Source organism: Streptococcus sp. UBA4344 (genome assembly GCF_002393675.1).
Lineage (GTDB): Bacteria > Bacillota > Bacilli > Lactobacillales > Streptococcaceae > Streptococcus > Streptococcus vicugnae.
This window is the reverse complement of record NZ_DGTE01000020.1, coordinates 57,672-115,342: the sequence shown is the minus strand read 5'-3', so window position 1 is coordinate 115,342 and position 57,671 is coordinate 57,672. Positions and strand designations below refer to the sequence as shown.

The window sequence follows — 57,671 nt, the reverse complement described above, 5'->3', positions numbered from 1 at the left end:
TCTGGGGAATTCCAAACCTCTTTGAATCACTAACTGGTAAACAAAGCCCAATCAATGATTTCCTAGCTGCAACAATCGCCCTTTCATTGAATGCTGGTGCTTATATCGCTGAAATCGTTCGTGGTGGTATTGAAGCTGTTCCTAAAGGACAAATGGAAGCTAGCCGAAGCTTGGGCATCTCATACGGTAAGACAATGAAAAAAGTCATCTTACCACAAGCCGTTCGCGTGATGTTGCCAAACTTCATCAACCAATTCGTTATTTCATTGAAAGATACAACTATCGTATCAGCAATTGGTCTTGTTGAACTCTTCCAAACAGGTAAAATCATTATCGCTCGTAACTACCAATCATTCCGTATGTACGCTATCTTAGCAATCATCTACCTTGTAATGATCACCCTTTTGACTCGTTTAGCAAAACGTCTAGAAAAGAGGCTTAAATAATGGCAGAATTAAAAATTGATGTTCAAGATTTGCATAAATCTTATGGAGATAATGAAGTCTTAAAAGGAATCACAACCCAATTCCACGAAGGTGATGTTGTATGTATCATCGGCCCTTCAGGTTCAGGAAAATCAACTTTCCTTCGTACTCTTAACCTTCTTGAAACAATCACAAGTGGTAAAGTTGTTGTTGATGGTTTTGAACTATCTGACCCAAATACTGACGTCGATAAAGTTCGTGAAAATATCGGTATGGTATTTCAACACTTCAATCTTTTCCCACATATGACTGTTCTCGAAAACATCACTTTCGCACCAATCGAACTTGGAAAAGAAAGTAAAGAAGATGCTGAAAAACACGCTATGGAACTTCTTGCAAAAGTTGGTCTTGCTGATAAACGCGATGCCAAACCAGATAGCCTATCTGGTGGTCAAAAACAACGTGTCGCTATCGCACGTAGTTTGGCAATGAATCCTGATATCATGCTCTTTGACGAACCAACTTCTGCACTTGACCCTGAGATGGTTGGTGACGTTCTTGGTGTTATGAAAGACTTGGCAGAGCAAGGCATGACTATGTTAATCGTTACCCACGAAATGGGATTTGCTCGTAAAGTTGCCAACCGTGTTATCTTCACAGACGGCGGACAGTTTATTGAAGATGGTACACCAGAACAAATCTTTGATAACCCACAACACCCGCGTCTAAAAGACTTCTTGAACAAAGTATTGAACGTATAATAAATTAAAAGCTAGTTGTAACAAACTAGCTTTTTTATTGCAGTAAATTTTGGCTATGTATGTCAGAATTTTGACTTTCATTTTTGGATTTGTTAGACTTAAGTTAAGTTGTTTAGACAAACTACAAAAGATACACACTTGCACATTACCTCACTTATATTTAAAGTACTCCTAAGTTTGTCATAAGCGAGATAATATGACCATTCGTAGCAAATCCAAATAACTTTCGTATGTGATATTCAGTAGTTATCTACTGTTTAATATAAGGAGGATTTTTGATATGTCTAAGTATGCAGGTACTCAAACCGAAAAAAACTTACAAGCTGCATTTGCTGGTGAATCTCAAGCTCGCAACAAGTACACTTTCTTTGCTTCAAGAGCTAAAAAAGATGGATTTGAACAAATCGCAGAACTTTTCTTAAAAACCGCCGATAATGAAAAAGAACATGCCAAGATGTGGTGCAAAGAACTTTACGGTATTGGTGACACTTCAGAAAACTTGGAAACTGCTGCTGACGGTGAAAACTACGAATGGACTGATATGTACGTTGAATTTGCCAAAACAGCTGAAAAAGAAGGATTCCCTCAACTTGCTAAGAAATTCCTTATGGTCGCTGAAATCGAAAAACATCACGAAGAACGCTATCGTGCTTTATTAAAAAATATCGAAACTGCTAAAGTTTTTGAAAAGAGTGAAGTTAAGATTTGGGAATGTCGTAACTGCGGTCATATTATTGTTGGAACAAAAGCACCAAAAGTTTGTCCGGTATGTGCTCACGCTCAATCTTATTTCGAAGTTCGTGCTGAAAACTATTAATAAAATCACCTCCCAGCTAATTTTTACTGGGAGGTTTACCATATCCTTTGACAATAACCTTAGTCTTTTGCTAAAATGAAGGCGAATCAAGTAGGAGGATTTTGAACGATGAACAACTAAGAACAAAATGTATTGATATGCCATATCAGGTTTTGTTTTTAGTGCAGTCTTTCATTCTCTTACTTATCCATCATACGTGTTGGGTATTTTTAGCGTTGACCATAATGAGATTCACACTCTACCTGATATGGTAGAGTGTGTTTTTTTGAAAGGAAGTCTCGTATGCTAAACATAAACCAACTATCAATTACTAACCTCAAGGATTCTAAACAAATGATTGCTGATTTAAACCTCATAGTAAACTCAGGTGAAAAATTAGCGATTATCGGCGAAGAAGGAACTGGAAAGTCCACTTTGCTTCAAGCTATTGCCAATTCACAAATGATTGCTAGCTATGCAAATCTTGAAGGGCAAATTCAAAATAATTTTAAAAAAGTGGGTTATCTCCCACAGTCGCTAGCTAAAGAAGAAAGAAGTCAAACTATTTCTGATTTTCTTTACAAAGATATAGATTCTTTTTTCAATTACAATGCATTTTATCAAATGGCTGCGCTCCTGCATCTAGACCTTTCTACACTAGAGAATAATAATCAATCATTAGCTAATTTATCAGGTGGTGAGAGGATAAAACTTCAACTAACTAAATTAACTGGTCAAGAACCCGATTTGTTCTTGCTGGATGAACCATCTAGCGACCTTGATATTGAAGGCCAAAATCTCCTTAAAGATTTTATTCAGAACACTGATAAAACTGTGATTTTTATTTCTCACGATGAAGCGATACTTGAAGACACTGCAACTGCTATTCTACACTTAGAGCTAATCAGAAAACGACAAATACCTCACGCTAGCTATTTTCAAGGAAATTATAATGACTACCTTAAACAGCGGAAAAAAAATTTTATAAAGCAATATAAAGAAGCAAAAAACGCTCAACGTCTGAAGAAAAAACGAGATGAAAAGATTAGGAGATTGCACCAAGCTGCCCAATACAATGTTCGACATACTCATGATAGTACCCTGGGAAGACTAGCTGCTAAAAAGATGAAAAATGTCCTATCACTTGAAAAAAGATATGAAAAAGAAGACAAAAATCTTACAGAATTCCCCGAAAACATGGATAGCATAAAGCTCTTTTTCCACGGTATTTCCCCGATTGACAAGAAAAAACGACTCTTATCATGGCATAATCAAGTGTTGTCGACTGGTCAAACTATTGATTTGGATATTTTAGGACAGGATAAAATTGTTATTACTGGGAAAAATGGCATTGGAAAAACGCGACTTCTCAAGCAAATTTACCGAGAGCTCAGCAGAAATAAACAATTGTCTATCGGCTACATGCCTCAAGATTATGACAATATACTAAAAGGTGACATTTCTGCTGTCTCATTTTTAAGTGAAGTAACAACCGATAAAACGGCTAGAACTATTTTAGCTAGTCTACAATTTACAAAAAATGAAATGGAGCATAGCATTATTGAATTATCTGGCGGGCAAAAAGCCAAGATCTTTTTAGCACGTATGGTTCTTGCTAAAAATCATATTATTATCCTAGATGAAGTAACTCGACATTTTTCGCCTACTAGTCAATCTGTTGTTCGTCAATTATTACGTGATTATCCTGGCTGTATTATTAGCGTTTCTCACGACCAAAATTATATCAATAATGTTGTAAGAACACATTATCAATTAACTAGCGACACTTTACAAAAGCATTAAAAAAGCTCAGCATATGCTGAGCTCAAGCAGGATAGTGCATTAAGACTCATCGGCTTCTGCTTCTCCTGCTTTTTCTTTTGCCAATTTTTCACGTTCTAAGCGAAAACGTCGATTTGGATTAAGTGTATTGAAAAGTTCTTCTAGCTTTTCAGCATTCCAGACATCGGCTGCTGATACAAAATTACCATCTTTATCTCTAAAAGATATCGGTTTTTCTCCCATAAGAACCTCCAGTTAAATATATAAAACTTATTTGTGAATTAAAAACTTTGAATTGTCATTCAAAATACATTCTACAAGTTCTGCAAAGAAGATAATTGCTATCTAGAGCTCATGGCTCTCCGTCAAAATTCCTATTTTTGCTCTGCTTCATTAGAATATAAGTTACTAGCTCCCATATAGAGCTTGCTGCTTTGTCGTTAAACAGCTAAGATACCAACGACAAATAGTAGGTTAATCCACGAATTCAAATTCAAATTTACCGATACGAACGATATCCCCGTCTTTAGCACCGCGTTCACGAAGAGCTTCATCAACTCCCATACCACGCAATTGACGTGCAAATTTCATAACAGATTCATCACGTTCCATATTTGTCATGACAAAGAGTTTTTCAAGCTTTTCACCTGACAATACCCATGCAGCATCATCATCACGTGAAATTTCAAATGGACGTTCATCTGGATCAAATCCATAATAAACCTCTTCATCAATCATATCATCATCGCTGTAAAGCAAGAATTCATCGGTCTTATCAAGCAATTCTGCTGTTGCTTCCATAAGATTTTCCAATCCTTGATGTGCCAAACTTGAAATTGGGAAAATCATTGGCATTTCTTCAAAATCATCATAGTTAGCAGCCAATTTTTCTTTAAAGACTTTCAAGTTTTCTTCTGCCTCTGGCATATCCATCTTATTTGCAACAATGATTTGTGGACGTTCCATCAAACGAAGGTTATAAGTTTCAAGTTCATTATTAATTGAAACGTAATCTTCATATGGATCGCGTCCTTCACTTGCTGACATGTCAATCACGTGAAGAATAACACGTGTACGTTCGATATGACGAAGGAATTGTGTACCAAGACCAACACCTTGTGAAGCACCTTCAATCAACCCTGGAAGATCAGCCATGGCAAAGCTATCGCCAGATTTTGTACGAACCATACCTAGGTTAGGGACGATAGTTGTAAAGTGATAAGCACCAATTTTGGGTTTAGCAGCTGTTACAACACTTAGTAATGTAGATTTACCAACTGATGGGAACCCAACCAAACCAACATCTGCCAAGATTTTCAATTCTAACTGAAGTTCACGTTCTTCACCTGGTTCACCATTTTCTGCAATTTCAGGTGCTGGGTTACGTGGTGTCGCAAAGCGGATATTACCACGTCCACCACGTCCACCGTGAGCTACAACAAACTCTTGACCATTTTCAACAAGGTCAGTGATAACTTTATTTGTCTCAGCATCACGAACAGTTGTTCCTTGAGGGACACGTACAATAAGGTCTTCTGCACCACGTCCATGCATTCCTTTTGTCATCCCTTTTTCACCAGATTTTGCTTTAAAAATACGGTTGTAACGGAAGTCCATCAAAGTACGAAGTCCTTCGTCAACTTTAAAGATGACTGAACCACCTTTACCACCGTCACCTCCCCAAGGTCCGCCATTAGGGACGTATTTTTCACGACGGAAGGCAACCATGCCATCACCACCACGACCAGCTTTAACGCTAATTTTGGCAGTATCTAAAAACATACTCATTATTAATTCCTATTCTTTCATTATAGTAACTTTTACACTAAAAATTGATTTGAAAAAGCATAAAAAAACGCCTCATCAGCGTTCTTTAAATAATTGAACCAATAGCAGTCGCAATAAGACCACCTACAGTTACTAGAACCATTAAGATAACAACTACTAAAGTCAGTTTTTCAAACGCTGTTTTTTTACGTGGTCCGTTTTCACCAAATGCCACCTTAATACACCTCGCTCAATTGATTTTATTACTATTATCTTAACATGATTAGCCTAAATAATCAAATAACTACTGCAAGAAATTTACAGTTCAACGTCAAATACTTCTAGTTTTGCTAGCTCTTCTGCCGTCAATCGACGCCATTGTCCAAGTGTCAACGATTCATCCAACTGCAAAGGCCCCATACTCAAACGTTCTAACTCTGTGACTTCCTTGCCACAAGCTAAAACCATGCGTTTGACTTGGTGGAATTTTCCTTCTTTGATTGTGATTTCGACAAGACTTGTTTCATTTTCCTTATCAACTTCTAAAATCTCTAGCTGCGCTGGTTGGCAAGTAAAATCTTTCAGCTCAATTCCTTTGGCAAAACGCTCAACATCTTCTGCTGTCATAATGCCTGAAACTCTAGCACGATAACGTTTATCAACGTGCTTTTTAGGTGATAGCATGGCATGCGCCAATTTACCATTATTAGTCAACAATAACAGTCCATGAGTGTCTATGTCTAAACGCCCAACAGGAAAGACTTCTTTATCCCAAGCTGTTTTATCCAACAAATCTAAAACCGTTTTGTGGTGATTATCTTCTGTTGCTGAAATTACACCTTTTGGTTTATTTAGCAGGTAATAGACATATTTTTCATAGGAAAGATTTTCTCCCTGACAGACAATTTGATCAGCCTTTTCATCAATTTGAGTCTTTGGAGAGGTTTTAATTTCACCATTAACAGTTACTTGTTTTTTCTTAAGTAATTGTTTGACCTCAGTTCGCGAACCGATTCCGGCTTCTACTAAAAATTTATCTAAACGCATAGTATTCCTTTATCTGAATATGATACACTCATTGTACCATTTTTCAGAGCATAAAAAAACAAGGTCGAGCAAGCTCGAACCTTGTTTAATCATCACTTCAAGATTTATTTTTTGTATGCGTATGTGAAGTCTACAGACAAACCTGTTGAGTTACGGACGAGACCTTTAAGGTCTGGATTTTGAAGTGATTTTGTACTACGGAAGTAGATTGGGTTGTAAAGTGCGTTGTCATAAAGTGCTTTTTCAGCAGCTTTATAATCATCAGCAGCAGCTTTAGGATCTAGAGCATCTGTAGTAATAGCTTTTTGGTAGGCAGCATCGTAATCTGCATTTGAGAATTTACCATAGTTATATGATGAACCAGTAGTGAAGAGTCCGTAGAATGTTGAACCTTCTGGATAGTCACCACCCCAAAGAACAAGGGCAACATCAAAGTTTTGGTTCTTAGTATCTTCAAGACGTTGTTTGAAAGTAACAAATTTTTCTTCAACTTTCAATCCTGGAAGAGCTTCTTCCCAAGTTTGTTTGATATAGTCAACTGATGCTTTAGCAACTGGTGCGTCTGAGTCAGCTGTGATAGTTAATTTAACTGAATCAGTACCAAGTTCTGCAAGACCTTCTTTGAAGAGTTTTGTAGCTTCTTTCTTATTGTAGCTGTAACCTGGTGATACGTATTTAGCTAAGTCAGTTCCATCAGGAAGTTTTTCAAGACCTGTTGGTGCTAGAGCTGTAGCAGCTTTTGAACCAGTATCGATAGCAGCTTTTACAATTCCTTCACGGTCTGTTGCCAAATTAAGGGCTTGACGGATTTTAGTGTTGTTCAAAGCAGTCACTGTACCAGTTTGGTTGTAAACCATGTAAGCTGTCGTTGCTTCTGGAACTGGAACAACATCTTCACGGTTTTTATTAGCTTTAAATGTAGCTTCTGTATTTGAGATGTTTGCTGTATCAAGGTCACCGTCTTTGTACATTTGAACAGCTGTATCAGGTTTCTTGATTGTTTGAACGTTTACTTTCTTAGTTTTAACGTCTTTTGCATCCCAATAGTATTTGTTTTTCACAAGTGTGAAGTTACCATTTGTACCGTTCCATTTTTTAACAGTGTATGGTCCAGAATACAATGCTTTATCTGAAGTTGTACCATATTGGTCGCCTGCTTTTTCAACAAATGCTTTACTTTGAGGCATGAAGTTTGCAAATGATAGAAGGCTCTCAAATTGTGGAGAAGGGTTTGACAAAGTAAAGATAACTTTGTTTCCATCAGCTTTTACACCAAGTTCTTCAACAGATTTTTTACCTGCGATAATATCTTCAGCATTCAAAACATGAGCATCTGATGCAAGGTATGAATATTCTGATGCAGTTTTTGGATCAACAAGTCGTTGCCAAGTATAAACAAAGTCTTCAGCAGTCAATTTGCTTCCGTCTGACCATTTAAGGTTATCACGAAGAGTAGCTGTATAAGTTAAACCATCTTCTGATACTTCAACACTTTTAGCCAAATCTGGTTGCAATTTACCATTTTTATCAACTCGAAGAAGGTTACTTCCTGAGTTACCAATAGCAATTGATGAGTAAGTATCAGTTACTTTTGAAATATCAAGCGTGCTGATTTCAGTTGGTACGAACCAATTGATATCTTTGCTAGCAGATTTTGATGTTGATTTATTTCCACCACATGCTGCTAGTGTAGCAACAGACAACAATGCGACAGCTCCAAGACTGACACGTTTTAAAGTTTTAATCTCCATAATGGATCCTCCTACCATATAACTTTCTTTCGGTATGTTAAGTATTATAACACAATATTTTCTAAAAATACAGAAAATTTGAAAATTAATTAAAATTTCAAAAAGATTGCTTACGCTCATTTTTCACTTATTTTTCAATCATTTCATGATAAAAACAACAAATTATATCGAAAAAACGCATAAAATAAACTAATATAGACATTTTTTTGTATTGAAAGCTTTTCATTTTTATAAAACATTAAAGGTTTCATATTTCCAACTATCCCCCTTTTTCCCAACAATCAATGTCTATAAAAGCTAACATCAAAAATGAATATTTTATCTTTTTTTGTATAAATCATAACTAAAAACAACCTTTTATGTGATATTTAAAAATAATTATACAAAAACAAGGCCAACTAAGATCAACCTTGTTTTGTTTTTTTTAGAGAGGTTATTAATTATTTGTGAGCATAAGTGAAATCGACAGTTAAACCTGTTGAATTTCGAACAAGTCCTTTAATGTCTGGATTTTGAAGCCATTTAGTACTACGGAAGTAGATTGGGTTATAGTGTGCTCCATCATAAAGAGCTTTTTCAGCTGCTTTATAATCTTCAGCAGCCGCATCAGTATCCAAAGCATCAGTTGTTAAAGCTTTGTTATAGGCTGCGTCAAACTCAGGGCTTGACACTTTACCATAGTTGTATGCTGAATTAGATGAGAACAAACCATAGAATGTTGAACCTTCTGGATAGTCACCACCCCATGCTACAAGAGCAACTTCAAAGTTTTGGTTCTTAGTATCTTCAAGACGTTGTTTAAAGGTAACAAATTTTTCTTCAATCTTCAATCCTGGAAGAGCTTCTTCCCAACTTTGTTTGATGTAGTCGACTGCTGCTTTAGTTACAGCATCATCAGAGTCAGCGGTAACAGTCAATTTAACTGAGTTTGTTCCAAGTTCTGACAACCCTTCTTTGAATAATTTAGCTGCTTCTTTTTCATCATACTTGTAACCTGGTTCAACATATTTTGAAAGATCAGTTCCGTCAGTCAATTTTGCAAGACCTGGTGTAACAAGAGCTGTGGCAGGTTTTGAACCTGTATCAATTGCTGCTTCGACAATACCTTTACGGTCTGTAGCTAAGTTAAGAGCTTGACGGATTTTTTCATTGGCAAGAGGAGCTACTGAACCAGTTTCATTGTAAACAATATAAGACATACGAGCTTCTGATACTGCTACTGCATCTTTATTAGCTTTATTCGCTTTGTAGATAGATGAGGTTGCAGAAATATTAGCTGTATCTAGCTCACCATTTTTGTACATTTGAACGGCTGTATCAGCTTTTTTGATAGCTTGAAGGTTAACTTTTTTAGTCTTAACGTGTTTAGCATCCCAATAGTATTTATTTTTAACTAAAGTGAAGCTACCATCGCTACCGTTCCAACCTTTAATTGTATATGGGCCTGAGTATAGTTGATTTTTTGAAGTTGTTGCGTATTTATCGCCTTCTTTTTCAACAAATGCTTTTTTCTGTGGCATGAAGTTAGAAAAAGCAAGGTAATATTTGAATTGAGGACATGGACTTGTCAATGTGAAAGTCACTTTATTACCATCAGCTTTTACACCAAGTTGGTTAAGGTCAGTGATTTCACCAGAATTAATTTTATCCGCATTTTCCAAATGAGATTCAACAGCTAGATAAGAATATTCTGATGCTGTTTCTGGATCAACCATTCGTTGCCAAGTATAAACAAAATCATCTGCAGTCAAAGCACTTCCATCTGACCATTTAAGTCCATCACGCAAAGTTGCTGTGTAAGTCAAACCATCCTCAGACACTTCAACACTTTTAGCCAAGTCTGGTTTTGGATTACCATTTTTATCAACACGCAGAAGGTTACTTGATGAGTTCCCAATAGCTAGTGCTGAATATTGGTCAGTATTTTTTGAAATATCAAGTGACAAGATTTCAGTCGGTGTGTACCAATTGATTTCATCTTTATTAGTAGCTGATTTGCTACCGCCACCACATGCTGCTAGTAGAGCGACAGAAGCCAAACTAACCGCTCCCAGACCAACACGTTTCCAAGTTGATTTGTTTTCCATAAAAAATTCCTCCTACCATAAACTTTCTTTCGGTATGTCTGGTATTATAACACACTATTTTCTAAAAATACAGAAAATTTCAAAATTAATACAATTTTAAAAAAACTGAATTATGATAATAAAGTGTTGTTTATGGCTGAAAAATGGGGAAATTGCTTGAAAATTTGTGACTTTTAGCTACTTTTATGGCAACTATTTATTCTCCTGCCTTGCTTACTTTTTCATTTTTGTGGAAAATTAAAAAATATTGCTACCGCTACTTGTCACTTTTTAGCCAAAAATCAGTTAGGAAAACTAACATAATAACAAAAAATCCCACAGATTTTTCTGCAGGATTTATTTATCTATAACCACTATTATGCAAGACTTGCTGCACGTTTAAGTGAGGCATCAATATTTTCACAAAGATTTTCTTGACCAACTTTTTCGATAAAGCCAGCTTTTTCCATCACACGATATGGTTGTTTATTAACATGAGAAAGAATCAATGTCATACCACGTTTTTGGCAGATTTCAAGTGTTTCTTCAAGTGCTTCAAGTCCTGAAATATCCATTGCAGGAACATTACGCATACGAAGAATCAAGACATTTTTTCCTTCTTCGTGGGTAAAGTTAAGGAAATCATTAGCTGCACCAAAGAATAATGATCCAAAGATTTCGTAAACAACTGTGTTATTTGGAACATGTTTCAAATCAGTATTCTCAGAAAGTTCAGCATCATCAAGACTATCTTTATCAACCCATTGACGAACTGCTGCAACGTCTGACATGCGTTTAAGGAATAAGAAGGCAGCCAAAACCATACCGAATTCAATAGCTACTACAAGGTCAAAGAAGACTGTCAATACAAGTGTAATAACCAAAACAGCAATATCACTCTTAGGTGCTTTTTTAAGCATGTGTACAAATGTACGCCATCCACTCATATTGTATGCAACCATAATCAAGATTGATGCTAAACAGCTCATTGGAATAAGTGAAGCATATGGCATCAAGAACAATAGGATTAAAAGAAGAGTTACTGCGTGTGTCATACCAGCAATCGGTGTACGTCCACCATTTTTAACATTGGCTGCTGTACGAGCAATAGCTCCAGTTGCAGGAATGCCACCAAATAAGGCAGACATCATATTACCAACACCTTGTCCGACCAATTCAGCATTTGAACGATGGTGGCTACCAATCATACCATCAGAAACCACACATGAAAGAAGTGATTCAATCGAGGCAAGGATAGCAATGGTGAAGGCTGGTGAAATCATTTGACGAACTAAAGCAAACGAAAGGCTTGGCATTGTGAATGAAGGTAAACCAGCTTTGATTGTGTACAAGTCACCAATTGTTTTAACAGACATGTGACCAAATCCAACAAGTGCTGTTGTCACAATAATAGCAACGAGAGAACCAGGGATTTTTTGAGAAACACGTGGCCAGAAGATTTGGATTAACAAAGCAATCATACCAATCAATAGTGTTGGCCAGTTAATTGTATTTAAATGTTGAGCATAGGCTACCATTTTTTCAACGAATTCAGCTGGAACGGCACCCATATCAAGTCCTAAGAAATCTTTGATTTGTCCAACAAAGATTCCGACAGCAATACCTAATGTGAACCCAACTGTGATTGTTTTAGGAATGAATTTAATCAAATCTCCAAAGCGAAGAAGTCCCATCACAATCATCATAATACCAGCTAAGAATGTTGCAATGGTAAGACCAGCCATACCATATTGTGCAATAATACCGTAGATGATGACTACGAATGCTGCAGTCGGTCCACCGATTTGAACACGACTACCACCTAAAAATGAAATAAAAAAACCTGCCACAACTGCAGTATAAAGACCTTGTTCTGGATTAACACCTGATGCAATCGCTAAGGCAATTGACAATGGTAGGGCAATGATTGCCACAATAATCCCTGCAACAAGGTCTTTTGCAAACTGCGCACCCGAATAATTTTTAAGAGTACTGAACAGTTTTGGCTTAATATACTTAAAAGCGTCCATCTTTTCCTCCTACTTTTATTTGTTCTCAGACGCTTACGAGAACTCACATTACCATTTTATCACACCAAAAGTGAGAATTCTAGGTATATCAAGGGAAAAACTAGCTTTATTTGCTAGTTTTTAGCTCCGCTAGTTTACAGATTTTGGATTTTGAATCAAAAATCATTCTGATTTAAAATTGTAAGCGCTATACGCTGTTTTAGCCGCGTTTTTTGAAAATCCACAAAAATTCAAAAGTAAATTTTCAGATTATTTTCAACCTTCAGGTGAATGATTGGATTTTTAAAATGTTTTTGATAACATTTCAAGTATTTCTTCCCCATTTTTCTGCATAAAAAATGTGAACCTCCGTCTGAGCGGGAGCAATTTGAGTTGCTAATGGCGTTACAAAATCAGAATAACACTGGCAAAATAATGATTTTTTACTAACCAATCCTGCCATAAAAATACCTCAGTCATTATATCATTTTATTAACAAAAAACTGTAGCATATTTGCTACAGCTAATAATAACTTGAATCCTTCAATCTAATAAAGATCATGATTCATTTTTTGATAATCATCAAATAGCTTTAGACACTCTTCGTGACAAATTTGAGTTAAATAGTTTTTAGGAAGATGTGACAGATTGTTGACAATATCATCCAACTTTTCATTACGAAAACCGATTTTTGAATATCATCATTTGAACAGCCATAATAAATCTTATCAATATTTGCCCAAAGACACGCTGCCAAACTAAGTAAGCTTGGTTCACCTGTTGACACCAAAATACATCCAGATAAGTCAAAGTTATTCAACTTTTGACTAGCTTCACGAATTGCCAACAATTCTCCATGGGCAGTTGGATCATTTTTTCTGATTACCATATTATGACCACTACCAATGATTTCGCCGTCTTTCACAACAACTGAACCAAAAGGACCACCATCTCCCTTATGAATTCCATCATAAGTTTCTTCAATAGCCTTTTGCATATAAATTTCTAATGATTCATTTGACATCAAAATCACTCCTTCCTATTGAAAAATCGGATAAAATTTTAGTCTTTTTACAAAGATAAGAATTTCTGCTATTCGTGAAATATCTTCTTTTCTGGCTTTTCTAATCGCTGCTTTTCCTTCTCATCGATTAATCCTCAAAACTAAGTCCATAGCGATGTAATGAAAAGTGGTGAGCAATTTTCACTTTTAACAAAGCCACAATTCTCATAAAAGTCAATTTCCTTATTATAGCCAATCACAGCAATTCGCATGAAAGACTTGTATTTTTCTTTTACCATCTGAATCAGTTTTCTTCCGATAGTATGCCCTTGATAGTCAGGATCAACGAGCAAATAATGAATATAGGCATTCATGATGCCATCATCCATAACACAAATCATACCTACCAGCTTCTCTCCATCCCAAGCTGAATAGACAGTTTTAAAATTCTGCATGGCAAGGACTAACTTTTCAGGGAAATGACCTGAGGACCATTCTACTGAAAGAAATAAACGCTCTAAGTCGCTACATTTAAAATTTTGAATAGATTTATAATCAATATCTTCCGCCATCTGATAACCTCGTTTCTTCGTACAAGTACGCTTATCTTACTCACGCGCTTTATTTTGAATAATAAATTGCATTTCATCATTCATTTGACAAAAGCCGTAATTTTCATAAAGTTTTCTTCCCATTTGAGTCGCTTCAAGCGTGATGAAGTCAATACCACGTTCTCTTGAATCAGCAATCAACAAATCCAATAAATTGCTCGCAATCCCGCGTCTACGATATTCTGGAGCCACATACATGTTCATAATATAAGCTTTTTTCCCTGACGGATTATGATAGGTTGGCATAACACGATAGTAAGAAATTGCCCCTGTTGCCACCACCTTGTCAGCATCATAAACCAAAAATGCTGTGTGATTGCCATTTGACAAAGCTTCTTGATAATACTCTTTTGAACTTTTAGCCAAATGACTTAAATCTACGGAATGCTCTAATTGATTTGCCGCCCGTAGCACTTCAATTCATGCTGACACCAACATATCTATATCAGAAATACTAGCTTTTTTAAATAACATATCGTTCCCTTACTTCACTTCGCAAGTTAATCTATCGGGTAAATGATGCAAATACATATCAATAGCGTCTGTGCTCTTTTCTAGTACCGTCATCAAGCCTTGATCTGGTTTTGCATGATTATCGTGATAATCTACCTCACCTTCTGCATCTGGATAAAAAGCTAATCGTTCCTCATCTAGCGAAAACTCTGCTTGAACATTCTTTTTATTTCCTCTAGCATCTAAGCGTAGCCATTTTCCTAAAGAATCAAGATAAACAGTATTAAGAGCATGAATACAATAACCTGTGTCAGGTGTAGAACCAAGTATCAATCGTTGATAGGAAAAGCCAGAAGGAATGCCATTTGCTCTAAAAAGTGCGGCCAAAAGATTTGATTTTGCCCAACAAATCCCGACACCTTCTCTAAGACAGTCACTAGCTGAAACTGTTACGCGATGATCTTTCACATCCCAAGAATGTGAAATTTTATCTCGCACAAAATGGAAAGTATTTTTGACCAAATCTATTTCATCTATGCTCTCATTTTTTAATTGGTGAGCACGTTTTTGAATTTCAGGATGAAGATAATCAACATATTCACTGACTTCTAAAAATTCTTGATTCATACACCCCTCCTTTACTTCAAATGTTTTTCAATATAATCAAAAAATGGTTTCTTTTTGACGTCGAAGACGTGGTTTTCACACCATGTGTAGGATTCTTTTAAGCCAATTTCTAGAGGTGTTAGCTCTGGTAATAATTTCTCTTGCCTTTTGACATCTAAAAAGAACTCATAGTCGTAAAAACTAAAGTAATTGCGCTGATCGACCTCATCAAAGACTTCGATGAATTCTGGAATTTTATTACTGCAGGCATAGCAGAGCTTCACCCACTGGCGAGTACTTATAACTTCAGTATTTCCTACGTTATAGAGGTGTTCTGCTGGCCGCTTTTCAATAATAGCTTCCATCATGCGGCACAAATCCTTAATATAAAAGAATTGTAATTTTAATTCACCGTGGCGTGGCAGATAAAATGGCAAATCATCCTTAGCACAATCAAAGACAAAAGCTTCGCGATAAACATTATTCATCGATCCGTAGAGATATGGTGGGCGTAAAATATAAGCTTCTGGAACCAGCTCAAGCAAACGTTTTTCTGCTGCAATCTTATCTAGACCATACTGGCCCCAGAATTTATTTTCACCGACTTGGGAAGTTTCTAAAAATGGTTGAGGTCCATTTTCCGGATAGACAGAACTTGAACTAATCATGATATAGGTGTCAAATGAGTCAAGCGCTTCTACAAGGCAAGTAATATCACTAGCCTTGTAGGCTGTTACATCCAAAACAAGGTCAAAATGCAAACCCTTCAGTCGATTTTCCAAGTTGTGTCGATCAGCTTGAATCAAAGTCACGCCTTCAACTTGCGTCTTGGTATTTCGATTAAGCACATAGACATCATAACCTTGTTTAAGAAAGTAAGCTGCCGCATACTTGCTCACAAAAACTGTTCCACCCGTTACAAGTACTGTTTTCATCCAAAAACCTCCTTTGTAATTATCAGAATATTATAATATCTGAATTCTATCATAAAAAAACTGTCGTTACAACGAACAACAGTTTTTCAGCTAATTCCCTATCAGATTTTAGACTTTTTTGTGCCAGTTTCTGATAAAAATGTCATTTAACAATATTTTTTGACTATCTCTTTTAAACTCATCAAGCAGTCTGATTAGAAAATAAAGTAAATAAAAAACTACCATCACATTAAAACGGTAGTTATCTGTTGACTATTACTCCATTTGATCATTATCACCATCGCCATCTTTTACAAGAAGAAGCCCAATAATAAGACCAATGGAAATACCTAGCGACACCCATAAACCAATACTATGCGTCAAAACGCCGATTCCTGTCCCAAATAATACTCCAAGACTGATTCCCATTGCAATTCCGTTTTCTTTATTCATAATCTTCTCCTCCTGAATAGTGAAACTATAGGCGTTTTTCAAATCGAAACATTTCTGAAGCTTCATCATCATTTGGATCTTTGTGGTGACTGTTAAAGAATTCAACAATCTTAAACCCACAACGATTGACATAAAAATGGATATTACGCTTTTCAAAATACGGTGTCACAGTTTCACAAACTTTCACTTGGGGAAACATTTTTTCAATCTGACACCAAGCGGCGTAGCCGATTCCTTTGCTATGACACTTAGGAGAAATAAAGAGCAAATCTAAGTCTCCCTTATCTCCATCAACACGCACCACAAGGCCACCGACTACCTTTCCATTATCAAAAATCCGGTAGGCTTGTCCGCTATCAATTGACTCTTCAATCGTTTCTCTGGAAATAATTTGTTCCTCTTCTTCAAAATGGTCATCTCTCAAACCAAATTCCTCTAAAGCCCCATAATTAAAAGCTTCTTGATTATCTTTAATAAATTGTTCACGATCACTTGAAACAAGTGGTTTTAACTCAATCATACATACCTCTTCATCGAAAAATTATCCTTCAACCTTCGAGACGAGTTTTAAAAACTTCTTAGCATTCATCTGATCATTTGTCACATAATCTCCGTTATAAAAAAGAGCATAGGTCGTTATTGGGGTTGGCACTGATTGTGCTGTTTTTTTATCCGTAATCTGAATAGCTTCAAAAGGAATCCCTTCTTGCTGAGCTGTTTCTGCAAGGATTGGAACATACTTGGCATTAAAAGGACATTGACTGGTGTAATACAAAATGTAACCTGATTTATCGATATGAGGATGTTTGGCACAAGCTTTGAATTTTGGACATTTGTCATCATCAGAAAATGGCAAATACCAAAGTTGAATACCATTGTCAGCTTCATCAGCCACCTTAAACCCCTTGTAAGTTAAATACTTAGGGTCTGCCAGAAATGGTTTCTTCTTAGCCGCTGCTAGAATGCACAGCCCTTTCTTTCCTTTAGCCTTACTATCAGTAATACAAGCTTCTAATAAATCCGTCGAATACCCATGTCCCTTAAATGCTCCTGATACCCACAAGCAATCAATGTACATATAATCATCTGCTTCAATGGGATTCCAAGCATTTTCAGCAGGAAGATACTCGATAAAACACTTGCCACGTTCAACACTTTTTAGGAAAACTAATCCATCATCAAAGCGCTCCAACAGCCAAGCTTTTTTAGATGATACCTGAACATCTTTGTTGTTAGAGATGGCACAACAAATATGCTCTTTTTCCAAATTTTCCTTTGTCACTTGGATGTATTCCATAACCGATACCTCCTCATCGCCCAAGAAAACGTTATCACTCTTTGCTTTCATTGTAGCAAAATCAAGGTATTCTGACAAAAGAAAAACCAGACAAAAAAGACATTATCTGGTTGGTTTAATTATTCAATATAATAGGATAAGCAAAGCGATAGCTATTATTAATTTCAACAGCAACTGCTGCCTGTTCTGATTTTCCTTCTACAGAGTAAACTTCATCCTACTAACATTACCAAGTTTACAAGGTAAAATAGAATGATATCAGCCACTAAGGCTAGCAAACTTGTCGCTGAATAAGTAAAAATCAGGTTAACAGGAAGTGCAATTGGCATCCAGAGAACGTTAAGAAAAGCTTTATTTGTCGCAAAGATAATAAATAAACATTCTACAAAGGATAGGAGTAAATTCCCCCCTTTTCCTATAAAAAGGCTCAAAAACATGTGAAAATGGTTCAACATTATCAACAATAGCCAAACAACAAGTCCAATGTAAAGAAAATGAGTGAGTTCATTGACCTCAGCTCCTACTCCCAGCCAAAGTATAACTGTAGGAATAAGCAGTATCACATCAGTCGCCAAAAGCTTCATTGACCAAATTCTCAGTTTATGCTTTTCACTTCTGATGTTTTGAAAATGATTAGCATCCATCTCTTGCTCATGTAACAAAATTGATACGATACTCATCACGATACAATAACCTAACATGTATAAGAAAACAATGTTTTGTAAGATAGTCGGATTATTAACAATCAAGACATAAGGCAGAATGGTGACTAATTGCAAGAATGACAAGATTAGAATCAAGTAAAAAGCATAGGAATTTTTCCATTTTACCAACTCACTTTTTAGATAATTCATCATTATTCAGCCTCCATTTCAGTAAAAATACGCACAGCAAGCACATCAAAAGAGATAGTATCAGTGCTGTAATAATCAGTTGAATATCCATTACACCAGCAACGTCTAAATCTCCCGATGGTTTTAACTGCATCATGCCATAAGCAATTTTATAGTGATAAGTATAAGGAAAAATATACCAAAAAGATGTCTGGGCTAAAAATGGCGCTACCAGCAGGCAGACCAAAGCATTTACTGCCAATAAAAGATAGGGACTCAACCATCGTGATAAAAAATATAAGAAAGGTAAATTCCAAATAGAGGCTAACATAATCAAAAGCAAACAAAGGAAATCTCTACTCATATCTACAGACATTACTCCTGAAAACAACAGCGATACAAGATAAAATATCACCGTAAAGATTACTGTTGCTACAAAAATATCTTTCACCTTTAATAGCATCTTAGCTAAATAAATGTTAAAAGTCTCTTTTCCTAGATGAATATTTTGAAAGTGACCTGCTTTTTCTTCAGCTTTATAGTCATAGAGAAATAACAAACCAATTAAAGTGTACAAAAAGATTGATTCCCACCAGTACACTGAAAAACTCTCTAAAAGGCTATAACCTGAAAGCAATACTGAGATAAAAATCGTTAGAAATGGAACAAAGAATAATAATTTCTTATCTGAGCTTGACTTTTGTTTCAACCATTCTGACTTCAATATTTTTTTCATCCTAAGCACCTCCGTGAACGATTTTAAAGAATAATCTTTCTAAATCATCATCATGAGTATTATCTTCATCATAGAAGATTTCACCATTATGTAAAATAACAATATGGTCTGCAACTTTACTAACTTCGTGGAGTTGATGACTTGATAAAAGAATGGTCATACCAGATTTTTTTAAATTCGTTATTAAATCTAACAATTCTTTAATACCATCAGGATCTAAACCATTTGTTGGCTCATCCAAAATCAATAAGTCAGGATTAGTTATCATCGCCATTCCTAAGCCCAAGCGTTGTTTCATCCCTAATGAAAAATGCCCTGCTTTTTTCTTACCTGTATGAGATAATCCAATCAACTTTAGCACTTCATTGATTCTCTCATCTGAAATGTCATATAAGAGTGCGCGTGTTTTTAAATTATCAAAAGCTGACAAATTCATATAAATTGCTGGTGATTCGATAAGAGCACCAATATTAAAATCTGCACTAGATTTTTCACTAATTTGCTCACCATTAAAAACAACAGCACCGCTATCAGCTTCTTCCAAGCCAAAAATAATTTTCATAATGGTTGACTTACCGGCACCATTAACGCCAAGCAAACCACAGACATTACCTTTTTCAATATCAAATGAAACACCTTTTAATATCTCTTTATCTTTAAAAGACTTTTTCAAATTTTTAACCTGCACAACCATAAGTCTTCCTCCTTTTTACCTATTAACTATATCGAAGGAATTTCAGCGTTTGTTCAGAAAAAAAGAAAAATAGCACCTAAAAGATGCTATTTCTTGATAGATAAACTGACAACTGCTCCACCTGTGGGAGGATTTTGTAAAACAAGCTTTCCGTGGTGATTTTTAGCAACTACCTGAGCAAATGATAAACCTATACCATAATGTTTGCTATTTCTTCCTTTATTTTCAGTGTAAAAAAGATTATCTGCGCTTTCCAAAGCTTCTTTTGTAAAAGCAGGTCCATTATTCCATATATGAAAAACTAGAAACTCTTCTTCCTCAATCACTGAAAGTGTTACTTTTTTATGACCAGAACTATATCTCGCAGCATTTGACAAAATGTTAATCAGAGCACGACTTAAATTAAGTTGGTTTCCTTTGAAAAATTCCAAGTTAACGCGCTTAATCACATTAAACTCAACCTCATGTGTATCCATGATTGCCCTTGCTTCTGTATCGAGTTCTTCTAAAAATTCTGGTAAAAAAATCTCTTCCTGATAGTCCTTTTCCTCCACTAGTAAGCGAGAATACTGAATCATATCATTAAAATATTTTTCAAAAGCTTTGATACTGTTATCAGCTGAATTGAGAAAGTCGGATTGTTGATTTGTCAATTCTGTCATGTCAAGCAACTCCAAATTTCCTTTTAAAACTGTCAAAGGTGTTTTGATATCATGAGCTAAGGCTGCCACTTGAAAAGATAAATCTTTTTTTGCTTTTCGCTCTGCCTCCAACAGGGTAACCAGTTCAGCATCTTTTTGATAAAGCATCGATAAAATATCGTTAAACTCTATCATTTCCGTCTGAGAATGTTTGACAGTCATCTCAGGTTTTCCCATGTTCAAAGAAATCTCTTGAATCAATCGAAAATTCTTAGTAAATTCTTTTAAAAGCCTTGAAATTGACCAGATAATCAAAGCGAGCTCTAATATCAAGAAAAAGAGGTATGAAAAACTGTTAAATGAAATCTGTCTTAATCTAGGATTGACAAATTCAGGCAAGGTTGGGCATCTGAGAATGAGCACGTATTTTGAATTACTGAACTCTGCATAACGAATTGTCCCAACTTCTTCAGTCCTTCCATGGTCAAAAGCATCTTTATAATGCTTATAATCCTCACTTTGATACCTACTGGTGCTGATTTTTCCAGAAGATTTTTCAAATACAACATAGTCAAAAGTCGTTTGATTTAACCGCTTTGCAATCATCTTAGCTGAAGCATTATCTTTTATCTTAACCTTAAACTCTGAGCCATAGCTATTCAACTGCCCTGTTATCACTAAAAGATAAGTGAGGAAAAATAACACTAAGACATTAATCACGGTTCCCAGCAATATTTCAGAAATGCTCCGTAACACCCTTCTTTTGATTGAGTAATGTCTAGTCATACCACTTATATCCCATTCCTCTCACAGTCTTAATCGGATTGATGCCATAAGACGAGAATTTCACTCTTATCTGATAGACATACTCTGATACCGAACGAAATAGAGCATCAGCTTCTTCATCATAAATATGGCTGTAAATATCTTCTCGCGTGAAAACTTTATTGCGATTAGCTGACAGTAGTTCTAACAAATCGTATTCTCTACTTGTCAATGGAACAATCTTGCCATTAACACATACCGTTTTTTCTTGTAAATAAAAAGTAATCGGTAGCAATTCTCGGACAACTTTCCCATCTGATTCAGCTTTTCTAAAACGTTCTTCGCGTTTCAAATGCGCAGCAACTTTCGCAACCAACTGTTTAACACTAAATGGTTTTGTAATGTAATCGTCACCACCAAGATTTAATCCAGTAACGATATCATCTTCTTCGTCTTTTGCACTAACAAAAATAATTGGCGCACTCACTTTATCGCGGATTTGTTTACAAACTTGCAAACCATCAATATCAGGCATCATGACATCAAGCAAAATCAAATCATATCCTTGAAAATCCATGTTATTCAGCGGTAAAGTTATTCCTTGATAAGTTGTGACATCATAATTTTTCATCTCCAAAATCGTACGCATTAACTTTAAAATTTCAAAATCATCATCTACAACTAAAATTTTATACATCCTATCTCCTATACATTCACCCAAAATTGACCATCAGTTGCATCTTCGCTATAATCAAGACTTTAAAAGGATAGCAACAACATTTCAGAAAAAGTTCAGAACAAGTTTCCTTCTGAAAACTTGGAATCTTGAAATACAAAAATTTCTCAATTCATATTTTATCAACAATTGCTGTAATAAGTATATCATTCAATTAATAGATATACTAACTCTTAACTTATTTTCAATTTTGAAAAGAAAAACCAACCTTTAAATGGTTAGTTTCATTTTTTCTTAGGGGCAGGTAATTCCTCAGCTATTGCTTGCAATAATTGTGCCAAAAATGCTTTATCATCAAGCTTATCAACCAGAAGCATCTTCTTGGCACCTTCATAAGGTAATGCCATCTTAGCCTCTGGTAGCATAGCTAGCGCTGATTTTGTTGGTTTAACGAGGAAACGATTATCATAAATACCACCAATAACCTTGCCTTGACAATATATAATATACTCGCCCATCATCGCTCGCCAAGAGACCTCTTTTGTCTCAGACAATTGATTTAAAATAACTGTTAAATACTCTTTGCTTGAAGCCATATCATTCACTCCTTGTATGCTTACATTCACTTCTTTGAATTCCCTCCAGAAGTTCTTTGACATATAATTCTGGATAATTAATAGAATATTGACCGTGAGCTAAACCAGATTTGATTTCGAGACGACTATTAGGTAAAAGGTGATTTAGCTGATTGGCTGAGCGGATTACTCTTTTTGGCTCTTTATCTCCAACAATAATTCTCACAGAGGCGGAGCAACTTCTCAAATTATCTTTTACTTGATACAAGCTACTTGCTTTTGTAAAAGCAATCAAATTTTGCTTAGAAAGTTTCACTGTGTTCTCATAATAGTGTTCAAACAAATCATCTCTCATGCCAAGATAGTGAAACTGCATTCTAGCAAACCACTTTTGTTTGATCAAGCCATAAGTGGCTGAAAATAGCGGAGCAACCACACTTGCTGTCAATTTATCTGGAATGATAGCAGCACTCTCAATAATCGCCTGTTTACAAATAGTCGGTTGCTTAGCAAGCATTTCTAAAAGAATCTGACCGCCAAGCGACAGACCAGCAATTAGCAAAATCGAACCGCCATACTCAAGATTGATGAGATCAATCAAGCTAGCAGCATTTTCTTCAATACTTGTAAAATCCCTATCACTTCCAGCATGCCCATCGAGAATCGGCACAACCACATGATAGTTTTTGGTCAGCAAATCCATCTGAGATTGATACTGCCACCAGGACAAACCGCCACCGTGGAGTAACATGATAACGTCTTGATTTTCTTGACCAACTTCAACAAACTTCATCACAATCTCCTCCCCAAAATGCTAACAAAAAAACCAAAAGTCCTAGTAAAATAATAACACAGCACAACTAATCAAGTACCTGTTATCATATTACCATACTTTTGGTTTTATTTGATGGGGGTAATGTTTTTATTAGTAAAGTGAATATGCAAAACTTAAAAAGTTATTTTAAAGACATAAGATAGATTTGACAAGGATTTTGCTCATCCCACAATGTTGGAAATACCTCAAATTCCTTAAAACCAAGTGAAAGATAGAAACGATTTGTGCTATCATAACTATCGTATTTTCCCATTTGAACCGTTTTGACTTGAAGAAAAGTGTAACCTTTTTCGGTAGCAATCTCTTTAGCTTTCAAAACAAGAGTTTTTCCAACACCCTGTCGGTGATATTTTTCCAAAACTCCCATTACAAATAGCTCAACTGTATCTCTTCCAGTTTCTTTCAAATAAACAAAACCAACTGGGTGATTTTTATCATAAGCAGCTATAAATGGGCACTTTGCACTTTCTTTGATGTAGTTCTCACGCGCTTCAGAAATTCCAAACCATTCAGGCAAAGCTTCTAAAATAAAACGTGTTATATCTTGTTTCTCAGTATCATCAATTATTTCTTTGAGTTTCATTGTATTTTTAAAACTTCCTAATCAATTCTGCCACTTTTGGCTAATTTCATAGCGTCCGCAGTTAAAAATGTTCTACGAATCATTGTTTCAATGTAGCGCTCCATAAGTTTTTCATCATCAAGAAACAACGTAAAAAATCTTAATGTCCTTGTTTGATTAAACCAAACGATTTTTATTGGTACTTTTAAGGTTTTACTTTCTCCACCGACTGCCAAACTTGATTGTTCATCTTTCAACTCTTGCATTTTAAAAAAATCATTTTCATTCTGACGAAAACTTTCGATACATTCAATCTCTTTAGAACCAGGTAGTGAACTGTAAGTAATGGTAGAAATATTCATTAAATCAGCCTTGCTCATATAACTAGCCCAATCAACCATGCCTTTCCAACCATAACCACGAGCAGCTAACAAAACGTCATACTGATGCCAAGCTTCTTGACTACAATGACGAATCACTTTAATGTAACTTTCATCATCTAAAACATCACTAGAAGTCAACCTCTTCTTTTTCTTGAAAAAATCAAGTAGTCCCATAAAATCCCCCTTCATAAATCTTAAAAATCTTCATAAACAGCTTACCTTAAAAATCAAATGCAAGCTAAACTCTTATTCTGCGTTTTTAACTAGCAAACTAACACACTCGACGTGGTGCGTATTCGGGAACAAATCCACCGGCTGTACTTTTTGGAGTTTGTAGCCGAGTTCTTGGTAGAGTTTGATGTCACGCGCCATAGTTGCTGGGTTACATGAGATGTAAGTAACTTTTTCTGGCTGCATCGCTACACTTGCTTTGATGAAGTTTTCTGTCAACCCTTTACGAGGTGGGTCAACCAGAATCACACTTGGTTTGATACCATCTTTGCTCCATGTTGCCATAGCATGTTCTGCTGAGTCAGCCACATAGTGTGCATTGGTAATGCCGTTTAGCGCAGCATTTCGTTTAGCATCTTCTACAGCATCTTCAATCACTTCAACACCGTAAACTGCTTTGATATTTTTAGCAAATGAAAGTCCAATTGTTCCAATTCCAGAATAGGCATCAATCACGATGTCATCAGCCGTCAAATCTGAAAAATCAATAGCAGTTTGGTAAAGTTTTTCAGCCATTTCAGTGTTCACTTGGTAGAATGAACGTGCTGAAATTTCATATTGATTGCCAAGCATGCTATCAACGATAGTATCTTTACCATAAAGTGTTCTAAAGTCATTGCCAAAAATCGCATTGGTATTTTTATCGTTGATATTTTGGACGATTGATTTTACGGCTGGAAATTCAGCAACGATTTTTTCGATGATTTGCTCGATACGGAAAATTTTCGGACGTGTTGTGACAAAGACAAGCATCATTTCACCAGAATAGTGTCCACGACGAACGACCAAGTTACGAATCAAACCAGTTTGTTCTTTTTCATCGTATGGTTTAAGGTCAAAACGACGAAGCAAATCACGTGTGAAATTGATTAAACGGTCAATTTCTTTATTTTGAATGTAAAAATCAGAAATTGGCATCAAGTCATGTGAATGTTTGCGGAAAAAACCAGTTTCTAGTTGACCATTTACACGACGAACTGGCACTTGAGCCTTGTTACGATAAGCATATGGATGTTCCATACCTAGAGTTTCAGCTACTTCAACATCTGAAATACCAGCTGTCTTATAAAGGTTATCAGCTACTTGTTTGCGTTTAAATTTTAGCTGCTCAGCATAGGCAAGGTGCCCAAAATCAGCGATTCCTGTACGCAAATAATCCACATTCAAATCTTGATTGCGGTGCTCTGAAATCGTCAAGTATTCCTCAACCTTACCGAATCCGATATTTTTCTTCACTTTCAAGACACGCATCTTGATTTTTTCACCTGGAAGAGCATTTTCAACAAAGAAAACAAAGCCATCAACCTTTGCAACACCAGCTCCTTCATGTGATAAATCTGTGATTTCAACCTCAACAATGCTATTTTTTTCTAACATATTTTCCTTTCAACAAGCCTGTAAATTCAAGCTTCTATTAATCAATTCTCGTTCGGTTACTTTTCTCAAAAAAAGAGAAGCATAACTGCCTCTCTATTATATCATATTATTAACGTAGCCCAAGCTCCTTCAACTCTTCTTGGTATTTATTAAAATCAATTGCGATACCGAGTCCGCCGTACATGTCATAATCATCAGTCCAGTCTCCTTCCGCTGGGACCGTCTTTTGCTCAATACCTTTTTGACCACTGGTAATCACACCCAAACCTTCTTTAAGAAGAAATGGGTAAGACACATTTGTTGAGGTAAGGGCATAGATTTTCCCAATGGCTGCAGATCCTGTAAAGAGTTTTGAAGGATCTTTAATCTGGTTGACGATAGCAGAAATCACTTGTTGTTGACGTTGAGTGCGTCCATAGTCACCGTCATCATCTTTACGGAATCGAGCATAGTTAAGCAAGGTACGTCCATCCATCCTTTGATTGCCAACTTCAATCGTTTGATTTGGCACTGTTCCATCAGCTTGCATGTTCAAATCATCTGGAACTTCAACAGAAGAAACTTCTTGTCCATCAACAGTACCAAATTTGGCATCTATTTCAACACCCTTTGGAAATAGTGTATCGATAGCTTCTGCAAAGGTTTCAAAGTCAACCATGACATAATACTTAATATCAATGTCAAAATTATTTTTCAAGGTTTTACGCATAAGTTCTGCACCTTGACGATCATCTTGTTCACCAATATTGAAAGCAACATTAAGCTTTTGGTCGTTTGCGTAATCATTATAGCTAACACCGTTAATATTAACCAGGGTGTCACGCATAAAGCTAACTAGTTTAACTTTACCTTCTTTGTTACCAATATTCATCACCATGATGGTATCTGTTCTAGCATCAGATGAGCCTTGCGAAATCCGCTTATCACTACCAAGAATCAGAATATTAGTCCCGTCATGACTATCTTGACCGTTAAAAGGTTCTACTACTGCAGCAGAATAATTCGTTTCACCACTTGATACCTCATCGACACCACGATAGAACATATAAACCATACCAGCCATAATCAAAATGACTAATAAGCTACAAAATTGTAGAAAATGTTTAAAGCGTTTTTTGTGATGCTTCTTTTTAGGCTTCTTTGCCTTTGGAGCTTTGGGTTCATCGTGTGCAATTCCTTCGTAATAGTCCAAATAGGAAGAGGCGGGCTTTTTTGCTTTTTTCTTTCGTTTTGAACGATGCGACTTCTTTGTTTGAGGATATTTTGGTAAACCTTGTGACGTTAATTGATTGTCAGATGTATCGTAATCATCGTACTCATCATAAGTCACATAAGCGTCATAATCATCATCATAGTCGTCATCGTAGTAATCATAATAATCATAATAATCGCCATAATCATCATAGCGTTCATAATGAGGCTCTTTATGGACAGACGAAGAGTATCCAGATGACATCTCTTGCATACTCATCTGCTTTTTTTGATAGAGATAACCAAACTCTTCCTTTTGTTGCGGATTTAGATACTCTAAATTTCCCAAAAGGTATTCATATCTTAATTCTTCATGCCGACTTAATTTATTTTCTGCCATATCTCATACCACTCTTTCAATCAATCTATACTAAAGTCAGTACAAGTTTAACGAAACGACTATACTATCATTATACTAAAAAAGACATCAGGAAAGAAATTATAACTTGTAAACGTCGTAATTTCCAAGCATTTTATAACCAATGCCAAGTTGGCGCAATTCTTCTAAGGCAAAAGAGACAAGCGCTTCATTGGTATTGTCAATATCAACGATGAAAAAATACTCTCCAAGCGCAGTTTTTAAGGGACGACTTTCAATTTTAGTCAAATTAATCCCACGCCAAGCAAAGACCGCTAAACCTTTATAAAGCGCACCTGGAAGATTATCTGAGAGCGTTAAAGCTAATGAGATTTTTTGTTGACACTTAGTCAAATCAAATGAACACTTCTTGCGCCCCAATACCCAAAAACGCGTGAAATTCTCATCCATTTCTTGGATATCTTTAGCAATAATTTCCAAATCATACTCTTTTGCTGCTGCAACTGGTGCAATTGCTGCAAAAGGCTCATCGGGATTTTCAGCAATAAAACGTGCAGCGTAAGCCGTGCTTGCTGTCATCTCTATTTGTGCATTCGGATAATGCGCTTTGATGTATTTTTTCCCTTGAGCAATAGCCTGCGGATGTGAGAAAATCTTTTCGATTTTCTTATCTTTCGAAGTCGCTAAAAGTTGTTGCTTAATGGGTTGAATCATTTCCGCAACCGCTTCAATTTTAGCTTGATGAAAAAGGTAGTCCAGAGTTTCGTGAACTGACCCTTCAATCGAATTTTCAACTGGAATAATGGCATAATCCACCATTCCTTCTTCGTAAGACTTGATTACTTCAGTGATATTTGCAAAAGGCACTCGTTCAGCTTCTGGGAATGCCTTAACAGCAACATTGTGCGTAAAAGAACCATTCGGTCCTAAATAGCCAACTTTCATCCAATTTCCTCAATAATTTCTTCCGGTGTTTTTCCAGCAACTTCGATAATACGATTGGCTGCAGCCTCATACATCTCTTGACGTCCATCAAAGATAGCTTTGAAATCTTCTTTACTATTATTAACAAATAAAGGACGGACATTCTTGGTATCATTTTTAATACGATCATAAAGCGTGTCAAAATCAGCTTTCAAGTAAATCGTTTCAGGATTTTTTGCCAAAATATCTCGGTTAACTGGGTTGATAACCACACCACCACCAGTTGAGATAACATGGTCAGAATTCGCCAATTCAGCTAAGACCTGTGATTCAATCTCACGGAATTTGGCTTCGCCTTCTTTCGCAAAGAAATCTGAAATAGACATGCCGATACGCTCTGTAATCAAAGCATCCATATCAATATAATCTTTATCTAGAAGTGATGAAATGGTTGATTTTCCAGAACCCATAAATCCAATAATAATTCTAGCCACGTGACAATACCTCCAAATCATTAAAGAAGCTTGGGTAACTTGTATTGATTGCTTCTGCTCGTTCTAATTCAACGTCACCATCTGATACCAAAAGCGCAGCAATAGCTGTCATCATACCGATACGGTGATCACCAAAGGTATTGATTTTAGCACCATGAAGCGGTGTTTTTCCTTTGATAATCATACCATCATCAGTCGGTGTAATGTCAGCACCCATGGCATTCAAAGCATCGGCTACAACTTGGATACGATCTGTTTCTTTGACTTTCAATTCTTCTGCATCACGAATGACTGTTGTGCCATTAGCTTGTGTAGCAAGAAGAGCAATAATTGGCAATTCATCAATCAAACGTGGAATGATTTCACCACCGATTTCAGTGCCAGAAAGCTCTGAAGTTTCAACGGTAATCGTTGCTGATTTGGCAACTTCATCAACATCTGAAATTGTCATTTTGCCACCCATTGCTTCAATGACATCAAGAATACCAGTACGTGTTTCATTGATACCAACGTTTTCAAGTGTTACTTTAGCATTTGGAACAATAAGCCCTGCAACTAGCCAAAAGGCTGCTGAAGAAATATCACCTGGTACAACCACATCTTGACCAGTAAATTCTTGACCACCTTTGATGCGAATTTCTTTGCCATTCACATCAATTGCACCGCCAAATTGAACAATCATATCTTCTGTGTGATTACGTGTCTTTTCTTTTTCGATAATGACTGATTCCCCATCCGCTTGCAAAGCGGCAAAAATCAAAGCAGATTTCACTTGAGCTGATGCTACAGGAAGTTGGTAATGAATAGGTTTTATATTTTTACTACCACGCATGGTAAGTGGTGGCAAATCACGCTCTGTCTGACCAGAAACTTCTACACCCATTTGACGAAGTGGAATCGTCACACGGTCCATCGGACGTTTTGACAAACTGTCATCACCAAACATCTCAACCGTAAAATCTTGCCCAGCCAAAACACCTGAAATCAAGCGAATTGATGTCCCTGAATTTCCCATATCAAGTTTATTTTGAGGGGCTTTAAGACCATCAAAACCAACACCTGTAATGGTTACAAGGTCTCCATCATCTTGAATATCAACCCCTAAATCACGAAAAACTTGCATGGTTGACAAAACATCTTCGCCACGTAAAATATCGCGAACAGTCGTTTTCCCCTTAGCAAGACTTCCGAACATGATAGAACGGTGACTGATTGATTTATCTCCAGGAACACGTAACGTTCCTTGTAATTGTGACACATTTGTCAATAATTTCATACAACTCTCCCACGGTTTAGTATTAATTCTATTGTACCATAAAAATACTGAAAATTTGCACAACTCTCTAACAATTCTCTTTTTATGATGTTTTATGTACAAAATTTACAAGAAAAACAACTGAAAGAAATTCTTTCAGCTGTTTATGTTTTATTTTTTGCTGCTTTCGTCATCCATTGAAAGAACTGACAAGAAGGCTTCTTGTGGCACTTCAACAGAACCGATAGCTTTCATACGTTTCTTACCAGCTTTTTGTTTTTCAAGCAATTTACGTTTTCGAGAAACGTCACCACCATAACATTTCGCCAAAACGTTTTTACGAAGAGCTTTGATGTCAGATCGAGCAACAATTTTTTGACCGATAGCCGCTTGAATTGGCACTTCAAATTGTTGACGAGGAATGATTTTCTTCAATTTTTCAACGATTAATTTACCACGTTCATAGGCAAATTCATTGTGAACGATGAAGCTAAGCGCATCGACTTTATCACCGTTAAGGAGAATATCCATCTTAACCAATTTAGATTTGCGGTATTCTGAGATTTCGTAATCAAAGCTTGCATAACCACGTGTTGATGATTTCAATTTATCAAAGAAATCAAAAACGATTTCAGCTAGTGGAATTTGGTAAATGACATTAACACGATTTTCATCGATGTAATCCATTGTCACAAAATCACCACGTTTGCGTTGCGCAAGTTCCATAACCGCTCCAACAAATTCTTGCGGAACCATGATTTGTGCTTTAACATATGGTTCTTCGATACTTGCCACCTTAGTTGGGTCTGGGAACTCAGATGGATTTGACACTTCTAGCATTTCGCCATCAGTCGTATTGACATGGTAAACAACAGATGGTGCTGTCATAATCAAGTCAATGTTAAACTCACGTTCCAAACGTTCTTGGATAACGTCCATGTGAAGAAGTCCCAAGAAACCACAACGGAAACCAAAACCAAGAGCTTGTGACGTTTCTGGTTCGAATTGAAGACTAGCATCGTTCAATTGAAGTTTTTCAAGTGCTTCACGAAGGTCATTGTATTTATTTGATTCGATTGGGTAAAGACCAGCAAACACCATTGGGTTCATTTGTTTGTAACCGTGAAGTGGTGCTTCTGCTGGGTTATCCGCAAGAGTAACCGTATCACCTACACGTGTATCAGCAACTGTCTTGATTGACGCCGCGATATAACCAACATCACCTGTTGCTAAGAAATCACGTCCAACTGCTTTTGGTGTGAAGATACCAACTTCAGTAACATCAAATGTTTTACCATTTGACATCAATTGAATGGTATCACCAGGTTTTACCATACCATTGACGATTCGCACTTGCAAAATAACTCCACGATAAGCATCGTAAACAGAATCAAAGATAAGTGCTTGAAGTGGTGCTTCAACATCTCCTGCTGGCGCTGGCACGTACTCAACGATTTGTTCGAGGATTTCTTCAATCCCGATACCAGCTTTTGCTGAGGCAAGTACTGCTTCTGACGCATCAAGTCCGATAACATCTTCGATTTCTTGACGCACACGTTCAGGGTCAGCAGCTGGCAAGTCAATCTTATTAATAACTGGCAAGATTTCCAAATCATTATCAAGGGCTAAATACACATTAGCAAGAGTTTGAGCTTCGATACCTTGTGCCGCATCGACAACCAAAATAGCCCCTTCGCAGGCTGCTAGAGAACGTGACACTTCATATGAAAAGTCAACGTGCCCTGGTGTGTCAATCAAGTGGAAAATGTAAGTTTCACCGTCTTTAGCTGTGTAGTTCAACTCAATAGCATTTAATTTGATTGTGATACCACGTTCACGCTCCAAATCCATGCTATCCAAGAGTTGAGCTTGCATTTCACGACTAGAAACAGTCTCAGTCTTTTCCAAAATACGGTCAGCCAAAGTTGACTTTCCGTGGTCAATATGCGCAATAATAGAGAAATTGCGAATCTTTTCTTGTCGTTTTTTTAATTCTTGAATATCCATCTATCCTATAATCCTATACAATTAATCACTATTCCTATTATATCAAATAAACACCACTGGTGCTATAAAAAGTTTGTAACAAGACCTAAAAGCAAGAAAAATCACCTGGCAAAAAGAACCGCAAATTTCTTTACAAAACTTCAATAAAGCGCTATCATCTAATTAAAGATAGTAGAAACTTTCAAATTTACCGCAAACCTATGACCCACATAGATTACCCCACCCAGTGAAAAACTAGGTGGGGTTTTGTTATATTCATATTTAGCAATTCAATTATTTTGGAACCATTCGAAACAACACAGCTCTAAAACGCAATTCACTTTGCAAATGCAAGGAGTTAGGTTTTGGAACCATTCGAAACAACACAGCTCTAAAACACAAACGCTTTCGCTTCTCCTGCTTCGCCAGTTTTGGAACCATTCGAAACAACACAGCTCTAAAACATCCCTTTAGCTGCAACACGTTTCCACTTGTTTTGGAACCATTCGAAACAACACAGCTCTAAAACTAATATCCAAAAAGTTTTAAACGTTCCTAAGTTTTGGAACCATTCGAAACAACACAGCTCTAAAACATTTATTGGTATGTTAGTATCGAATTACAAGTTTTGGAACCATTCGAAACAACACAGCTCTAAAACACTATTTTCGGGTAAATATCCCTCTTTATAGTTTTGGAACCATTCGAAACAACACAGCTCTAAAACGCGTTCTACTTTTCAGAACTCACACAACTTGTTTTGGAACCATTCGAAACAACACAGCTCTAAAACAGCTATATGGGGCAAAAATACTAGAACCCAGTTTTGGAACCATTCGAAACAACACAGCTCTAAAACATAATCACGAGCTTTATAACGAAAAGCAAGGTTTTGGAACCATTCGAAACAACACAGCTCTAAAACCTCGTGGACCACTTTTTCTCACGAAATTTCGTAATCGCGCCATTTGTCTCAGCCAGACTTCAGCTTCGTATGATTCCTTTTTAGCGTTATTTTATTCCCCAAACCAAAGGGCGATTTCACGTTCTACTGATTCTGGTGAATCTGAACCGTGAACGATGTTAAATGTTGCTGCTCCTTCTGCGGGTGCTTGTGCATAGTCACCGCGGATTGTTCCAGGAAGAGCTTCTTTAGGGTTTGTTGCTCCCATCATTGTACGCCAAGAAGAAATCACTTCTTCACCTGACATAACACCAGCAATCACTGGACCACTTGTCATAAAGTCTACGATTAATGGGAAAAATGGACGGTCAACTAAGTCTTCGTAGTGTTTTTCTAGCAATTCTGGAGTTGCCATACGCATTTCCAATTTTTCGATTTTGAAACCACGACGTTCGATACGGTGTAATACTTCACCAACAAGTCCGCGTTTCACACCATCTGGTTTAATCATAAAGAAAGTTTTTTCCATGTAAACAATCCAACCTATCTAACTAAAATAAATTCACTTTCAATTTTACCATAAAAGAAAATTTTTGAAAAACGTTGAAAGACATTTTCACTAAAGTTTTAGTTGATTTTCATGGATAAAAAATCAGAACCATTCGAAACAACACAGCTCTAAAACAACACGGCGGTAGCGTATACGGTGTTATTGGTTTTGGAACCATTCGAAACAACACAGCTCTAAAACCGCGAAGAAGGAGATCAACCAACTTATTATGTTTTGGAACCATTCGAAACAACACAGCTCTAAAACTGTTATAGTCAAATGATTTCTGGTATTCTAGTTTTGGAACCATTCGAAACAACACAGCTCTAAAACTAGCTTCATCAAACAAGTCTTTATAGACCTGTTTTGGAACCATTCGAAACAACACAGCTCTAAAACAATTACTCTTGTTGGCGAAATTAAATATTTGTTTTGGAACCATTCGAAACAACACAGCTCTAAAACACGAAATCGGTTCTATCCAACCAATCAAAGGTTTTGGAACCATTCGAAACAACACAGCTCTAAAACTATACTCACGGCTACGGTAAGGAACACACGTTTTGGAACCATTCGAAACAACACAGCTCTAAAACAGAAGATAAAGAGCATGGCGGGTCAACTATGTTTTGGAACCATTCGAAACAACACAGCTCTAAAACGAAATACTCATCGATTTCTTCTGGTGTTAGGTTTTGGAACCATTCGAAACAACACAGCTCTAAAACATAAACTATCCATTGCTTATAAGTGCTAGTGTTTTGGAACCATTCGAAACAACACAGCTCTAAAACCTACATGTCAATAACTACTCGTGGCGATGGGTTTTGGAACCATTCGAAACAACACAGCTCTAAAACTATAAATGATTATAGGTTGTATAAATAATGGTTTTGGAACCATTCGAAACAACACAGCGAGTTAAAATAAGGCTTTGTCCGTACACAACTTGTAAAGTGGCACCCGATTCGGGTGCATTTTTTGTGCCCTTACAGGTAATTTCAACAAAACTAAACAAGTTTATTTTACTCCTTAGAACATTAAAAAACAAGCGTTTTCAGATGCTTGTTTTCTTATTTTTTGATTTTCCCTAACTCACCAGCCAGCCCCAGAAAAAGGGGAGGAGAAAGGCGATGATACCTGCGATAACGAAGGTGATGCGTAGCCATTTTTGAGAAATATCAGCTGATTTTACCCAAAAAGTAATGGCAAAAAGCCACGATACGGCAAATAAAAGCCAGTAATACCATTCAAGAAACATTTTGCTTATCCTTTCTCTTTACCATGATGTGCTAGACGCTCTGCTAATTGTTTCCTTGCTATGACAAGTAAGCTTAGCATGAGTGCTTCATAAGTTACAAAGAAGATGATAAAGCAGTGCATGAAGTACTCTTCTGGCAGCACCCAGATGATAGGATCTGTTGCTGGGTTAAAGAGCCAGCTAGAATCCCCTGGAAATAGCATTTCATGAAAAAGGGTAAAAAATTGGTCAAAACCAATCAAAATTCCCACCACTGCAATCAGAATCGGTAAAATAGCTGCAAAAGCAAATGTTTTTTGATGTAGAAAAAGGGATTTGTCAGCTCTGCTATTTTTCCAAAAACGCCAAGATGGATAAACCAGTAAGATGAACACTGCTTGTGCTAAATGAAATAGATGCTTCACGTCGCCAAAATGCTTAAGCCCACTAGCTGATGAGGGAAAATCAGGCATAGCTAAGGTGTGAGATAAGGGATTTGTCAGATATGTCATCAAGACATTGAAGTTTTTTAAGAGGTCAGCTTTTGTTATAGTCACTTGGAGGGTAAGCTTGAGCCAATCCACCTCTAAAGGATAGATTAACCACGCGCCATAAATAGCTACTAGCACTGCTAAAGATAGAAGCCATAACCAAGTGCTAAAGGTCCAAATTCTATTTTTCATCAAAATTCCATTCGTCAAGGCTAGCTAGTACGTGGTCAGGTTTTACTGGAAGTGTTGGCACTTCTTCAGGTTTGGTAAATCCTGTTGTCACAAGTAAAGTAGCAATATCATTTTGAATTCCTGCCATGATATCTGTGAGGTAGTTATCTCCAACCATGATAGCTTCTTCACGTTTGACCCCAAGAACGTCCAAGGCTTTGTTCATGATAATAGCATTCGGTTTTCCGATATAAACTGGTTTAACACGTGTTGCAACTTCTAATAGATTGTTAATGGCACCAGCTCCTGGCATCAAACCACGTTCTGTTGGAATATTCAAGTCTGGATTTGTTCCGATAAAGACAGCACCTTTTTGGATAGCTAATGTTGCTACTGACAATTTTTCATAAGTCAAATCAGTATCGAGTCCCACAACGACATAGGCCGGATTTTCAGTATCTTCGACATAACCGGCTTCTGCAATAGCAGTTTTCAAACCTGTTTCCCCAATCACATAAACAGTTTTGCCACGATTTAAATCATTCATGTAATCAATCGTTGCCATTGTTGCCGTATAAATCGTATTAAGGGGCGTGTGAACATTAAATTGTGTTGCCAACATTTCTTGTACTTTTTCAGGAGTACGTGTTGAGTTGTTCGTTACCAATACATAAGGAATTTGTCGTTCTTGTAGACGTTGGATAAAGCGTTCCCCGGCAGGAATACGTTCTTTTCCTTTATAAATTGTTCCGTCTAAATCAATCAAATAGCCTTTATAAGTCATTCTTTCCTCCAATATATAGTAAATGACCTTTCAGGTAAGTTAAAAGGTCATTAAGTCTTACTTCTTTCCTTAATTATTTAAAAATAGCAGAGCGCTTATTTTTCTTTCCATTCAATGCGTGCTTGAGCTCGCACCACACCTTGAGTGACAATTTCATGCTTGGTTGTCAATCCATCACGTTCAACACGTGACTTGATGTCATGACCATATTGAACCTCTTTAACATATTTTAAATTAATATGATGAGGAATGTATTTTTCTAAAAAGTTGACATCTAAAACATCATACATCCATTCAAGGTATTTACTATTATTAACATGACCATTTAAATCAAGATCAAAGAAACGCACATGATAAAGAGTTTCTTCTGGATTTTCCAAACCTTCATAGCGAGGACCACGATAGATTTTCTTAACTTTTTCCACTTGGTAAACATCCACAATGTCATCAACGACAGGATGTACTTTTCGAGTGTCATAATCCATCAAAACAAAGGTTGAGTGAATGGTCAAAATCTTCTCACCATCTTGACCATAGACATTAAAATCACGGTAACAAAAGAGCTTGTTATAAGCTGTTGGGACCGTCTCAATCACAATGTTTTCAGTGTATTTAGGCAAGCGGTCAATCTCAATAGCATATTCTGTGATAATCCAGACAAGATTATAAGTTTGAAAAACATACTCGTCACTCATTCCAAGACTTAACGATTGCTTGCCAGAAACCTGCAAAACAAGCGATAAGAGTTGTGATAATTTCATATTTTGATTAATATCACTTTCATAAAAAGGTACTTGATATTTTTCTTGATAACTTAATCCCATCTTTTTTACTCCAATATAAATCTCTCTGCGACTGTGTCTCCCAAAAACAGTCCTTTTTTGGTCATGCGTATCACCTTATCATCTGGGACTAATAAGCCCTGCTGACAAAGGTCTCTCACAATTTGACCATAACGTTCTTCAAAAGACAAGCCGAATTTTTCTTCAAATCTGGCGATAGAAACACCTGATTTTTTACGTAATCCTAAGAACAATTCTTCTTCCATCATCTCATCTTTTGTCAATTTTTCTTCTGATAATCTGGCATTACCTTGAGCAACTGCTTTAAGATAATGCTGAATTGGTCCACGATTACGATAGCGGACACCATTTAAATAACCAGAAGCCCCTGCTCCCACACCAAAATACTCTGCATTATCCCAATACACCAAATTATGACGGCTTTCAAAACCTGGTTTGGTGAAGTTTGAAATTTCATAGTGCTCAAAGCCATTAGCTTCTAACTCAGAAATAATGTATTCAAACATCTCCGCCTCCAAGTCTTCTTTAGGTAATTGTAATTTACCGCGACGCATCTTATTCATGAAAACCGTATGATGCTCCAAAATTAAGCTATAAAGACTCAAGTGCGGAATATCAAGAGCAATAGCCTTAGCCACATTTTCCTTAACATCTTCCATAGTTTGACCAGGAAGAGCATAAATCAAATCAATGGAAATATTATGAAAACCAGCTTTTTTCAAATTTGAAATGGTTGAATAAATCTGTGCTTCATTGTGACTACGACCGATTTGTTTCAAATGTTTGTCATTGAAAGTCTGAACGCCAAGTGACACACGATTCACGGCTGAGCGCTTGAGCACTTCAATCTTATCTTCTGTTAAATCACCTGGGTTAGCTTCAATAGTGAATTCTTCTAAAGCACTCAAATCCAAGTGCTTAGTCAAATTCGTCAACAAGTACTCCAGTTGTTCTGCAGTAATTGAGGTTGGTGTTCCACCACCAATATATAAAGTACGCAATTTCTTAATATCATAAGACTCAAACTCACGAATAAGAGCCTGCAAATACTCATCGACAGGCTGATTCTTGATAAAAACCTTTGAAAAATCACAATAATAACAAATCTGCGTACAAAAAGGAATATGTACATAAGCTGATGTTGGTTTTGTTAGCATGACGCTATTATAACATTTTTAAGAAAGATAACCAATGAAATAAACACAATAAAACTCTCTAAACTAGCAAAAAAAGTAGAGCATTGCTGCTCTAACCTTTTTTAATTATTCAATTAATCAATTCCGATTTCTTTACGAACAACATCCGCAATCGTATCTACATAGTAGCTAACTTCGGCATCAGTTGGTGCTTCAGCCATGACACGAAGAAGTGGTTCAGTACCACTTGGACGAACCAAGATACGACCATTACCATTCATTTCTTCTTCCATTTTACTGATGATTTCTGCAATAGCTGGAACTTCCATAGCTTTGCTCTTCATGCTGTTTTCAACACGAACGTTAACCAATTTTTGTGGGTAGATAGTCACTTCAGCAGCCAATTCAGAAAGTGTTTTACCAGTTTCTTTCATCACTTTAACCAATTGGATACCAGTCAATTGACCATCACCAGTTGTGTTGTAATCCATGATGATAACATGACCTGATTGTTCACCACCAAGGTTGTAACCAGATTTACGCATTTCTTCAACAACGTAACGGTCACCAACTGCTGTGATAGCTTTGTTAATTCCTTCACGGTCAAGTGCTTTGTGGAAACCAAGGTTTGACATAACAGTTGTTACGATAGTATTGTGAGCCAGTTGTCCACGTTCTGATAGATATTTACCGATGATGTACATTACTTTGTCACCATCAACGATTTCTCCGTTTTCATCAACGGCAATCAAACGGTCACTATCACCATCAAAAGCTAAACCAACTGCTGAACCTGATTCTTTAACAAGTTCTTGTAATTGTTCTGGGTGGGTTGAACCAACACCATCATTGATGTTAAGACCATCTGGATTTTCACCAATAACAGTAATATCAGCATCCAAATCAAGGAAAACATCACGTGCTGATACTGAGGCTGAACCATTAGCAGTATCAAGAGCGACTTTCATTCCTTCAAGGCTCACACCTGTAGAAACAAGGAATTTTTCGTATTTACGAAGTCCTTCTGGATAATCAACAAGTGTTCCCAAGCCGTCTGCTGAAGGACGAGGAAGAGTATCTTCAGGTGCATCAAGAAGAGCTTCAATTTCCAACTCTTGATCATCAGCCAATTTAAAGCCGTCACCACCAAAGAATTTAATTCCGTTATCTTGTGCAGGGTTGTGACTAGCAGAAATCATAACACCAGCACTAGCTTTTTCAGTACGTACAAGGTATGAAACACCTGGAGTTGCTAAAACGCCAAGTTTATAAACTTCAATACCAACTGAAAGAAGACCAGCAACCAATGCTGATTCAAGCATTTCACCAGAAATACGAGTATCGCGTGCCACAAATACTTTTGGACGTCCTGTTTCATGCTGGCTAAGAACATAGCCACCAAAGCGTCCCAATTTGAATGCTAACTCAGGGGTCAGCTCAACATTTGCTTCTCCACGAACACCATCTGTTCCAAAATATTTTCCCATTATTTTTTTTAGCGAAAAATTCGCTTCCTCCATTACTAATATTCATTTCCTAAGGGCAAGAAATTAACTTGTCCACTATTCTTTAATATATAGTCCTAGCTATTATGAACTATTTTTTTGTCACTGTCAACTGTACCGTCACTACTGAAGGCTCAACAGCTACATTATCAGCTGTTAAATTAACACTTAAATTCGTATCTTTTGTTACGTTCGACACATCGACATTTGCAACAACTTCATTGACAGCATTAAGAGCATCTTGACTACCAGAAATCGTCACCTGATCTTGACTAAGATTGTAAGAAATTTTTGATAGTTTGTCATTCATTTTGCCGGTCATCTTAACAGTAACAGGCACAGTTTTAGTCAACTTTTTGATGTTAACTTCAAGTCTTGCTTTTGAAGGGTTGATAGCACTTGCAAGGATTGTTCCATCGGCGGCTACTGCTTGCAAGGCAACTCGTCCATTATAGTTGCTATTTAAAACTTCATTTTCTGGCAACTTGGCAACTACATGATCAATTTGATCAATGATTGACTCTGAACTAGTCACTTCAACTTCTGAAATGTCAGTTGATACCTTCTTCAATTCATAGCCTTTGGCAATTTGGTTATCGTCAATGACACCTTGAACCTCAAAAGTTTTGGTTTTCTTTTTACCAATTGTCACTGAAATATTATTTGGTGAAGCTGTTGCTGTAACACCTGAAGGTAAATTAGTTACCTTAAGCGGTACGGTTTGAGTACCTTCACCTAATCCAGTCAAATCTGCAACAACCTTAAAACTTCTCGTATCATTATTAATCTCTGAATCTAATTTAACACGGTTAATTGATGTTAAATAAACTTCTGTTTCATAAGAGTAACCACTAATAAAATACTTATCGCTATCATATTTGATATCGATAGGAACGTTGGTCAAAGTGTGCGTAAAGGTCTCCGTTGCCCCAGACACCTGTGACCCAACGTTCTTATAATTACTCGTTGTGGCAGTCAAAAATAGAAGAATGGAAAAGATAATCGATACAATAACCAACCAAAATTGACTATTGAAAAACTTTTTCATTTTTTCTTCCTCCAAATTTTTTGGTACCAATGCTCTTCTTCCTCAACTTTTGTAATTAAGTGGGTGCGAAGAATGGCCTCAAAATTTTCTTTTGTCAAATCATGTAAAAATTCGCCTTTTGACGTAATTGAAATACCACCAGTCTCTTCTGACACAACAATTGTAAGAGCATCAGAATTTTCTGAAAGTCCAATAGCCGCACGGTGACGTGTTCCAAATTCCTTTGAAATTGCCATTGACTCAGATAAAGGAAGATATGAACATGCTGTTGCAATTTTATTGCCACTAATAATAACAGCTCCATCATGCAAAGGAGTATTTGGAATGAAGATATTAATCAATAATTGACTTGAAATATCAGCATCCAAAGGAATCCCTGTAGAAATATATTCTTGCAAAGTTTGTGTACGTTCGATAGAAATCAAAGCTCCAATTTTACGTGGACTCATGTAAGCTACAGATTTGACCAAAGCTTCAACTAATTTTTCTTCATCACTGATTTGTTGTGTTTGCGAAAAAACTTGTGTTGAACGACCAAATTTTTCAAGTCCTGAACGAATCTCAGGCGCAAAAATCACAACACACGCTATCACACCATATGTGATAACTTGATTCATCAAATAAGAAATGGTCGTAAACCCAATCCATTCAGCGATAAATTTCAATAAGATAAAGAAGACAACACCTTGAATCAAGGACATAATCTTCGTGCCCGCTAAGGCTTTTATTAAACGATAAATAAAATATGCTACGATTAAAATATCTAATAAATGAACAACAATAGTCCATGGATTTTCAACTAAAGTTGCCCAAAATTTAGCATCAATAGCCGCTAAATTACTCATACATACATCTCTTTTCTCTAACTAATTAAAACTACCCCTCTATTATACCACTTTTAAAACAGATTTTCTTTATTCGAAAATACCTTTTTGTGGTACAATATTCCTATGAAAGTAAACACATTAATGGGAATTACGGCTGGTAAAGCAGCTCACGCCATTCTTTCAAAAATGGGACGTGGCTCAACCTTGCCTGGAAAAATTGCCCTCAAATTCGACAAAGATATTCTAGATACGATTGCAAAAGATTACGAGATTGTTGTCGTGACAGGAACAAACGGTAAAACTCTCACAACTGCCTTGACAGTTGGAATTTTACGCGAGGCTTTCGGTGAAATTGTGACAAATCCAAGCGGTGCTAACATGATTACCGGAATCACGTCAACTTTCTTAACAGCTAAAAGAGCGAAATCTGGCAAAAAAATTGCTGTGCTAGAAATCGATGAAGCTAGCCTTCCAAAAATCACTGAGTACATCACACCAAGTCTATTTGTTTTCACGAATATTTTCCGTGACCAAATGGACCGCTATGGTGAAATCTACACAACTTATCAAATGATTTTGGATGGCGCTGCCAAAGCTCCTAATGCTACAATCTTGGCAAATGGTGACAGTCCACTCTTTAATTCAACAACTGTGGTCAATCCAGTAAAATACTACGGATTTGATACTGAAAAACATGATCCTGAGTTGGCTCACTACAACACTGAAGGTATTTTGTGTCCGCAGTGCCAAAGCATCTTAAAATACAAACTTAACACTTATGCCAACCTTGGTGATTATGTTTGTGAAAATTGTGGTTTCCACCGTCCAAAACTCGATTATGCCTTAACAGAATTGACAAAAATCACAAACACAACTTCTGAATTTGTCATTGATGGACAAGGTTACAAAATCAACGTTGGCGGTCTTTACAACATTTACAACGCACTTGCTGCTGTTTCCGTTGCTGAATTCTTCGGGGTTGAGCCTGAAAAAATCAAGGCTGGCTTTGACAAGAGTCGCGCTGTATTTGGCCGTCAAGAAACCTTCAAAATCGGTGATAAATCATGTACTTTGGTTCTCATCAAAAACCCAGTTGGTGCCAGCCAAGCCCTTGATATGATTAAACTTGCGCCATATCCATTTACCTTATCAGTCCTACTGAATGCTAACTATGCTGATGGAATTGATACTAGCTGGATTTGGGATGCTAACTTTGAATCTATCCTAGATATGGATATTCCACAAGCCTTTGCTGGTGGAGTTCGTCATTCCGAAATTGCACGTCGCTTACGTGTAACCGGTTATGATGAAGACAAAATCACTGAAGCAGAAAGTTTAGAAGATATTATGGCATTGATTGAAGCTCAACCAACTGACCATGCTTATATCCTCGCTACCTATACTGCTATGCTACAATTCCGAGAAATATTAGCTAGTCGACATGCTGTTGGAAAGGAGATGAGCTAAGATGACATATACTTCACTACAATCTCCTAACACTAAAGATTACCAATACGAATTAAACGTTGCTCATCTTTACGGAAATCTAATGAATACCTACGGTGACAATGGTAACATCCTTATGATGAAATATGTCGGTGAAAAGCTTGGTGCTAAAATGACCTTTGATATCGTTTCATTAGGGGATTCATTTGATAGCGATTATTATGATATGGTCTTCTTCGGAGGGGGACAAGATTACGAACAATCTATTGTTGCCAAAGATCTTCCAAGTAAAAAAGAAGGTATCGCTGATTTCATCAACAAAGATAAAGTCATTCTTGCTATCTGCGGTGGTTTCCAATTATTAGGTCAATACTACGTCCAAGCCAACGGCGAAAAAATTAACGGTATCGGTGTAATGGGACACTACACCCTTAACCAAAAAAATAACCGTTTCATCGGTGATATCAAAATTCATAATGACGAATTCAACGAAACTTACTACGGTTTTGAAAATCATCAAGGTCGTACTTTCCTCTCTGACGATGAAAAACCACTTGGTACTTGTGTTTACGGAAATGGTAATAACAAAGAAGACGGTACAGAAGGTGTTCATTACAAAAATGTCTATGGTAGCTACTTCCACGGACCAATTCTATCACGTAACGCTAACTTAGCTTACCGACTTGTAACCACTGCTTTGAAGAACAAATACGGCTCTAGTATTACACTACCAAGCTATGACGACATTCTTTCAAAAGAAGTTGCCGAAGAATATGCTGATACTAAAAGTAAAGCCGAATTTGAAAAATAGCATACTAAAAAGCGCCTGAAGACAATTCTTCAGACGTTTTTCTCACTCTTCAATTGGCCCATTTTCTTTACTCATAAAATCATGAGAAATTTACCTTCAATACTATTTATCATTTTAAACACAGAAAAACCTTAGCCTAAGCTAAGGTTTTTTTACCTTATATAATCAGAGATTATTTTTTAAGGTTGTAGAATGATTTCAATCCACGGTATTCAGCTACTTCACCAAGTTGGTCTTCGATACGAAGCAATTGGTTGTATTTAGCGATACGGTCAGTACGTGAAAGTGAACCAGTTTTAATTTGACCAGCGTTAGTTGCAACTGCGATGTCAGCGATTGTTGAATCTTCAGTTTCACCTGAACGGTGTGATACAACTGCAGTGTAACCAGCTTCTTTAGCCATTTCGATAGCTTCGAATGTTTCAGTCAAAGTACCGATTTGGTTAACTTTGATAAGGATTGAGTTAGCAGCTTCTTCTTTGATACCACGTGCAAGGTATGAAGTGTTTGTTACAAAGAAGTCATCACCAACCAATTGAACACGTTTACCAAGACGTTTAGTAAGTTCTTTCCATCCGTCCCAGTCGTTTTCGTCCATTGCATCTTCGATAGTGATGATTGGGTATTTGTTAACCAATTCTTCAATGTAGTCGATTTGTTCTGCAGCAGTACGTTTAGCAGCACCTTCACCTTCGAATTTAGTGTAGTCATAGACTCCGTTATCGTAGAATTCTGATGAAGCACAGTCAAATCCAAGGAATACATCTTCACCTGGTTTGTAACCAGCAGTTTCGATAGCTTTGATGATTGTTTCTACAGCGTCTTCAGTTCCTTCAAATTTAGGAGCGAAACCACCTTCGTCACCAACAGCTGTTTCAAGACCACGTTCTTTAAGGATTTTCTTAAGTGTGTGGAAGATTTCAGCACCCCAACGAAGAGCTTCTTTGAACGTAGGTGCACCAGCAGGTACGATCATGAATTCTTGGAAAGCGATTGGAGCATCTGAGTGAGAACCACCATTGATGATGTTCATCATTGGAGTTGGAAGAACTTTAGTGTTGAAACCACCAAGGTAGCTGTAAAGTGGAACTTCAAGGTAGTCAGCTGCTGCGCGAGCTACGGCAATAGAAACACCAAGGATAGCATTTGCACCGAGTTTACCTTTGTTTGGAGTACCGTCAAGAGCGATCATAGCACGGTCGATAGCTTGTTGATCACGAACATCGAAACCGATGATTGCTTCAGCAATGATGTTGTTAACGTTGTCAACAGCTTTTTGAGTACCAAGACCGTTGTAACGAGATTTGTCTCCGTCACGAAGTTCAACTGCTTCGTGTTCACCAGTAGAAGCTCCTGAAGGAACCATACCACGACCAAATGCGCCTGATTCTGTGTAAACTTCTACTTCAAGTGTTGGGTTACCGCGTGAGTCAAGGACTTCGCGAGCGTAAACATCAGTAATAATTGACATTATGTTACTCTCCTTATGAGTTTTTAATATTTTTACACTAAAATAATACCATAATATCGGCGCTTAAGCAAATAAAAACGAGAATTTTTGAAAATCGCTACCAACTTTCATAGCTTTTCACAGTTTTCAATAACCAGACAGCTCAAAACTGACAGTTTAGTAAATTTAACTTATAATGGTTGTAACAACATACGGAGGCCCTTACTATGACTGATTTAGAAAACAAAGTTTTGCAAGCTGCAACAGGAGAAAAACGCTTAAATCCTGATGAACAACGTCTTTATTTTGGAACTTTTGCAGAACGTGTCGTCTTGTCTATTCCTCTTGAAGAAAGCCGATTAGAAGATGTTCAAAATCGTTTTAGTGATATTTTAGGACAATTAAATAAAAAATACGACACTTTATTAGTTAAAATTTCGCCAAAATTATCCGTTTCAAACCAAATGTTTTACATGAAAACTGCTCAGGAATTACACATTCAAGCAACAATTGTTGATGAAAAAAATGCCCAATCCCCTTATGGTATCATTGTTCACTCAAACCAAGCTGAAAATGTAGCAAATCCTCTGCTATCTGATCAATTTCCTATTAGCCATAATGAACCAAAAGAAGCCCCTAAAAAGGGCTTCTGGTCAAAACTTTTCCACAAAAATTAAAATCTAGTAAAGCTTAGTAAATTTCCAACGTTTTGTGCTGTGCGTTCCAAGTTTTGCCTAGCTTTATCAAGAGTATTTTCCAAAGTATCGACATCAGCAATGATCGGGAAAGCAGCCTGAATATTTGAAATTGGGAAACTTGGCAAATCATCTTTAAGACTGCCACAGATAGCAATCACTAATTTTCCGCGTGGTGTTCGTTGAGCGAGTCCAACTGGTGCTTTTCCTGACAAACTTTGCTTATCCATACGTCCTTCACCGACTATAACAACATCTGCTTTTTCAACACGTCGATCAAAATCAAGCATATCAAGAACAGCATCGATACCTGAAATAATTTGCCCACCAGCAAAGGCCGATAAACCAGCTGCCATTCCACCACCTGCTCCTGCTCCAGCCAAATCCAAAACAGCTGGGAAGAAAGTTTGGTAAAATCTTTCCATATCTTTATCAACGCTTGCAAAGTCATCTTTTGCAAGCCCTTTTTGTCCTCCAAAAATATAGGTTGCTCCATTTGGACCACACAAAGGATTGGTTACATCAGTGATGACTGTTATCTTAGTTTGCGACAAATCCCAATGACAACTTTCGTAAGAAACCATTGTAATCTCTCCAAGATGCTCACCAATAGCCTCTACTTCATGACCAGTTTTATCAAAGAACCGGTAACCTAAACCACCGGCCATACCAAGACCACCATCATTGGTTGAACTACCACCAACGCCAATCATAATTTCTTCGACACCTAGTTCAACAAGGTGACCAATCATTTCACCGACGCCTCTTGTTGTAAGGGTTAATGGGCTACGCTGATCAGTCGGTACTTTTTCTAGACCACAAATATCAGCCATTTCAAAAACAGCTAAACGACCATTAGTTGCATAATGAGCTTCAACGGGTTGACCGAGAGCTCCTGTAACGGTATAGTTTTCACGTTTTAAATGGAGACCATCAGTCAATGCTTCCAATGTGCCTTCACCGCCATCACCAACTGGCATTAAATCAAAGGTAGCGTTAGGCAAAGCTTTTCTAAACCCTTTTTGAATAGCTTTTGCAACTTCGAGTGCCGATAAACTTTCTTTAAATGAATCAGGTGCGATTAATATGTGCATAGTACCAACTCCCCCTTACACTTCTTACTACTATTATATAATTTTTTTAACAAAAGAGGTTACAAAAACATGAAGCTATACAAAAATCCCCTTTCATACAAGAAAGGGGATTGTAATGAATTTTAGTCAGAGTACATAATCATAGTTTAGCCATTTTTCTTATGTCTTTTTACTTCTAACACTGCTAAACTTGCCAAGCTTAGAAGACCTACAAAGCTTAAAACATTGCTATTTCTTTGACCTGTTTCTGGCAAAGCACCTGTGCTATTTTCAACTACCTTAGCAGTTTCAAGATTATTAAGAGCATCAAATACAGCTTTATTTTGATTTTGTGCAGTTTCTAAGGCTTGTGACGCTTGATTAGAATCAGTAGACACTTCATTTTCTGCGATTTTATCTTGATAAACAATACCATACTGACTAAAGTGGTCTACATCAAAGACTGCAAATGTTACAAGGTGACCATCAATAACTCTATTCATTAGTTGGAATGTAAGAGATTGAGGCTGACCATTAACTGGCAGATAAAAAACTTCTGAAATTGTTTTACCAGCATCAACCGGTAAAATGACACGAGCTGTTTTGGTGATATCCAACACATGACCTTCATCATCTGTTGGTTGAATATCAAACAAATCATAATCGTCACCAGTTAAAATTTCTGGTGTTTTAGCATCGTTAGTTTCTTGATGACTTACTTCAATTTTTTTGATATCTTCACGCTCACCTGGCGCTAAAACAACACTAACACCACTCGCTTGGTCATAAAGAGTTCGCTCAGTTTCAGCACTAGCTTTTCTCAAACGTAAAATTGTTGCTGTTAAGGGATCAAGTGTCACACTATTTTCTGTAAATGACACACCTTTTGGATTTAAAATCGCACTTGAACCAGCTTGTTCACTATCTGCAACTACTTCAGCATTCAATAAAGCTTTATAGGCATCTGATAAAACAATATCACGCGCTTTACTATCAGCGTTGATAAAGACAGCATAAATATCTCCGTTACTTGCTTGTGTTTGATAGGCAATAATCAAATCTTCTTGACCTACACCATTTTCATTTGGTACAGTGATTAGTTTAACTTTGCTATCAACTTCTTCCTTAGTTTTAAGGGTAAAGGCGTCAGTTGAGCGACGTAGAGCAATCAGACCTTTTGTATAAGCTTGTGTTTTCGCATGTTCTGGATAAGCTGTTTTATCTGTCGCCTTTGTCCAATCAAAATGATTAATCGCATCAGTTGAGTCATAAGAATCACTGATGAAATATGGATAGTCAAATGGTGTGCCATCTAAGTTGGTTAGTAAATCTGATTTTTCTGGTACTTTATCAGCAGAAACAGGAGTCTTATAGGCTTCGTCACGGAATTGTTTGGTGCGGCCATATTCTTGACCTGAATGAATAAAGGCTGTTCCTTGAGAAGTTAAGATAATAAGATTTCCCAAACGTTGACGACGTAGAATCTCAGATTCATTTTCAGCAACTGATGGATCTTTATGGATTGATTTGGCAATAATATCGTGAAGCGTTAAATTATCGTGAGCCGCAATGTATTGAATTACATCACCTGGATCATCCGCTGTGAAATTATTTGGCTGAGCTTTGATAGTGTTAAAGAGTTCTTGTAAATCTTTTACCCCACCAGTGATAAAACATGGTAAACCTTCACTTGGATAACCTGATTTAAGGAGATTACGAATATCATCAGAGAAAGAAGCAACACTATCTGTGTGTGCCATCCAAGTTTGGTCAGCTGGTTGACGACTATCATTAGCATCACCTGCATAAGTTATCCAACCTTCACCAAGCATAATAACATTTGGATTCAAGGCTTTTGCTATATCATAAGCCATCTGAACAGTTTGGGCATCCAAATCTCCCATCATATCAAAACGGAAACCATCTACTTTGAATTCTTTTGTCCAATAGGCAATAGAATCCAAGACCATACGTCGAGTCATGTAGTGAGTTGTTCCTGGACGACCACCGCCAAAGCTTGTCTTAGCTTTGCCATCTGCTTCCATGAAGTGATAATAATTTGGCTCTAAATCTTCAAGAATAGCAAGATCTGCTGTGTGATTATAAACAACATCCAGGATAATGCCCATGCCATGGTTGTGAATTTCATTGATGAGATTCTTAAATTCAGCAATACGTTTAGCTGGATCTGATGGATTTTCAGAATACATCCCTGTCAAAGCAAAATAGCTTTGTGGGTCGTAGCCCCAATTATAGTTTGTATTACTTGAAGCATAATCAGTTAATCGTTGACTATTAATTGCTTCATTAACATAGTAATAACTCATCACTGGTAACAATTGAATATGAGTGACACCTAGACTTTGGAGATAATCTAATTTTTCAGCAAATGCCGCAAATGTCCCAAATTGATTACGAAGCTCTTCTGAAATCGCTGTGTCAGATGTAAAGTCACGGACATGTGCTTCATAAATAATGGCATCTTCACGAGCTGTGTAACCTTTAATATCTGCATAAGTCATGTCTTGATTACCAATAGCACTTGTATCGACAATAGCTGCTTTAGCAACCTTATATGATGGATCTGCTCCTATTAAGTCACTATTCCATTCAGCTAGTGACTTAGCATAAGGATCAAGTGCTAAAACAGTATCCTCACCACGAGTGATTTCATAATGGTAATAATAACCACGATAATCAGTAATTCCTAAACCAAGACTTGGTGTCAATGTCACAGACCAATCGCCCTTATCACCTTTTGCCATGGCAACTTTACCAAGAACTTTTGTTTGGTCATTTTTATCATAAAGTACAAGTGAAACACTGTCAGCACTTGGAGACCAAACAGTCAAATCAACACGCGCTCCTTCTTCAGAAACACGCGCTCCCAATTCACCGTCATAAGCGTATTGTGAATCCATGTATTGCCAACTTCTTTTGGCTTGATAGTGATCTTCAGCATAACTTACAGTATAAGTTGTTGCTGCTGAAAAATCACCTGTAATGGTTACTTTATTGCTTGCAGCATCTAGACTAATAGCTGTAATCGCAACAGGATTACCATCTTTATCGCTTACTTTAAGATTTTCTAAAAGGTTATCTTTATCAGCATCTGCTAAGTTGCTGATAATTGCTGAAAGTTCTGTTTGACTAATTTGTTGTGCTGATGTTAAGCGAACAGTGCTTACAAAATATGGATTCGTATAAATAGTCTTATCCTCATCTTTCAAGAAAATTTGTGTTTGATTAGCTAAATCTTTAAAAGTGTAATTGTCTGGTTGAATCTTAGCCGCATCGCCTTCTTTTGATTCATCAAGAAGCAAGAAACCAAGTTCATTGAAATCAGCTAAAGGAACATCAATATAGGCACCATATTTGCCAAAATTTTCAAAATCAACTCCATCAGGCCAAGCCCCCATACGAGAAGTGATTGAACCGTCTGCACTACCCCATAGCCAAATCGCTAAATTCTTGTAATTACCATCGCTACGATAATAATTAATCCGAATTTTTCCTTTTTCAAGTGGAGCATAGTAATTAGCATTGTAATTTTCATCAAACCAAACCTCATTCATGTCCTGGCTAATGAGATTAACTAATTTGTCACCTGAAACATTATCACCCTTGCTATTATTGATTAACAGTCCAACCTTGTGACGATTAGCATTTACCAATTTCACATCAAGATAATAACCATAAGCATCACGTTTAGCATTTGAAAAATTAAGAGCTCCGTTTGGCCAAGATTCTGATGGGTGTTCAACATCTTCCCAAGTCCATAAACCAAGGCTAGCTAAATCATCTGATGGCAAAGTCTTAAAATGAACGCGCAGCGTATTTTCAGCAATTGGCTCTTCTTCTGTCTGAGCGATAAAAGCCTGTGTAATAGCACCTGCAGACACTTTTAGTAACATGGTACCACCTTTTGAAATGGCTGGCGCTTCAATATCAAGATAATACTGACCATCTTGTCCAAGGAGAGCTTGATAAGTTGCTCCTGTGTAATAATCAGTCACCGTTGCTGCCTCAGTCAAAAGCAAATGAAGCTTTTGTGACTGGTCTTTCAAATTGTACAAAATATAAGCTGCATCTGAGTCATTTGCTCGTTTGGCAAGAAGCCAGCCTTGGCTATCATTAACTGCTACTGTACTGTGACTACCACGCGCCAACAATTCACTGTTATCACGACGGAAGGCTAATAATTTTTGATAGTGCTCTAAAACTTCATTATCAGTTACATCATTCCAATCAAATTCATAACGATTATCATAGTAAGGCCAGTTATTAGCACCAGATTGCCCTAGCTCCTCACCATAATAAATGACTGGTTGCCCTTTAGCAGTTAACAAAAGCGTTGCTGCTAATTTGAGTTTATTTAAATCACCACCAATGCTATACAAGAAACCATCTTCATCATGGCTACCTAGAAATTGTGCCAAGGTATAAGCACTAGTAAGCGCATCATTTCGGGCAATCAATTCATCATTTGCATCTTTCAAGCGACCATTAACTAGCAACTTAGCAATATCTTTAAACCCAAAATCAAGCAAACTATCCATGCTACCAGTGCCTAAATCACCCTTGGTATCTTTGTAATTGGCACCCCAACTTTCTCCAACCAAGTGGAAATCAGCATCTTTTAGCGCTAGCTCATTTTTAAAATATTGCCATGTCGTATCATCAACGTGTTTAACAGTGTCGACACGAAAAGCGTAGATACTATTTCCTTTTTCTGTTGTAGATTTTTCAAGCCATGCTGTTTGCCAAGCAACTAATTGCTCTCGCACAGCTTTCTCTTCTGTTTTAAAATCAGGTAGGCCAGATTGTGACCCTTGAATATCATCGCCTTTATCTTCTTCTGGTGTACGTACCATACCAGCAAATTTATCTTCTGTACCATAACCTGAGTGATTTAGTACCACATCAACAATGATATTAATGCCACGTTCGGCAGCCTGATCAATTAATTCATGGAAATCATCAAGTGTTCCAAGATGAGGGTTGAGTTTTTCAAAATCATCAGCCCAATAGCCATGATAAGCATAATACTCTTTACCAGCTTCAGTGCTAACATTTTGTGGAACATTTTCAACAATTGGTGTTACCCAGATACTTGTTACGCCTAATTGTTTGAGGTAATCAAGTTTAGCGGTAACCCCTTTAAAATCACCACCTTTGTACACACCTGCCTGATTGACAGCTTTAGCGTAGTCTTGATGATAAGGATCATCATTGCTTGGATCACCATTGTAAAAACGGTCAGTCAACATGAAGTAAATCACTTGTTCATCCCAGTCGACTTCATTAGCCTGTTTAACTCGCTTGGTTACAGTGACCGAAACCGTCGTATCATAATAACCATTATCTTTATCAAAGACTCGAACAGGAAGACTATAATTTCCGGGTTGAGTATCTGAAGTTGCCGTAATCGTTACACGATTGAGCTCAGGTGACATTTCAATAATACCACCACCGATTTGAGTCGTATCAACTTGCATGCGCGTGATGTCAACATTTTCCGGATTAGTAACTGTCACATCAATCAAATCGGTTTCATTATAATTAAACGGACGGTAACTACTTGCTGCTACTGAAACATTGTGTACTCCAGGGGTAGCTTTTGAAAAGTCCTGTCCTGTAACCGTAGCTACATAATAAGGATTCGTATAGACTGTGGCATCGTCATTATGTAAGAAAATCTGACTATGAATCTCTCGATCAGAAAAGGCCATATCAAGAGTTTTATTACCAGACTTGTCAGGATCATTTTGATTAACTAACAAGAAACCAATATTAGAATCTAACAATTTTGACAGAGGTAGATCAATATAACGACCGTAAGCTCCTTCTTGTGTGAAATCAAGAGCATCTGTTGGCCATGTGCCAAATTGCGAAGCCACATCTCCCCAAGCCCACAGGCCCCAGCCATCATAATTACCATCATCGCGCTTGTAGTTAATACGAATAATACGGTCATCAGCTAAAGGCTTATAGCTATAAGTCGTAAAATCTGAAGTAACCCAAACTTCATTAGCATCTTTTGATAAAGGTTTAATGCTTTGGTCTGAATCACTAGTCTTCTCACCATTTTTTAGTAAAAGGTAGCCAATGTCACCGTGACTTGCCGCTTGCTTAAGGTCAATGTAGTAACCAAATTCATCTTTCTGATTAGCAGAAAATGGCGTTGCTGCTGCAGGCCAATTATTACCATCAGAAGGTTCAGCTACAGCACCCCAAGTCCACAAGCCATACTGCGCATAATTATCATCTGTTACTGCTTGGAAGTGAACTCGAATCGTATTTTCAGCAATCGGAGGATTTGATACTTGACTGTCAGATTGAGGAGAATTTAGAAGATTAATCTGATTAGCAGTCTCAGTAGTGGTTTCACTAGTAGAAGACTCTGGACCTACTGTTTCTGAATTACTTAGCTCATTAACAGCTTGATTACCTTGACTTTTTGAAGTAGCTTCTGAAGTTTGTAAATCTTGTTCAACTTCTTGTTCTGCAGCAACTGTTGGCTGAGACTCAGTCTCATCAACCGAGTTAGTTGGCTCGTTAGTTTCTGTGTTTAAGGTCTGATTAACTACCTCAGTAAACTCAGAAGTTTTTTGCTGCTCAGTCACAGAAAGCAAGTTATCACTCATTTCCTCTTCAGCTGCTAGCTGGGCATTTACCTGATCTGCAGAAACGCTTGTTATCCCAGCGCCCCAAAAAAGTGCAGTCGCAATTGCAACCGAAGCGACACCAACTTTTAGCTTACGAATCCCAAAGCACTCTCGCTTTTCTGGGAAAGAAAGTCGACTTATCTTTTTCATTGAAGACCTCCGTCTTAAATTAGTAGTATTTTATGCTTTCAGTATACAAAATACTTTATATTTACGCAAGCGTTTTCGTAAAATAAATATTATATTTAAAAATAGTTTTTATGGTAAATAATTAGATACTAAGAAAAACAGAGTGCAATCGATTGCTTTTGGACACAATAAAAAAGGGTAGAACTTTTTCTACCCTTTTTTTAACTTAATAATTTGTAATTTCTGGTCGGTCGTGAACATTGCTCTTTTTGCCTTGACGAGCCTCTAAAACAGCTTCGACATCATCAGTAGTAACACCAGTTTCAACTAGCATAACTGCCAAATGATATAAAACATCTGCTGTTTCATTAGCAATTTCATCTTTATCAGCATTTTTAGCTGCAATAACAACTTCGGTTGCTTCTTCACCGACTTTTTTCAAAATCTTATCTAAGCCTTTATTATAAAGATAATTCGTATAAGAGCCTTCTTTAGGATTTTCCTTACGGTCTAAAGCTTCTTTGTATAATGTTTCTAACATTTTCCAGTCCTTTCTGTCTTTTACAAAATATCATTGAAAAAGCAGCTATAAGCTCCAGTATGGCAGGCAGCACCTTCTTGCTTAACTGCTACAAGCAAAGTGTCACAATCACAATCCGTCTTAATTGACTTAACATACTGGTAATGACCACTTGTTGCTCCTTTATGCCAAAGTTCATTTCGTGAGCGACTCCAATAATGCATTTGTTTTGTCTCTAATGTTAAACGGTAAGCTTCTTCATTCATGTAAGCAAGCATTAACACTTGCCCAGTCTGATAATCAGTAACAATTACAGGAAGAAGACCGCCTTGTTTAGCAAAATCAAGTTTAATATCACTCATTGTCTCACCTCAATTCCAGCTTTGGTCATGGCTGATTTGGTGTCAGCAATCGATACTTCTCCATAGTGGAAAATCGATGCAGCTAAAGCACCTGTAGCTGTTGTCTTTTCAAATACTTCTACCATGTGCTCAATATTTCCAGCTCCCCCAGAAGCAATAATAGGAACATTGACCACATCAGCAACTGCATTTAACATATCTAAATCAAACCCTGATTTAGTACCATCTTTATCCATACTAGTGAGAAGAATTTCACCAGCACCAAGACTAACAACTTTTTTTGCCCATTCAATCAAATCAATGCCTGTATCCTTACGACCACCAGCAACATAGACATGCCAAGTGCCATCTTCTTCTTTTCGAGCATCAATAGCTGAAACAACACACTGATTACCAAACTTTTCAGCACAATCTTTAATCAATTGCGGATTAGCTACCGCTGATGAGTTAACCGCCACTTTATCAGCACCAGCTTTAAGCATTTTATTCATATCCTCGACAGAGCGAATACCTCCACCAACTGTAAATGGAATAAAAACTTGGTCAGCAACGCGTCTCACCATATCAACCGTCGTATCACGTTTTTCGTGTGTCGCTGTAATGTCTAAGAAAACCAATTCATCACAACCAGCTTCATAGTAGGCACGCGCGGCATCAACAGGATCTCCAACATCGGTTAAATTAACAAAATTAACTCCTTTAACCACACGCCCATCTTTTACATCAAGACAAGGAATAATGCGTTTTTTCAGCATAGACTATCCTCCAAAAGCTTTCAATTCTTCAAGACTAATATTGCCATTATAGTAAGCTTTACCAACGATTGTCCCAGCAACACCAATTTCTTGTAATTTCACTAAATCACCCTTCTCAGCAATACCACCTGAAGCAATGACTTTAGCCGTTGTTAATTCAGCAACCAAGCGCTCATAGTGTTCAAAATTAGGTCCTGTTAGTGTCCCATCTCGATCTACATCGGTGTAAACAAAGAGAGTCACCCCAATTTTTTCCATAGCTTTAGCTAAACTAATGTAGTCAACATTACTTGTTTCTAACCAACCTTCAGTGGCTACGTAACCATTTTTAGCATCAATACCGACAACAATTTTATCGCTACCAAACTTTTCTAAAGCTGCTTTAACAAAATCTGGATTCTTCACTGCCATTGATCCGATAATCACACGGTCAATACCCACAGCCAAATAATCTTCAATCTGTTCAAGCGTACGAATGCCACCACCGACTTCAACGCCAAGGCCAGATTCTTTTTTTAATTTGGCAATCAAATCACGATTAGTAGCTCTACCATCAAGAGCACCATCTAAATCCACAACATGAATAAATTCAATGCCAGCTTGAGCGAAAATTTTAGCTTGCCCAAGTACATCAGGGTTAACAATAGTCTTTTGATTAAAATCACCTTTAAAAAGACGAACCGCCTGCCCTTCTTTAATATCAATAGCTGGAAGAATCTGCATCATTAAACTCCTTTTCTTTTTTAACACTATACCTAAAAGATACTTTTAAATCTCAATAGCTGATTTATTTTTCACATAGAGCAATAAACTTTTTAAGTATACCCAAACCAACATCGCCAGATTTTTCTGGGTGAAACTGTGCTCCATAGACATTATCTTTGTGAATCATAGCTGGCACATCAATGCCATAATCAGCTGTCACATCAATGTATTCTTTCGGAACATCTGTAAAGTAACTGTGCACAAAATAGACAGATTGATTTTCTAGTCCTTCTGTTAATGGGCTAGTGTGTTTAATCGTCAAATTATTCCAGCCCATATGTGGTACAGGCTTAGCTTTAGTTGCTTGTATTTCACGACAAACGCCTGGAATAAAACCAAGACCAGCTGTTTCTTGGTGTTCTAAACCAACCTCAGTTAAAACTTGCATGCCAAGACAAATTCCTAATAAAGGTGTCCCTTTAGCAACAGCTTCCTTAATCACTGGAACCAAGCCACGTTTACTTAGCTCAGCCATAGCTGCCGGATAAGCACCAACACCTGGTAAAATCAAACCACTGGCAGCCAAAATTTTAGTTGGATTGCTAGATAATTCAGCCTCAACACCAATTTTTTTCAAAGCTCTTAAAACATTAGCAGTATTTCCTGCATCATAATCAATCACAATAATCATTAGCTCAGTTATCAAACCTTGTAAACACCACTAAGTAAAGGCGTTTCGGCTGATCTTCCTTTCTATTAAAGTAAACCTTTTGTTGAGTTAACACCATGAATATCAGGGTTAATCGTGATAGCTTCACGAAGAGCGCGTCCAGTTGCTTTGAACAAACTTTCTGATTTATGGTGGTTATTTTTACCATGCAAAATCTTCAAGTGCAAATTCATTTGAACATTGAATGCAAAAGCTTGGAAGAATTCCTCAACGAGTTCAGTATCAAAATTACCAAGTTTGGGATTGTCAAATTCACAGTCAAAAACAAGGTAACTACGCCCTGACAAATCAAGACTTGCCATTCCTAATGTTTCATCCATAGGAACAAAAGACGTACCATAGCGATTGATACCTGCTTTATCTCCCAAAGCTTCTTTCAATGCTTGCCCTAAGACAATTCCCACATCTTCAACAGTGTGGTGACTATCGACATAAAGATCTCCATCAGCTTTAACCACAAGAGAAATGCGACTATGTCTTGCAAAAAGGGTTAACATATGGTCAAAGAAACCAACACCAGTATCGATATCAACTGGTTCTTGAGCGTCCAAGTTGAGACTCAATTTAATTTTGGTTTCAAAGGTATTACG

At 37.0% G+C, this 57,671-nt stretch carries 55 protein-coding genes and 2 CRISPR repeat arrays (2 of these 57 cut by a window edge); of the genes, 7 read left to right on the top strand and 48 right to left on the bottom strand.

The annotated features are described in order from the left end of the window. From B4D49_RS03820 to B4D49_RS03805, 4 genes are all read left to right on the top strand, one after another. Positions 1–446, top strand: the 3' portion of a protein-coding gene (locus B4D49_RS03820) for an ABC transporter substrate-binding protein/permease (protein ID WP_286783211.1). 1,759 nt of this gene lie to the left of the window's left edge; 446 of the gene's 2,205 nt are visible here — the last part of the coding sequence; its start codon lies beyond the left edge, outside the window; its stop codon occupies positions 444–446. After that, positions 446–1,186 (top strand): amino acid ABC transporter ATP-binding protein, encoded by a 741-nt coding sequence (locus B4D49_RS03815; protein ID WP_039696658.1) that lies wholly within the window; start codon positions 446–448, stop codon positions 1,184–1,186. The genes B4D49_RS03820 and B4D49_RS03815 overlap by 1 nt, the downstream gene beginning before the upstream one ends. 280 nt (positions 1,187–1,466) lie before the next feature. After that, complete coding sequence (gene rbr / locus B4D49_RS03810; protein ID WP_286783210.1) at positions 1,467–2,003, top strand: rubrerythrin; 537 nt, start codon at positions 1,467–1,469, stop codon at positions 2,001–2,003. A gap of 282 nt (positions 2,004–2,285) precedes the next feature. Continuing rightward, positions 2,286–3,785 carry an ATP-binding cassette domain-containing protein gene (locus B4D49_RS03805; RefSeq protein ID WP_286783355.1) on the top strand — a complete coding sequence of 500 codons (1,500 nt, stop codon included), beginning with the start codon at positions 2,286–2,288 and terminating at the stop codon, positions 3,783–3,785. A gap of 39 nt (positions 3,786–3,824) precedes the next feature. Here B4D49_RS03805 and B4D49_RS03800 read toward each other — a convergent pair whose 3' ends face one another. From B4D49_RS03800 to cdaA, 39 genes are all read right to left on the bottom strand, one after another. Further along, positions 3,825–4,007, bottom strand: a complete 183-nt coding sequence (locus B4D49_RS03800; RefSeq protein ID WP_132869594.1) for a hypothetical protein — start codon at positions 4,005–4,007, stop codon at positions 3,825–3,827. A gap of 231 nt (positions 4,008–4,238) precedes the next feature. After that, the gene (gene obgE / locus B4D49_RS03795) at positions 4,239–5,552 is read right to left on the bottom strand and encodes a GTPase ObgE (protein WP_074481558.1); all 1,314 of its coding nucleotides are present in this window, start codon (positions 5,550–5,552) and stop codon (positions 4,239–4,241) included. Positions 5,553–5,637: 85 nt separating this feature from the next. Next, a complete protein-coding gene (locus B4D49_RS03790; RefSeq protein ID WP_003065505.1) occupies positions 5,638–5,766 on the bottom strand; it encodes a DUF4044 domain-containing protein in 129 nt (42 codons plus the stop codon). Positions 5,767–5,849: 83 nt separating this feature from the next. Continuing rightward, entirely contained in the window at positions 5,850–6,578 is a 729-nt protein-coding gene (locus tag B4D49_RS03785) for a pseudouridine synthase (RefSeq protein ID WP_132869595.1), read from the bottom strand. A gap of 104 nt (positions 6,579–6,682) precedes the next feature. Then, on the bottom strand, positions 6,683–8,329 hold the full coding sequence (locus B4D49_RS03780) for a peptide ABC transporter substrate-binding protein (RefSeq protein ID WP_132869596.1): 1,647 nt from the start codon (positions 8,327–8,329) through the stop codon (positions 6,683–6,685). Between the two features lie 440 nt (positions 8,330–8,769). Continuing rightward, entirely contained in the window at positions 8,770–10,416 is a 1,647-nt protein-coding gene (locus tag B4D49_RS03775; RefSeq protein ID WP_286783209.1) for a peptide ABC transporter substrate-binding protein, read from the bottom strand. A 356-nt stretch (positions 10,417–10,772) separates the two neighbouring features. Beyond that, on the bottom strand, positions 10,773–12,425 hold the full coding sequence (locus tag B4D49_RS03770; RefSeq protein ID WP_132869961.1) for a SulP family inorganic anion transporter: 1,653 nt from the start codon (positions 12,423–12,425) through the stop codon (positions 10,773–10,775). A gap of 598 nt (positions 12,426–13,023) precedes the next feature. Then, positions 13,024–13,428: a nucleoside deaminase gene (locus tag B4D49_RS03765; RefSeq protein WP_246454252.1), complete on the bottom strand. Its 405-nt coding sequence runs from the start codon at positions 13,426–13,428 to the stop codon at positions 13,024–13,026. 140 nt (positions 13,429–13,568) lie between these two features. Next, positions 13,569–13,979: a GNAT family N-acetyltransferase gene (locus B4D49_RS03760; protein WP_132869883.1), complete on the bottom strand. Its 411-nt coding sequence runs from the start codon at positions 13,977–13,979 to the stop codon at positions 13,569–13,571. 36 nt (positions 13,980–14,015) lie between these two features. Further along, entirely contained in the window at positions 14,016–14,384 is a 369-nt protein-coding gene (locus B4D49_RS03755; RefSeq protein WP_281402427.1) for a GNAT family N-acetyltransferase, read from the bottom strand. 117 nt (positions 14,385–14,501) lie between these two features. Further along, positions 14,502–15,098 (bottom strand): transglutaminase-like domain-containing protein, encoded by a 597-nt coding sequence (locus B4D49_RS03750; protein ID WP_132869882.1) that lies wholly within the window; start codon positions 15,096–15,098, stop codon positions 14,502–14,504. A gap of 11 nt (positions 15,099–15,109) precedes the next feature. Then, positions 15,110–16,012, bottom strand: a complete 903-nt coding sequence (locus B4D49_RS03745; protein WP_132869881.1) for an NAD-dependent epimerase/dehydratase family protein — start codon at positions 16,010–16,012, stop codon at positions 15,110–15,112. A 255-nt stretch (positions 16,013–16,267) separates the two neighbouring features. Further along, positions 16,268–16,444: a hypothetical protein gene (locus tag B4D49_RS03740; RefSeq protein WP_286783208.1), complete on the bottom strand. Its 177-nt coding sequence runs from the start codon at positions 16,442–16,444 to the stop codon at positions 16,268–16,270. 25 nt (positions 16,445–16,469) lie between these two features. After that, a complete protein-coding gene (locus B4D49_RS03735; RefSeq protein WP_286783207.1) occupies positions 16,470–16,964 on the bottom strand; it encodes a GNAT family N-acetyltransferase in 495 nt (164 codons plus the stop codon). A gap of 21 nt (positions 16,965–16,985) precedes the next feature. Then, positions 16,986–17,792, bottom strand: coding sequence for an N-acetyltransferase (locus tag B4D49_RS03730; RefSeq protein ID WP_286783206.1), 807 nt, complete (start codon positions 17,790–17,792; stop codon positions 16,986–16,988). A gap of 161 nt (positions 17,793–17,953) precedes the next feature. After that, complete coding sequence (locus tag B4D49_RS03725) at positions 17,954–18,598, bottom strand: ABC transporter permease (RefSeq protein WP_286783205.1); 645 nt, start codon at positions 18,596–18,598, stop codon at positions 17,954–17,956. Then, a complete protein-coding gene (locus tag B4D49_RS03720; RefSeq protein ID WP_286783204.1) occupies positions 18,576–19,310 on the bottom strand; it encodes a lantibiotic ABC transporter permease in 735 nt (244 codons plus the stop codon). Before B4D49_RS03720 ends, B4D49_RS03725 begins: the two co-directional genes overlap by 23 nt. 1 nt (position 19,311) lies before the next feature. Beyond that, the gene (locus B4D49_RS03715; RefSeq protein ID WP_074481543.1) at positions 19,312–20,004 is read right to left on the bottom strand and encodes an ABC transporter ATP-binding protein; all 693 of its coding nucleotides are present in this window, start codon (positions 20,002–20,004) and stop codon (positions 19,312–19,314) included. A gap of 86 nt (positions 20,005–20,090) precedes the next feature. After that, a complete protein-coding gene (locus tag B4D49_RS03710) occupies positions 20,091–21,431 on the bottom strand; it encodes a sensor histidine kinase (RefSeq protein WP_286783203.1) in 1,341 nt (446 codons plus the stop codon). Next, positions 21,424–22,107 carry a response regulator transcription factor gene (locus B4D49_RS03705; protein WP_132868835.1) on the bottom strand — a complete coding sequence of 228 codons (684 nt, stop codon included), beginning with the start codon at positions 22,105–22,107 and terminating at the stop codon, positions 21,424–21,426. The genes B4D49_RS03710 and B4D49_RS03705 overlap by 8 nt, the downstream gene beginning before the upstream one ends. Positions 22,108–22,370: 263 nt before the next feature. Continuing rightward, positions 22,371–22,682: a TfoX/Sxy family protein gene (locus B4D49_RS03700; RefSeq protein ID WP_132868836.1), complete on the bottom strand. Its 312-nt coding sequence runs from the start codon at positions 22,680–22,682 to the stop codon at positions 22,371–22,373. 1 nt (position 22,683) lies between these two features. Then, entirely contained in the window at positions 22,684–23,454 is a 771-nt protein-coding gene (locus B4D49_RS03695; protein WP_132868837.1) for an alpha/beta fold hydrolase, read from the bottom strand. Positions 23,455–23,617: 163 nt separating this feature from the next. Then, a complete protein-coding gene (locus B4D49_RS03690) occupies positions 23,618–24,079 on the bottom strand; it encodes a GNAT family N-acetyltransferase (protein ID WP_286783202.1) in 462 nt (153 codons plus the stop codon). Positions 24,080–24,096: 17 nt separating this feature from the next. Then, positions 24,097–24,615, bottom strand: a complete 519-nt coding sequence (locus B4D49_RS03685; protein ID WP_132868839.1) for a hypothetical protein — start codon at positions 24,613–24,615, stop codon at positions 24,097–24,099. Positions 24,616–24,687: 72 nt separating this feature from the next. Further along, entirely contained in the window at positions 24,688–26,049 is a 1,362-nt protein-coding gene (gene rlmD / locus B4D49_RS03680) for a 23S rRNA (uracil(1939)-C(5))-methyltransferase RlmD (RefSeq protein WP_286783201.1), read from the bottom strand. A gap of 109 nt (positions 26,050–26,158) precedes the next feature. Further along, positions 26,159–27,640: an LCP family protein gene (locus B4D49_RS03675; RefSeq protein ID WP_286783200.1), complete on the bottom strand. Its 1,482-nt coding sequence runs from the start codon at positions 27,638–27,640 to the stop codon at positions 26,159–26,161. 99 nt (positions 27,641–27,739) lie between these two features. Beyond that, positions 27,740–28,564: a prephenate dehydratase gene (pheA, locus tag B4D49_RS03670; protein WP_286783199.1), complete on the bottom strand. Its 825-nt coding sequence runs from the start codon at positions 28,562–28,564 to the stop codon at positions 27,740–27,742. Continuing rightward, on the bottom strand, positions 28,561–29,037 hold the full coding sequence (locus B4D49_RS03665; protein ID WP_286783198.1) for a shikimate kinase: 477 nt from the start codon (positions 29,035–29,037) through the stop codon (positions 28,561–28,563). Before B4D49_RS03665 ends, pheA begins: the two co-directional genes overlap by 4 nt. Further along, positions 29,030–30,313 carry a 3-phosphoshikimate 1-carboxyvinyltransferase gene (gene aroA / locus B4D49_RS03660; RefSeq protein WP_286783197.1) on the bottom strand — a complete coding sequence of 428 codons (1,284 nt, stop codon included), beginning with the start codon at positions 30,311–30,313 and terminating at the stop codon, positions 29,030–29,032. Before aroA ends, B4D49_RS03665 begins: the two co-directional genes overlap by 8 nt. A gap of 150 nt (positions 30,314–30,463) precedes the next feature. Beyond that, positions 30,464–32,299 (bottom strand): translation elongation factor 4, encoded by a 1,836-nt coding sequence (lepA, locus tag B4D49_RS03655; protein ID WP_286783196.1) that lies wholly within the window; start codon positions 32,297–32,299, stop codon positions 30,464–30,466. Between the two features lie 275 nt (positions 32,300–32,574). Next, positions 32,575–33,203: a CRISPR direct-repeat array (repeat unit 36 nt; unit sequence GTTTTGGAACCATTCGAAACAACACAGCTCTAAAAC). Between the two features lie 91 nt (positions 33,204–33,294). Next, a complete protein-coding gene (gene ndk, locus B4D49_RS03650; protein WP_058814079.1) occupies positions 33,295–33,711 on the bottom strand; it encodes a nucleoside-diphosphate kinase in 417 nt (138 codons plus the stop codon). Between the two features lie 119 nt (positions 33,712–33,830). After that, positions 33,831–34,658: direct repeats of the CRISPR family, unit length 36 nt; unit sequence GTTTTGGAACCATTCGAAACAACACAGCTCTAAAAC. Positions 34,659–34,822: 164 nt separating this feature from the next. After that, a complete protein-coding gene (locus B4D49_RS03645; RefSeq protein ID WP_199542466.1) occupies positions 34,823–34,993 on the bottom strand; it encodes an NADH-quinone oxidoreductase subunit L in 171 nt (56 codons plus the stop codon). A 5-nt stretch (positions 34,994–34,998) separates the two neighbouring features. After that, on the bottom strand, positions 34,999–35,655 hold the full coding sequence (locus tag B4D49_RS03640) for a TIGR01906 family membrane protein (RefSeq protein WP_132869984.1): 657 nt from the start codon (positions 35,653–35,655) through the stop codon (positions 34,999–35,001). Further along, the gene (locus B4D49_RS03635) at positions 35,645–36,418 is read right to left on the bottom strand and encodes a TIGR01457 family HAD-type hydrolase (protein WP_132869985.1); all 774 of its coding nucleotides are present in this window, start codon (positions 36,416–36,418) and stop codon (positions 35,645–35,647) included. Before B4D49_RS03635 ends, B4D49_RS03640 begins: the two co-directional genes overlap by 11 nt. A gap of 95 nt (positions 36,419–36,513) precedes the next feature. Next, the gene (locus tag B4D49_RS03630) at positions 36,514–37,242 is read right to left on the bottom strand and encodes an acyl-ACP thioesterase domain-containing protein (protein WP_074481523.1); all 729 of its coding nucleotides are present in this window, start codon (positions 37,240–37,242) and stop codon (positions 36,514–36,516) included. Positions 37,243–37,247: 5 nt separating this feature from the next. Next, on the bottom strand, positions 37,248–38,378 hold the full coding sequence (gene hemW, locus B4D49_RS03625; protein WP_132869292.1) for a radical SAM family heme chaperone HemW: 1,131 nt from the start codon (positions 38,376–38,378) through the stop codon (positions 37,248–37,250). Between the two features lie 113 nt (positions 38,379–38,491). Beyond that, complete coding sequence (gene glmM / locus B4D49_RS03620; RefSeq protein WP_132869293.1) at positions 38,492–39,844, bottom strand: phosphoglucosamine mutase; 1,353 nt, start codon at positions 39,842–39,844, stop codon at positions 38,492–38,494. Positions 39,845–39,953: 109 nt separating this feature from the next. Continuing rightward, positions 39,954–40,910: a CdaR family protein gene (locus B4D49_RS03615; protein ID WP_132869294.1), complete on the bottom strand. Its 957-nt coding sequence runs from the start codon at positions 40,908–40,910 to the stop codon at positions 39,954–39,956. Then, positions 40,907–41,755, bottom strand: coding sequence for a diadenylate cyclase CdaA (cdaA, locus tag B4D49_RS03610; protein WP_132869295.1), 849 nt, complete (start codon positions 41,753–41,755; stop codon positions 40,907–40,909). The genes B4D49_RS03615 and cdaA overlap by 4 nt, the downstream gene beginning before the upstream one ends. Before the next feature lie 105 nt (positions 41,756–41,860). Here cdaA and murT point away from each other — a divergent pair, with 105 nt between their 5' ends. Together murT and gatD are read left to right on the top strand one after the other, a co-directional pair. Further along, a complete protein-coding gene (murT, locus tag B4D49_RS03605; protein ID WP_132869296.1) occupies positions 41,861–43,204 on the top strand; it encodes a lipid II isoglutaminyl synthase subunit MurT in 1,344 nt (447 codons plus the stop codon). A gap of 1 nt (position 43,205) precedes the next feature. Beyond that, positions 43,206–43,994 (top strand): lipid II isoglutaminyl synthase subunit GatD, encoded by a 789-nt coding sequence (gene gatD, locus B4D49_RS03600; protein ID WP_132869297.1) that lies wholly within the window; start codon positions 43,206–43,208, stop codon positions 43,992–43,994. 172 nt (positions 43,995–44,166) lie between these two features. Here gatD and eno read toward each other — a convergent pair whose 3' ends face one another. Further along, complete coding sequence (gene eno, locus B4D49_RS03595) at positions 44,167–45,465, bottom strand: surface-displayed alpha-enolase (RefSeq protein WP_132869298.1); 1,299 nt, start codon at positions 45,463–45,465, stop codon at positions 44,167–44,169. Positions 45,466–45,671: 206 nt separating this feature from the next. On the opposite strand from eno, the gene B4D49_RS03590 reads away from it, so the two are divergent. Beyond that, positions 45,672–46,121: a YueI family protein gene (locus B4D49_RS03590; protein ID WP_286783195.1), complete on the top strand. Its 450-nt coding sequence runs from the start codon at positions 45,672–45,674 to the stop codon at positions 46,119–46,121. Here the strand turns inward: B4D49_RS03590 and B4D49_RS03585 are convergent. The 8 genes from B4D49_RS03585 to hisB form a co-directional block, all read right to left on the bottom strand. Continuing rightward, on the bottom strand, positions 46,118–47,233 hold the full coding sequence (locus tag B4D49_RS03585) for a glycerate kinase (RefSeq protein WP_199542469.1): 1,116 nt from the start codon (positions 47,231–47,233) through the stop codon (positions 46,118–46,120). The genes B4D49_RS03590 and B4D49_RS03585 overlap by 4 nt on opposite strands. Before the next feature lie 146 nt (positions 47,234–47,379). Beyond that, the gene (locus B4D49_RS03580; RefSeq protein ID WP_286783194.1) at positions 47,380–54,030 is read right to left on the bottom strand and encodes a pullulanase; all 6,651 of its coding nucleotides are present in this window, start codon (positions 54,028–54,030) and stop codon (positions 47,380–47,382) included. A gap of 205 nt (positions 54,031–54,235) precedes the next feature. After that, positions 54,236–54,550 carry a phosphoribosyl-ATP diphosphatase gene (gene hisE, locus B4D49_RS03575; RefSeq protein ID WP_132869323.1) on the bottom strand — a complete coding sequence of 105 codons (315 nt, stop codon included), beginning with the start codon at positions 54,548–54,550 and terminating at the stop codon, positions 54,236–54,238. Positions 54,551–54,570: 20 nt separating this feature from the next. Next, positions 54,571–54,891, bottom strand: a complete 321-nt coding sequence (hisI, locus tag B4D49_RS03570; protein ID WP_132869324.1) for a phosphoribosyl-AMP cyclohydrolase — start codon at positions 54,889–54,891, stop codon at positions 54,571–54,573. Then, positions 54,888–55,646: an imidazole glycerol phosphate synthase subunit HisF gene (gene hisF / locus B4D49_RS03565; protein ID WP_132869325.1), complete on the bottom strand. Its 759-nt coding sequence runs from the start codon at positions 55,644–55,646 to the stop codon at positions 54,888–54,890. The genes hisI and hisF overlap by 4 nt, the downstream gene beginning before the upstream one ends. Positions 55,647–55,649: 3 nt before the next feature. After that, positions 55,650–56,369 (bottom strand): 1-(5-phosphoribosyl)-5-[(5-phosphoribosylamino)methylideneamino]imidazole-4-carboxamide isomerase, encoded by a 720-nt coding sequence (gene hisA, locus B4D49_RS03560; protein WP_199543591.1) that lies wholly within the window; start codon positions 56,367–56,369, stop codon positions 55,650–55,652. 64 nt (positions 56,370–56,433) lie between these two features. Further along, positions 56,434–57,042: an imidazole glycerol phosphate synthase subunit HisH gene (hisH, locus tag B4D49_RS03555; protein WP_132869326.1), complete on the bottom strand. Its 609-nt coding sequence runs from the start codon at positions 57,040–57,042 to the stop codon at positions 56,434–56,436. Positions 57,043–57,107: 65 nt separating this feature from the next. Next, positions 57,108–57,671, bottom strand: the 3' portion of a protein-coding gene (gene hisB, locus B4D49_RS03550; protein WP_286783193.1) for an imidazoleglycerol-phosphate dehydratase HisB. 21 nt of this gene lie beyond the right edge of the window; 564 of the gene's 585 nt are visible here — the last part of the coding sequence; the start codon falls outside the window, past its right edge; the stop codon is at positions 57,108–57,110.

Coding starts and splice junctions, on each gene's coding strand:
- B4D49_RS03815 (WP_039696658.1), top strand. CDS start 446: ATGGCAGAATTAAAAATTGATGTTCAAGATTTGCATAAATCTTATGGA.
- rbr (WP_286783210.1), top strand. CDS start 1,467: ATGTCTAAGTATGCAGGTACTCAAACCGAAAAAAACTTACAAGCTGCA.
- B4D49_RS03805 (WP_286783355.1), top strand. CDS start 2,286: ATGCTAAACATAAACCAACTATCAATTACTAACCTCAAGGATTCTAAA.
- B4D49_RS03800 (WP_132869594.1), bottom strand. CDS start 4,007: ATGGGAGAAAAACCGATATCTTTTAGAGATAAAGATGGTAATTTTGTA.
- obgE (WP_074481558.1), bottom strand. CDS start 5,552: ATGAGTATGTTTTTAGATACTGCCAAAATTAGCGTTAAAGCTGGTCGT.
- B4D49_RS03785 (WP_132869595.1), bottom strand. CDS start 6,578: ATGCGTTTAGATAAATTTTTAGTAGAAGCCGGAATCGGTTCGCGAACT.
- B4D49_RS03780 (WP_132869596.1), bottom strand. CDS start 8,329: ATGGAGATTAAAACTTTAAAACGTGTCAGTCTTGGAGCTGTCGCATTG.
- B4D49_RS03775 (WP_286783209.1), bottom strand. CDS start 10,416: ATGGAAAACAAATCAACTTGGAAACGTGTTGGTCTGGGAGCGGTTAGT.
- B4D49_RS03770 (WP_132869961.1), bottom strand. CDS start 12,425: ATGGACGCTTTTAAGTATATTAAGCCAAAACTGTTCAGTACTCTTAAA.
- B4D49_RS03765 (WP_246454252.1), bottom strand. CDS start 13,428: ATGTCAAATGAATCATTAGAAATTTATATGCAAAAGGCTATTGAAGAA.
- B4D49_RS03760 (WP_132869883.1), bottom strand. CDS start 13,979: ATGGCGGAAGATATTGATTATAAATCTATTCAAAATTTTAAATGTAGC.
- B4D49_RS03750 (WP_132869882.1), bottom strand. CDS start 15,098: ATGAATCAAGAATTTTTAGAAGTCAGTGAATATGTTGATTATCTTCAT.
- B4D49_RS03745 (WP_132869881.1), bottom strand. CDS start 16,012: ATGAAAACAGTACTTGTAACGGGTGGAACAGTTTTTGTGAGCAAGTAT.
- B4D49_RS03740 (WP_286783208.1), bottom strand. CDS start 16,444: ATGAATAAAGAAAACGGAATTGCAATGGGAATCAGTCTTGGAGTATTA.
- B4D49_RS03735 (WP_286783207.1), bottom strand. CDS start 16,964: ATGATTGAGTTAAAACCACTTGTTTCAAGTGATCGTGAACAATTTATT.
- B4D49_RS03730 (WP_286783206.1), bottom strand. CDS start 17,792: ATGAAAGCAAAGAGTGATAACGTTTTCTTGGGCGATGAGGAGGTATCG.
- B4D49_RS03725 (WP_286783205.1), bottom strand. CDS start 18,598: ATGATGAATTATCTAAAAAGTGAGTTGGTAAAATGGAAAAATTCCTAT.
- B4D49_RS03720 (WP_286783204.1), bottom strand. CDS start 19,310: ATGAAAAAAATATTGAAGTCAGAATGGTTGAAACAAAAGTCAAGCTCA.
- B4D49_RS03715 (WP_074481543.1), bottom strand. CDS start 20,004: ATGGTTGTGCAGGTTAAAAATTTGAAAAAGTCTTTTAAAGATAAAGAG.
- B4D49_RS03710 (WP_286783203.1), bottom strand. CDS start 21,431: ATGACTAGACATTACTCAATCAAAAGAAGGGTGTTACGGAGCATTTCT.
- B4D49_RS03705 (WP_132868835.1), bottom strand. CDS start 22,107: ATGTATAAAATTTTAGTTGTAGATGATGATTTTGAAATTTTAAAGTTA.
- B4D49_RS03700 (WP_132868836.1), bottom strand. CDS start 22,682: ATGGCTTCAAGCAAAGAGTATTTAACAGTTATTTTAAATCAATTGTCT.
- B4D49_RS03695 (WP_132868837.1), bottom strand. CDS start 23,454: ATGAAGTTTGTTGAAGTTGGTCAAGAAAATCAAGACGTTATCATGTTA.
- B4D49_RS03690 (WP_286783202.1), bottom strand. CDS start 24,079: ATGAAACTCAAAGAAATAATTGATGATACTGAGAAACAAGATATAACA.
- B4D49_RS03685 (WP_132868839.1), bottom strand. CDS start 24,615: ATGGGACTACTTGATTTTTTCAAGAAAAAGAAGAGGTTGACTTCTAGT.
- rlmD (WP_286783201.1), bottom strand. CDS start 26,049: ATGTTAGAAAAAAATAGCATTGTTGAGGTTGAAATCACAGATTTATCA.
- B4D49_RS03675 (WP_286783200.1), bottom strand. CDS start 27,640: ATGGCAGAAAATAAATTAAGTCGGCATGAAGAATTAAGATATGAATAC.
- pheA (WP_286783199.1), bottom strand. CDS start 28,564: ATGAAAGTTGGCTATTTAGGACCGAATGGTTCTTTTACGCACAATGTT.
- aroA (WP_286783197.1), bottom strand. CDS start 30,313: ATGAAATTATTGACAAATGTGTCACAATTACAAGGAACGTTACGTGTT.
- lepA (WP_286783196.1), bottom strand. CDS start 32,299: ATGGATATTCAAGAATTAAAAAAACGACAAGAAAAGATTCGCAATTTC.
- ndk (WP_058814079.1), bottom strand. CDS start 33,711: ATGGAAAAAACTTTCTTTATGATTAAACCAGATGGTGTGAAACGCGGA.
- B4D49_RS03645 (WP_199542466.1), bottom strand. CDS start 34,993: ATGTTTCTTGAATGGTATTACTGGCTTTTATTTGCCGTATCGTGGCTT.
- B4D49_RS03640 (WP_132869984.1), bottom strand. CDS start 35,655: ATGAAAAATAGAATTTGGACCTTTAGCACTTGGTTATGGCTTCTATCT.
- B4D49_RS03635 (WP_132869985.1), bottom strand. CDS start 36,418: ATGACTTATAAAGGCTATTTGATTGATTTAGACGGAACAATTTATAAA.
- B4D49_RS03630 (WP_074481523.1), bottom strand. CDS start 37,242: ATGGGATTAAGTTATCAAGAAAAATATCAAGTACCTTTTTATGAAAGT.
- hemW (WP_132869292.1), bottom strand. CDS start 38,378: ATGCTAACAAAACCAACATCAGCTTATGTACATATTCCTTTTTGTACG.
- glmM (WP_132869293.1), bottom strand. CDS start 39,844: ATGGGAAAATATTTTGGAACAGATGGTGTTCGTGGAGAAGCAAATGTT.
- B4D49_RS03615 (WP_132869294.1), bottom strand. CDS start 40,910: ATGAAAAAGTTTTTCAATAGTCAATTTTGGTTGGTTATTGTATCGATT.
- cdaA (WP_132869295.1), bottom strand. CDS start 41,755: ATGAGTAATTTAGCGGCTATTGATGCTAAATTTTGGGCAACTTTAGTT.
- murT (WP_132869296.1), top strand. CDS start 41,861: ATGAAAGTAAACACATTAATGGGAATTACGGCTGGTAAAGCAGCTCAC.
- gatD (WP_132869297.1), top strand. CDS start 43,206: ATGACATATACTTCACTACAATCTCCTAACACTAAAGATTACCAATAC.
- eno (WP_132869298.1), bottom strand. CDS start 45,465: ATGTCAATTATTACTGATGTTTACGCTCGCGAAGTCCTTGACTCACGC.
- B4D49_RS03590 (WP_286783195.1), top strand. CDS start 45,672: ATGACTGATTTAGAAAACAAAGTTTTGCAAGCTGCAACAGGAGAAAAA.
- B4D49_RS03585 (WP_199542469.1), bottom strand. CDS start 47,233: ATGCACATATTAATCGCACCTGATTCATTTAAAGAAAGTTTATCGGCA.
- B4D49_RS03580 (WP_286783194.1), bottom strand. CDS start 54,030: ATGAAAAAGATAAGTCGACTTTCTTTCCCAGAAAAGCGAGAGTGCTTT.
- hisE (WP_132869323.1), bottom strand. CDS start 54,550: ATGTTAGAAACATTATACAAAGAAGCTTTAGACCGTAAGGAAAATCCT.
- hisI (WP_132869324.1), bottom strand. CDS start 54,891: ATGAGTGATATTAAACTTGATTTTGCTAAACAAGGCGGTCTTCTTCCT.
- hisF (WP_132869325.1), bottom strand. CDS start 55,646: ATGCTGAAAAAACGCATTATTCCTTGTCTTGATGTAAAAGATGGGCGT.
- hisA (WP_199543591.1), bottom strand. CDS start 56,369: ATGCAGATTCTTCCAGCTATTGATATTAAAGAAGGGCAGGCGGTTCGT.
- hisH (WP_132869326.1), bottom strand. CDS start 57,042: ATGATTATTGTGATTGATTATGATGCAGGAAATACTGCTAATGTTTTA.